We start from the raw sequence: 57,671 nt of genomic DNA on the forward strand, positions 1-57,671 counted from the left end.
CGCGAAGGCGGTGTGTCAGGCACTTTTACATTCACTGATCCACCGCCTTCGCGAGCAAGCCCGCTCCCACAGGGTTCGGTGTGAAGCCAATTACAGCGTGTGTCTTATCAGCGGCACCCTGTGCAGGGAAGGCCTCGGGTATACTGCCGCGTTTTGCGATCCCTGCCCGCATTGCGGCCGTCATGCAATGCGTTCTTACGATTCTGCGGTGCAGCTTTGCCCGTCATGAACCAGCCTTGCAGGGATGTTTTTGTGATTTTTGGAGTTTCTATGCTCGAACAGGCTCAACGCGTCCTCAAGGACATCTTCGGCTACGACAGTTTTCGTGGCCGTCAGGGTGCAATCATTGAGCGCGTGGCCAGCGGCGGTGACGCACTGGTTCTGATGCCTACCGGTGGCGGCAAATCCCTGTGCTTCCAGGTGCCGGCGCTGCTGCGCGAAGGCCTGGCAGTGGTGGTCTCGCCGCTGATCGCGTTGATGGACGACCAGGTCGCCACTCTTGAAGAGCTGGGGGTCGCGGCGGCAGCGTTGAACTCGACACTGAGCGCCGAGCAACAACGCGATCTCGCCGCGCGGATCAAACGCGGTGAAGTGAAAATGTTGTATCTGGCGCCCGAGCGTCTGGTGCAGCCGCGCATGCTGTCGTTCCTGCAGAGCCTGGACATCGCCCTGTTCGCCATCGACGAAGCGCACTGCGTATCGCAATGGGGTCACGATTTCCGCCCGGAATACCTGCAACTCGGTCAACTGGCGGAACTGTTTCCCGATGTGCCGCGCATCGCCCTGACCGCCACCGCCGACAAACGTACCCGCGAAGAAATCGTCACGCGTCTGCACCTGCAGAACGCCGAGCGTTTCCTGTCGAGCTTTGACCGCCCGAACATCTTTTACCGCATCGTGCCGAAAGAGCAGCCGCGCAAGCAGTTGCTGGCGTTTCTGGCCGAGCGACGCAGCGACGCCGGCATCGTCTATTGCCTGTCGCGCAAGAAAGTTGAAGAGGTCGCGACGTTCTTGAGCGAGCAGGGTTTCCCGGCGCTGCCGTATCACGCCGGTCTGCCCAATGATTTGCGTGCCTTCAACCAGAAGCGCTTCCTTAATGAGGAAGGCCTGATCATGGTCGCCACCGTGGCGTTCGGCATGGGCATCGACAAGCCCAACGTGCGCTTTGTCGCGCACCTCGATTTGCCGAAATCCCTTGAGGCGTATTACCAGGAAACCGGTCGCGGCGGCCGTGACGGTCTGCCGGCGGACGCGTGGATGGCCTACGGTCTGCAAGACGTGGTGATGCTCAAGCAGATGCTGCAAAACTCCGAAGGCGACGAGCGCCACAAGCGTCTGGAGCAGCACAAACTCGACGCGATGCTCTCGCTCTGCGAAGAAACCCGCTGCCGTCGTCAGACCTTGCTGGCGTATTTCGACGAAGACATGCCCGAGCCGTGCGGCCATTGCGACAACTGCGTCGATGGCGTGCAGACCTGGGACGCCACCGAGCCTGCGCGTCAGGCGTTATCGGCGATTTTCCGCACTGGCCAGCGTTATGGTGTCGGTCATTTGGTCGATGTGCTGCTGGGCAAGGACAACGAAAAAATCCGCAGCTTCGGTCATCAGCATTTGTCGGTGTGGGGCGTTGGCAAGGCGTTGAGCGAGAGCGAATGGCGCTCGCTGTTCCGCCAGTTAGTGGCGCGGGGCCTGGCGGATGTCGATCACGAAGGTTATGGCGGTCTGCGATTGAACGATAGCTGCCGACCGCTGCTCAAGGGCGAAGTGAGCTTGGAGCTGCGCCGCGATCTCAAGCCGCAAGTCACCGCGAAAAGCGGCAGCAAGAGCCCGGCCAGTCAACTGGTGCGCGGCGAAGAGCGCGAACAGTGGGAAGCGTTGCGTGCGTTGCGGCGCAAACTCGCCGAAGAACATGGCGTGCCGCCGTACGTTATTTTTCCGGATTCGACGTTGCTGGAAATGCTCCGCAGCCAACCGACCTCGCTGGCGGAAATGGCCCGGGTCAGTGGTGTCGGTGCGCGTAAACTGGAACGCTATGGCGATGCCTTCCTCGAAGTGCTGGGTGGCGAGGTCGAGGCGCCGAAAGTCGTGGCCGATGTGCGCCATGAGCTGATCACGTTGGCTCGGGCGGGCATGACGCCGTTGCAGATTGCCGGTCAGTTGCAATGTTCGGAGAAGAACGTTTACACGATGTTGGCTGAGGCAATTGGCAAGCAGCAGTTGTCACTGGAACAGGCGCTGGATCTGCCTGAGGAACTGATGGGCGAAGTGCAGGATGCGTTCCTTGATGGTGAGGGGGAGTTGCCGTCGGTCGCTGAGATTGCCGAGTTGTTCGCCGGGCGCGTGCCGGAAGGCGTGTTGTATTGCGTTCGGGCAGCGTTGCAATCGGAATTTGAGATGTAATTTGGCCGTTGCCCTTCCCCAGCCCTCTCCCCTAGGGAGAGGGGGCCGACCGAGGTGTCTTGCGTCCTACATCGACCTGAATGACCGAGTCGATTATGGATTCAACGTCGCACTATCACGTCGGCGTAATTCCCCAATATCCCCCAATCAGTCCCCTCTCCCTCTGGGAGAGGGCTAGGGTGAGGGCTTTCCAAATTTCGATTCAGCAAAGCACTCCCAAGTCGCCGAAAATCCCGAGCATCCCCCGATCAGTCCCTTCTCCCTGCGGGAGAGGGCTAGGGTGAGGGCATTCCAATTTCGAATTCATCAAAGCACTCCCAAGTCGCCGAAAATCCCGAGCATCCCCCGATCAGTCCCCTCTCCCTCTGGGAGAGGGCTAGGGTGAGGGGCTTCAAGATGTAACGATTCAGTACAGAGCGACTCTTGCCTATAACTGCGGCTCATGCTTAGCTGGCTAATAATTAGAAATTCCTTATTTTTCAGACTAACCGTGAGTGTTTTATGCCGTTAACCGATCAACACCGCTTTGGCATGCAACTGGCCCAGATGTCCCGTGGCTGGCGCGCCGAACTGGATCGCCGTCTCGCCGGGCTGGGCCTTTCCCAGGCGCGCTGGCTGGTGCTGCTGCATTTGGCGCGGTTCGAAGAGGCGCCGACCCAACGTGAGCTGGCGCAGAGCGTCGGCGTTGAAGGGCCGACCCTCGCGCGCTTGCTCGATAGTCTGGAAAGCCAGGGCCTGGTGCAACGCCAGTCCGTGATGGAAGACCGTCGGGCGAAAAAAATTGTCCTCTGCGCCCCCGCGCTGCCGCTCATTGAACAAATTGAAACCATTGCCACGCAGTTGCGCCACGAATTGTTCGAAGGCGTCGACGAGGCGGATTTAAAGGTGTGCATGCGTGTTCACGCGCACATTCTGACCAACCTGGAAAAATCTTGAGGCACAACCCTGTGCCGATTTTTTGAGAGATCGCACTGAGCCGACTATAAGAACTACTGGGCAATATCGTGTTCGTACCGGATGTGCGAACGCATAGAAGTCGGTTTTGCTTATTTAAGGGATGCTCATGCTCGCAAGTTGGCACGTGGTACGGCGCAGTGGTGGCAAATGGCTGCTGCTGGCCGGGCTATTCAGTTACTCGACGTGGTCGATGGCGTTGGGGCTGGGTGACATTACGATCCATTCAAGCCTCAATCAGCCGCTCAAGGCCGACATCGCGTTGGTGGATGTCGGCGGGCTGACGCAAAACGATCTGTCGGTGCGCCTGGCCACGGCGGATGAGTTCGCTGAGGCCGGGGTCGAGCGGGTGTTTTTCCTCAACGACCTCAAGTTCATCCCGATCCTGCATGGCAATCGCCAGATGATCCGGGTGACGTCCAGCAAACCGGTTAACGAACCCTTCCTGAATTTCCTCGTGCAACTCAATCAGCCCAACGGCCGATTGCTGCGCGAATACACCGTGCTGATTGATCCGCCGGGTACGCCGGGTATCGAGCCGGCCACTGATGAGCCGGATCCCCGCGCGCAATCTTCTGCGTTTCCGATTGTCGAGCCTGTGACCGCGCCGGTTCAGGCCGCGCAGGGCAAGCGAGAAACTGCTCCGCCGCCACCAACTCCCGCCGCACCGGCCAACGATGCAGTCGCTGAACAGTTAGCCGCCAGTGTGTTGCTCAATCAACAACTGCAAAAAACCATCGAAGAGCAGAACGCCAAGTTGCAGGAGCAACAGGCGCTGATCACCGACGGCAAAAAACAAATGGGCGAATTGCAGACGCGTCTGGCCGAGCTGCAGAAACCGCCGCCAGCTGTGGTGACGCCAGCACCCGCTCCGGTGGTTGCGCCAGTCGCTACGGAAGATGATTCGCCGAACTGGCTGCTGCTCGGCGGATTAGTGCTGTTGTTGGTCGCGCTGATTGGCGGGTTGATCGTGCGTCGTCGCCAACAAACGCAAACCGTTGCCGCGCCGCCGCTGCCACTTGGCATCGAGCCCGACACCGAGGAAACGCAGAGTCCAGATTCATTCAGACACCACGCCTCAGCCGAACACCGCGAAGAACCCGCGGCAGGCGATGTGCTGGAAGCGGTGGGCATTTATCTCGCTTACGGAAGACTCGGCGAGGCCGTCGGCTTACTGCGCGATGCCTTGGCCAAGGAACCGGAACGCATCGACCTCGGGGTGCAACTGCTCGAAGTTTTAGGGCGCCAAGGCGATAACGCCGCGTACGAGCAACAGGAAAACCACTTGCGACAGCTTGGAGTGGATGAACACGAGTTACAGGCAGTTCGCGATCGGCATCCGAAGCTGACGAGTGTTGCGCCGGTTTTGGTGGCCGCACCGATCGCTGCCGCTCAGCCCGAACCCACGCCGCCGGAGGATGATTTCGAACTGAATCTGGGCGAGCTGTCGATGGATTCCAGTTGGGATCTGCAGGACAACTCTCCAGCGCCGGTTCAGCCATTGTCGGAGGAGTCGGAGCTGGAATGGATTCCCGAGCCGGATGCGCAGCCGCTGGATGATGACTTCCTCAATGAGTTTGGTGATCTGCAGGCGTTGACGCTGGAGCCGCTGGATTTGCAGCTGTCAGAGCCTGAAATGGAGGAGGGCGCCGGCAAGCTTGAGCAGGCGCAGAACTGCATTGATGACGGCGATATCGACAGTGCGATTGCGTTGCTTAATGAATTGCTCAAAGAGGGCGATGAACCGTTGAAGCAGACGGCGCGGACGTTGTTGGCGGGGATTCGCTGAGCTGATTGATGGGGTGAATGTACTGACGCCTTCGCGAGCAAGCCCGCTCCCACAAGGGGAACGCATTCCAAACTGTGGGAGCGGGCTTGCTCGCGAAGGCGCCAGATCAGACAACGCTAATCAAAAAGTCTGCCCAAGGTTCAGATAAACCGCCTGCTCATCCGCATCATTCAACCCATACGTGAAATTCAACGGCCCCAGCGGCGTGTCAAACCCGATAAACACACTCGCCGCATTGATGTAACCACTATCGAACTCATTGTCATTGTTCCATGCCCGCCCACGCTCCAGCGAAGCACCGGCGTACAGCGGGAAGTCCAGCGGCAGATACGAGCGTGGTGTCAGACGGCGGAAATACACGGCACGCATCAGGCTGACGTTCTGCCCGGAAATCGCATCTTCCCGGAACCCCGACAACTGCCGCGCGCCGCCGAGCAGGAAGCTCGATGTCACCACATTGGCGTCGTCCAGCGTGCGCCCGTAACGACCGCCGAGGATCAGCGTGTCGGGGCCATGACTCATGGCTTTGTCGATTTTGAAATCCCACTGCCGATAACGTGTATCCGAGCCAAGGCCGGGTTCGAATTGCGTCAGCGTCAGGCTGATGTCCTTGCCTTCGTGAGGGTAGTAAACATTGTCCAGCGAGTCGTATGAGTACTTCAGCGAGTAGAAGCCTTCGTTGAAGCTTTCGCTCGGCAGATCCTGATCGCCAATGCGCACATCGGCCTTGCCCCACGCTTCGCCAACGCCGAAACGCACTTCGCCGTTGTTGCCGATCTGCCGACCGAGGTTGAGGCCGAAACCGTAGCGCTCGACGCGGTATTGCGCGATCGGATCATTATCGAGAATCGACTCGACGTTCTGCGCTTCGAACGATGCATACGGCGCGACGAAGTAGCGCGAACCGACGTCCAGCGGCTGATAGAACTCGGTGTAAAGCTCTTGTTTGTCGCCGATCTGCGCACGCGTCAGCCATTCCGCGCCGAGGCGGTTGATGCCGTTGACGCGGTAGCTGGCGCCGAGGTTGAAAGCGCTGTCGCCGCGCATGTCGTCCGACAGATTGAGGCCGACGCGCAGGTAATCGGTGCCGCTGCGTTTGCCACGCGCGCTGATCACCAGGGTGTGATCCGGGCCTTTGTGCACCACGCGGTATTGCACCTGCTCGAAGTAGTCGAGACCGTACAAAGTGCCCATGTCCGAATGCAGTCGGCCCAGATCCAGCGGTTCACCGATGGGTTGACGGATGTAATAGCGGATCACGTCGTCATCGACTTTCGAATCGTTCTCCACACGAATGGCGGTGATGACCGGCGTGCGCTGGCCCGGCGAACGGGCGGCGTTGAGTTCGGCGTCTTGGGATTCACTCGGCTTGAGTTGTGCGAGGCGGGCGTCGAGGGCTTTGGTCGCGCGGTAACCGGCGTCGATCATTTCCTGCGCCTTGCCGAAATCGGTGACGCCGAAGGCGGCCAGTGCCGGTTGAATCAAAACGTCATCGGCGTGCAGCGCGGCGAGTTGTTCTTCCGAGTTGCGCCGGGTCATCAGGGTGATCGACTGGTTGAGCACGTCGACCACGGTGGTCAGTTGTTTGCGGTTGCGCAGCGGCGTACCGATGTCGACGACGATGGCGATGTCGACGCCCATTTCCCGCGCCACATCCAGCGGAATGTTGTCGGTCATGCCGCCGTCCACCAGCAACCGGCCATCGAGTTCGACCGGCGCGAACACCGCCGGGATCGACATGCTCGCGCGAATCACCTGCGGCAGATGGCCTTTGCGGAATACCACTTTCTCACCGTTGGCGATGTCGGTGGCCACGGCGCGGAAGGGGATCGGCAGTTTGTCGAAATCGCGGGTATCACTGGTGTGTGCCAGCAGGCTTTCCAGCAGCAACGAGAGGTTTTGTCCTTGAATCACACCCAATGGCAGGCCGAGGCTGCCGTCGTCGCGAAAGCTGAGTTTCTGTTTCACCAGAAAATCGCGGTCGTCCTGCTTGCGTCGAAACGGCACGTCTTCACGCGGTGGCGCGTCGGACAGCGCGGCTTGCCAGTCGATGTTCCGCGCGAGTTTTTCCAGCTCGTCGATCTTGTAACCCGAGGCGTACAAGCCGCCGACCACCGCACCCATGCTGGTGCCGGCGATCGCATCGATCTTGATGCCTTGCTCTTCCAAAGCCTTGAGCACGCCGATGTGCGCCAGCCCGCGCGCGGCGCCGCCGGACAGCACCAGGCCGATTTTCGGGCGCGGCGCTTCAGTGGCATGGACGAAGAAGGGCAGGAAACCAAGCAGCAGGCAGAACAGCAGACGGCGCATTGTGAGTCTCGGGGCAAGCGGTAAAGCCGGCTATTATAGCGGCGCCCTCTGTCTCAGGAGTTGTCGCGAACATGACTGTCGCAAAAGCAGAAGTTGTCATCACTTATTGCACGCAATGCCAATGGCTGTTGCGCGCCGCGTGGCTCGCTCAGGAGCTGCTCAGCACCTTCGGCGACGACCTCGGCAAAGTCTCGTTGGTGCCGGGCACTGGCGGGGTGTTTCAGATCACCTGCGCTGGCGTGCAGATCTGGGAACGCAAGGCCGACGGCGGTTTTCCGGAAGCCAAGGTGCTGAAGCAGCGGGTGCGCGATCAGATCGATCCTGACCGCGACCTCGGCCACAACGATCGTACTCAGTGAGACGCGGCCTCGGCGGCGACGGTTTTCTTGTCGGCATTGCCTGACATCCGCGCCGAGACGACGATGGCGACAATGATCAGCGCGCCGCCGATCAACATCTTCGGCGTCGGGTTTTCATTGAACAGCAGCCAGGCGACGGTGATGCCGTAGACCGGCTCCATCGCGAACACCACCGCGGCGGTACGCGCCTTGATCACCGCCAGACTGGCCACGAACAGGCTGTGAGCGACGCCGGTGCAGAACACGCCGAGCAGGGCGATCCACAACCAGTCCAGCGCGCGCACTTCGCTCAGTTGTGGCGCCGCGACCGGCAGCAGACACAGCGCCACCACCACGTTTTGACACAGCGCCGCCTGCACCGCCGGGATGCGTCCGGAGCTGGCGCGGTTGGTCAGCGACAGCAATGAGAACAGCAGCCCCGACAGCACCGACCAGAGCAAGCCAACGGTGGCGCCGCTGCCCAGATCAAAGGCCGGGGTCACCAGAATCAGGCCGACGCTGACCAGCACCACCAGCACAATCTCGTTGGCGCGAATGCGTTCGCGGAAGATCAGCCCTTCGAGAATCACCGTAAACGCCGGGAAACTGGCAAAACCCAAGGTCGCGATGGCCACGCCGGCGACTTTCACCGAAATGAAGAAACTCACCCAATGCCCGGCCAGCAATACGCCGCTGAGGATCAGTCGACGCCAGTCCACAGCCTCGAGTTTTCGCCAGCCCTGCGCACTGGCGAAACGGGCAAAAAACGCCAGAGCGAGCACGGCAAAAGCGGCGCGGCCGAAAACGATCACGGCGGGGGAGGCGGCAGCGAGTTTGCCGAACACACCGGTCAGGCCAAACATCAAAGCACCAATGTGCAGAGCGCCGAGGGCGGTACGCGGGGTCATTGCAATCCTTCTATCTCAAACACAATCGATCGTTCCCACGCTCTGCGTGGGAACGACTCTGGGGATGCTCTGCGTCCATTGACGCGGAGCGTCACGGGCTGCATTCCCACGCAGAGCGTGGGAACGATCAAAGATCGCAGCCTTCGGCAGCTCCTACATTTAAGCGTGTGGAGATCAGTAAGTCTGTCGGCGGACTATCGTCTTTTGTCGCCGGAATCGCGGCGAAGCTGGCCGGGTGATGAGCCGAACTCGCGCAGCACGGCGGCCGAGAAGGCACTCTGCGAGCTGTAACCGACGCGACTGGCAATCTCGCCCATCGGCAAAAGCGTGTCGCGGAGCATTTGCACCGCCAGATGCAGGCGTCGACTGCGGATGTAATCCATCGGCGTCTGCCCGCATTCCGCCATAAACCGCGCATGCAGTCGCGCACTCGACAGCCCGGCAACCCGCGCCAGATCGGCGACTTGCAGCGGATAAGCCGCGTTCTGCTCGATGTGCGCATCCAGCGCCGCATAAGGCAAACGGCGGGCAGTCAGTTCGGCTGGTTTCGCATGATTGAGACTGGCCAGCAGCAACACCGAGCCTTGCTGCGCGATCAACGGATCACTGACCGGGCTGTTCGCCAGCCAACTGACCAACTGACTCTGCCCGGAATCCAGCGACAGGCGCGCAGGCTGATCGAGCAAACGGCGACTGGCCTCGGCATGTTCACCCAACGAATCCACCAGCCATTGCCCGTCAGGAATGTCCATCACCAGGCAACGACTGCCATCGGGACTGCCGCACGCGTGGTGCGCACCCGAAGGGATCACCACAAAACTTTGCTGACGCACCTGACTGCCACGGCCCTCGACCTCGAAATCCAGCGCACCGGACAGCCCGAACACCAATTGGGCGTGCTCGTGGCTGTGGACGATCAGATCGCGGGTGTACTGACGCAGGGTGAGAATCGGGCGCATGAACAAGTCTCCGGGCAGGCCTGCAGTCTACACCGGCCGGCACTGTGTGCGCTGTCACACGACTGACTCGCGCTTGTCATGGTCGATTCACCGGATGCGCGCAGAGTGGCGAAAACATCGCAGAGGGTTGCCCATGACCAGCGCCGAGCTCGCCAGACCCAGCCGCAAACAAAGGGTGCGAACCCTGTGGATCTCCGACGTGCACCTGGGCACGCGCGATTGCCAGGCCGAGCACTTGTCGACGTTCCTCAAGGGCTATCACGCCGACAAGGTGTATCTGGTCGGCGACATCATCGACGGCTGGAAACTGCGCGGCGGCATGTACTGGCCGCAAGCGCACACCAACGTGATCCGGCGCTTGCTGACCATGAGCAAGCGCGGCACCGAAGTGATCTACGTCACCGGCAATCACGACGAGTTCTTGCGCCGTTACTCGAAGCTGATTCTGGGCAATATTCAATTGGTCGACGAAGCGGTGCACGTCACCGCGGACGGTCGGCATCTGCTGGTGATTCACGGCGATCAGTTTGATGTGATCACCCGATATCACCGCTGGCTGGCCTTCCTCGGCGATTCGGCCTACGAATTTACCCTGACGCTGAATCGCTGGCTCAACCACTGGCGGGCGCGCTATGGCTACGGCTATTGGTCGCTGTCGGCGTATCTCAAGCACAAGGTGAAGACGGCGGTGAGTTTTATCAGCGACTTCGAAGAAGCCATCGCCCATGAGTGCGTGAAGCGCGGGTTGCACGGGGTGGTCTGCGGGCACATTCACCATGCCGAAATTCGCAAGGTCGGTGAGGTGGATTACCTCAACTGCGGCGATTGGGTGGAGTCGTGTACGGCGCTGATCGAGCATTGGGATGGCACGATCGAGTTGTATCGGCTGGCGGATGCGCAGGCGCGAGAGGCGGAGCTAAGAGCGGCCAAAGTCGCCGAACTCGCTTGAACAACCCAAATCATCTGTGGGAGGGGGCTTGCTCCCGAAAGCGGCGTGTCATATAAAAATTGACTGACTGACACACCGCATTCGGGAGCAAGCCCCCTCCCACATTTGATCGGCGGTGACAGTCAGGCGGGGCTATGTTCTTCCATCGCTGCCTTGTAAATCGAGTTCTTCGGCTGCGCAAACAACCGCTCCATCATCGGTTCAAAGAAGCTCAACGGCAGCGTGTCATACGCCGGATCAAACGCCGCCGCATCATACTTGGCGCAAAACTCGGCCGTCGCCTGATACTGCGGATGCCCGGCGAACTGCTCGCGCAAATGCCGATCCATGCCTAGATGATGAAAGAAGTAGTAGCCCTGAAATACCCCGTGTTTCTCCACCATCCACAAATTATCGGCACTGACAAACGGCTTGAGAATCGCCGCCGCAATGTCCGGATGGTTGTAAGAACCCAGAGTGTCGCCAATGTCATGCAGCAACGCGCAGACCACGTATTCCTCGTCGCGACCATCACGAAAGGCGCGGGTTGCGGTTTGCAGCGAGTGGGTCAGGCGATCCACCGGGAAGCCGCCGAAGTCGCCTTCAAGCAATTTCAGGTGCGCCATGATCCGCGAGGGCAATTGTTTGGCGTAGGCGCTGAAGTCCGAGGCGATGATCGCCCAGTCTTCCTGCGTGCCATCCTTCATATGGGTGAAACAGGCATTGGCATTCATCGGCAAACCTCGTGTTTCTTATTGTTTAGAACGCCACGCGACCCAAGATCATGTCGCGGTACATGACGAAATCGCCGAGCAGGCTGTACAGCGGATGCTGGAAAGTCGCTGGCCGGTTCTTCTCGAAAAAGAAATGCCCGACCCAGGCAAAGCTGTACCCCGCCAATGGCACGGCCAATAACAGCAGCCAGGCGCCTTTGGCGATGGTCATCGCCAGAATGAAAATAACCAGCGTCGTGCCGATGAAATGCAGGCGTCGGCAGGTGCTGTTGTTGTGCTCACTGAGGTAATACGGATAGAACTCAGCGAAGCTGTTGAATTGCTTGATGTTTTCCACGACCGCGTTCTCTGTGGTTATTGTTCTGGCGACGAGTTGTTCTGCGGGTAGCTTATTTGAGTCTAGAGTGATCATTGGCGTGGGCCAGTGACAATCGGCGCCACTTTAGTATCCTTCGCAAATCAGGCCGTAACATGCGGCCCATCATGTAAAAGAAAAACGCCATGAGCGAACGAACGACTTCTGCAAGCTGGGCGATGGGGATTGTCAAAGCATTGGAGATGGACGGCCTGGATTGCCGGGTTCTGTTCAAGCAACTGGGGCTCGATTACACGGCTCTGGATGATCCGGATGCGCGCTTCCCGCAAGATTCCATGACCCGGCTCTGGCAACGGGCGGTCGAGCTGTCCGGTAATCCGGCGATCGGCCTGAACATGGGCAAAGTGGTGCGACCGGCATCGTTTCATGTCGCCGGTTACGCGCTGATGTCGAGCAATACGCTCGCTGAAGGCTTTCAACGGCTGGTGCGCTATCAGCGGATCATCGCCGAAAGTGCCGACCTGAGTTTTCGTCTGCTCGAAGAAGGCTACGCGCTGATTCTGACCGTGCATGGCGATCATCTGCCGCCGACCCGACAAAGCGCCGAAGCCTCTCTGGCCTGCGCGTTGGGCCTGTGCGGCTGGTTGAGCGGGCGTACGCTGCACCCTGTCAAAGTGTTGGTGCAGGGCGCCCAACCCGCCGATCTCGAACCGTATAAACAAGCCTTTCACGCGCCGTTGGTGTTCAACGCACCGTACGATGCGCTGATTTTCGAGCGCGCTGACATGGAAGCGCCGCTGCCCACCGCCAACGAGGCGATGGCGCTGCTGCACGATCGTTTTGCCGGGGAATATCTGGCGCGGTTTTCCGAGAGCCGGGTCACGCACAAGGCACGGCAGGTGCTGTGCCGTTTACTCCCGCAAGGCGAGCCGAAGCGCGACACCGTGGCGCAGACCCTGCATCTATCTCAGCGCACGTTGCAGCGGCGCTTGCAGGAGGAGGGCACGAGTTTTCAGCAACTGCTCGATGACACCCGTCGTGAACTGGCCGAGCAGTATTTGGCGCAACCGAGCATGACCTTGCTGGAAATCGCATATCTGTTGGGTTTTGCCGATCCGAGCAACTTCTTCCGCGCCTTCCGCCGCTGGTTCGACACCACGCCCGGCGATTACCGGGCGCGACTGTTGCAGGCCCCGAACGCGGTCAATGACGCCAAAATGCCGGAATACACAGCACAAACACAGTAATGATCTCGAGTCGGCCAAGCAGCATGCCGAACGACAGAATCCACTTCGCCGCATCCGGCAGGGTGGCAAAGTTGCCCGCCGGGCCAATGGTTTCGCCCAGGCCCGGGCCGACGCCGGACACGGTGCTGGCAGCGCCGGTCAGCGCAGTCATCCAGTCGACGCCAAGCAGCGACAGCAGCAGGGCGATCACGCAAATGGTGATGGCGAAGAAGAACGAAAAGGTCAGAATCGAACGCACGATCTCTTCGTCGAGACGGTGACCGTTGTACTTCTGCTTGATCACCGCGCGTGGATGAATCAACTGATTAAGGTTGGCCTTGAGCAGGATGTAGGCGACCTGGAAACGGAAAATCTTGATCCCACCCGCCGTCGAGCCGGAGCAGCCGCCGACAAAACCCAGATAGAAAAACAGCATCAGCGAGAAGTTGCCCCACAGGCTGTAATCGCCGAGGGCGAAACCAGTGGTGGTGACCACCGAGGTCACGTTCAGCGCTACGTGGCGCAGCGCGTCCAGCCAATGCAGGTTGGTCGTCCACCAATACCAGGTGCCGAGTACCAGCCAGGTCACCAGCAACATCCCCAGCAAACCCTGCACCTGCTGATCGCGGATCAACGCCTTGCGGTTGCCGCGCATGGTCGCCACGTACAGGGTGAACGGCAGGCTGCCGAGAATCATGATCACCACCGCAACCCAGTGCACCGCCGGTTGCGTCCACTTGGCCAGCGACTGGTCGGAGGTCGAGAAACCGCCGGTGGAAATCGCCGACATCGCGTGATTGATCGCATCGAACGGGCTCATCCCGGCCCACCAGAACGCGAGGCTGCCGACAATGGTGATGCCGACGTACGCCGCGACGATCAGGCGCGCCACCATGTGCGAGCGCGGCATGACCTTTTCCGAGCGGTCGGACGATTCGGTCTGGAACAGGCGCATGCCACCGATGCGCAACAGCGGCAGAATTGCCACCGCCATACCGATAAAGCCGATGCCGCCGATCCAGTGCAGCAACGAGCGCCACATCAGGATGCCGGGGGACATGTCATCGAGATGATTGAGCACGGTCGAACCGGTGGCGGTGATCCCGGACATGCTCTCGAAAAACGAGTCGGTGTAGCTGATGTGTTGGGTCAGCAGAAACGGCAGCGCGGCGAAAATGCACACCACCAGCCAACTGCTGACGGTGAGCAAATACATGTCACGCGGGCGCAAATGAATGTGTTCGGGCCGACCCGGAATCACCAGCGCGAGGCCGGCGACGAAGGTGATCATGCTCGCCCAGAGGAACGACGGCAGATCGCTGGTGCGATCGAAAATCACCAGGGTGGCCATGGGCACGACCATGGCGACAGCCAGCGTGATCAGGAAGATGCCGATGATGAAACCAATGATCCGTAAGGTCGGCAACGCCATGAAGTCCGCTCGGGCTGTGGTGGGGAGGGCGCCATTCTACCTGCGGGGCAGGGCATGTAAACCGGCATCCTGTTGGCAGTTACAGCTAGAATAGCCGCACATATTTTTCAGGAGGTGGCCGATGCAGGCTCTCGACGCGTTGCTCAACCGTGTTTCCGTTCCACGACTGGTCGAACCGGCCCCTACTGCCGAACAGCGCGAAGCCTTGTTTGGCGCAGCCTTGCGTGCGCCGGATCACGGGCATTTGCAGCCGTATCGCTTCCTGACCGTCGAAGGCGCGGCGCGCGAGCAAATGGGCGAGTTGCTGGCCGAAGCGGCGCAGCAGCAGGCAGGCGAAGTCACCGAAGCGATGATCGACAAGGCCCGCAACGGCCCGCTGCGAGCGCCGTTGGTGGTTGTGGTGATCGCTAAATTGCAGGAACACGTGAAGTATCCGAAAGCTGAGCAATTGCTCGCAGCCGGGTGTGCGGCGCACGGGATTTTGCTGGCGGCGTATGCGCAGGGGATTGGCGCGGTGTGGCGTACCGGGGATTTGGCGTATTCCCGGCACGTGGCGCAGGGTTTGGGCCTGACCGAAGGTGAAGAGGTTATCGCATTCCTCTACCTCGGCACACCGCAGAAAGAACCGCGTGTGGCGGAGAAGGTTGACCTGGCCGAGTTCGTCAGCGCCTGGCCGGGTAAAGCTTAGAGTCAAAAGATCGCAGCCTGCGGCAGCTCCTACATTGGAATGCGTTTTCCTGTAGGAGCTGCCGCAGGCTGCGATCTTTTTGCATCATCGAAAATCTACGGCTGAACCACCGCGCCTGGCACCAGCGGCAATTCCAGACTGGCAATAAACCCGCCCTGCGGATGATTGGCCAACGTCAGACTCCCGCCATGCCGTTCCGCCGCCCTGCGCGCAATCGCCAGGCCCAAACCATGTCCCGCCGTCGTCTGCCCCGGCGCCCGATAGAACGGTTCACCCAACTGACTCAAATGTTCGGCCTGCACCCCCGGCCCATGGTCGCGCACGCTGACGACAATTTTTTCGCCCTGACGCGAGGCCTGCATTTCAATCGCCTGACCCTCGGGGTTGAAGCGCTGAGCATTACGCAGAAGATTATCGACGGCCCGCTCAATCATCGTCGGCCAACCTTTGAGTTGCAGATTCGGTTCAACGTCCAGACGCACTGTCTGCTCGGGCGAACCGAGTTTCGCGTCTTTCTGCAAAGTGCCGAGCAGCGCATTCAGATCCACGTCTTCCGCACTGGCGTTGTCTGCATCGACCCGCGCCAGCACCAGAATCTCGCTGATCAAGGCTTCGAGGCGATCGCACTCGCGGGTCAGGCGCGGCCAAAGCTTTTCGCGCTCTTCAGGGTTGGCCCGTTCGGCCAGCGCCAAAGCAATGCGCAGCCTTGCCAGTGGTGAACGTAATTCATGGGAAACGTCGCGCAGCAACTGGCGTTGACTGCCGATCAGGCTTTGCAGGCGCGCACCCATGCGGTTGAAGTCAGTGGCGAGCACGCCGAATTCATCGCGGCGGTTAGCCAGTTTGGCCAGGCTGTTTTGCTGATAGGTGGTCTGCCCCAGATCATGCACCGCGCCGCGTAATCGACTGAGCGGGCGGGTGATGGAGAAAGTTACCAGCAAGCTGAACAGGGTCAGCACCACCAGCGCGATGCCCAACGCACTCAGCGGCCAGAGCAGGCTTTCGCGGTGCCAGGCGTCGAGTTCCGGGTGCGGGATGCGGTAGATGAACAGGTAGGTGTCGCCGGTTTTTTCGCTGGTGAATTCGTCAGTGAGGCGGCGCCATGGCAGGCGGCGGTCATCGTTGTTCTGTCGCGCTTCGAACGCGGCGGCGCGGCGCGGGAAGGTGCCACGTACGACCGGATCGCCGGATTCGTTCAGCACCTGGACGTCGATGTGATATTGACGTTTGCGTTGTTCGAGGATGTCCTGAGCGGCTTCCTCGCCTTGCGCTTCGTATGACTGCGTCCATTCAGCGGCCAGGGTGTTGAGGCCCGGATGGCGACTGAGGATCCACGCGTCCTGATTGAGCATGTGCCCGAGCAGAATCGACAACCCGGCCACCAGAGCGATGGCCAGCCAGAAGCTCGCGAGAATACGCCAGAACAATGAACGCACAGAAAATCCTCAATCAAACATAAACCACTGTAGGAGCTGCGGCACGCTGCGATCTGATCGTTCCCACGCTCTGCGTGGGAATGCAGCCGGGGACGCTCTGCGTCCCACAGTCAAAAGATCGCAGCGTGCCGCAGCTCCTACAGGGGCAAGTGCAAAAAGGCCCAACGGGGGTAGCCGTTGGGCCATGGTCAGAACATTATTGCGCTTTTTGCGGCTGTTGCGCTTTCCACGCCTTGAACTCGGCCCATTCGGCGCGGCGTTCAGCCTGCTTTTTCTGGATCTCGTCGAATTTCTTCTGTTGATCCGGCTTCAGCACCGCACGAACATCGGCCTCGCCTTTCTTGTGGTTGGCGGCCATCTCGTCTTTCAGGGCTTTCTGATCCGCTGGCGAGAGTTTTTCCAGGTACTTGTCGACCACTTGCTTACGCTCGTGCATCTGCTCGCCCATGATCTTGCGGATCTGCTCGCGTTGTTCGCGGGACAGGTCGAGTTGGCTGTACGGGCCCTTGCCGTGCATGCCGTGCATCTGACCGCCGTGGCGTGGGCCGTCGAGCGGGCCACCCATCGGGCCGCCATCTTGCGGCATGGCCATGGCGACGGTTGGCAGAGCGGCAGCGAACATCAGAGCGATAAGAGTCTTGCGCATGGTGAATCTCCTTGTCTCGTTCCCGGTACGTTCCGGATGAGTTCAGATTACGGAGATCAAGGTCAGCGGCGGTCAGCGCTACGTAAAGCTTGGGTAAAGACGTTTCGTCATCAGCCTTACACATACCCCTGTAGGAGCTGCGGCACGCTGCGATCTTTTGACTGTGGGACGCAGAGCGTCCCCGGCTGCGTTCCCACGCAGAGCGTGGGAACGATCAGATCGCAGCCTTCGGCAGCTCCTACAGGGGGAGGCGTCGCTCACCGTTGGGCGGGGAAATGTGCGGTTCAGAGGCTGTAGTAGTAACCCCGGCTGCGCAGGGCGACGATGCGCGGGCGGCCGTCGGGGTGGGGGCCGATCTTTTTGCGCAGGTTGCTGACATGCATGTCGAGGCTGCGGTCGTACAGCGTCAGTTTGCGGCCAAGGGCGATCTGCGCCAGTTCCTGCTTGTCCAGTGGTTCGCCGGGCTGCTTGAGCAGCGCTTCGAGCAAACGACTTTCGGAAACAGTGAGGGTCAGTTCTTTCTCCTCGATGCTGACCACACCGCGCACCGGGCTGAAACTCAGGTCGCCCAGCTCTAGTTGCGTCGACACGGCGGCCGGGTGACTGCGGCGCAATACGGCGCGCAGGCGCGCGGTCAATTCACGCGGGTCACACGGTTTGGCCAGATAATCGTCGGCGCCGAGTTCCAGGCCGAGGATACGATCCAGCGGTTCGCCACGGGCCGACAACATCAACACCGGCAGATCAGCGTGATCGTTGCGCAACTGCTTGAGCAGTTCCAGACCGCTGCCGTCGGGCAGCATCACGTCCAGCACCACCGCCGCCGGAGCGGTTTCGGCCAACGCTTTACGGGCGCTCTGGCCATCGTGGCAGGCGCGCACCTGGAAGCCTTCCTGGCTTAACCAGCAACTCAGGAGTTCGCACAACTCCTGGTCATCATCAATCAGTAACAGCTCGCTCATGACTCACTCAATTTAGCCATTGCCGACGTTTTCGGCTTGCTCCACTGGCAAAGATACCGCAGAGCAGCGCCAATAGCGCTACCCCGGCTCCCGTGACGAACCACTGCTGTTGATCGGTCAACAAACGCGGGAGCGGGCTGGCCTGTGCTTCCTTGAGTTGCAGCTTGAGGCGCTGGTTCTCCTGGCGCAACCGGGCGAGCTGAGCGCTTTCGCGTTCGTTGTCGACATTTTGCAGTTGTTTGTTCAGTTCTTCTCGCTGCTGCTCGCTGGCCTTGAGGCGCTGCTGCAACTCGGTGATCTGGCTGCCGGCGCTTAATGACAATGGCGTGGAATTGCCGCCTTCGGCGATTTCCTCACCATGGGCGGGCGCCATGATCGACAGCGTGATCAACATCAGACACAACGAACCCTTGCGCATCGCAACACCTGCTTCCCAATGGATAGTGGGCAGGTTGTCGGCAGACGAACGAGAATAATGAGCGATTGAGATGGGTGAGAAGCGAGAAGGTTCAGTGCGCGGGAAGGGATGTTGGTGGCTGATGGGGTTTTTGTGACAGATGAGGGTTTTGTGGCAGGTGGGTATTTTTTGGATAGATGAGTATTTGAGTCAGATGAGTATTTGTGGCGAGGGGATTTATCCCCGTTGGACTGCGTAGCAGTCCTGAAATGGGTGCATGCGGTGTGTCAGGCACACCGCATTGGATGGCTTTGGGGCGGCTTCGCCACCCAACGGGGATAAATCCCCTCGCCACAGAACCCCTCGGCACACTGCAGATCTGTTTAAGGGAGTACTTGTTTGAATGGCTTCACGACCACATTGGCATACACACCCGCCGCAATATACGGATCCGCATCAGCCCATGCCTGAGCAGCGCTCAGGGAGTCGAACTCGGCGACGATCAGGCTGCCGGTGAAACCCGCGGCGCCCGGATCATTGCTGTCGACCGCCGGGTGTGGGCCGGCCAATACGATGCGGCCTTCGCCCTTGAGCGCTTGCAGGCGTTCCAGATGCGCAGGGCGCGCGGCCAGGCGGGCTTCCAGCGAGTTGGCGACGTCGGTGGCAATGATTGCGTAGAGCATGTCAGTCCTCGGTTTTTGGTGTTGTTGGGGTATCGGCATCGTGCAGATGGCGCGACAGGTAAATGCCCTGTGCGACCAGGAACACCAGGGTCATGCCCAGGCTGCCGAACACCTTGAAGTCCACCCAGTAGCTCTGGAAGGTGAAGGCGACGAACAGGTTGGCGGCCCCGCAGAACAGGAAAAAGGCGATCCAGGCGATGTTCAGGCGCGTCCAGACCGGATCCGGCAGGGTCAGCGCGTGGCCCATGATCCGTTTGATCAGCAGGCGGTCGCCGATGAAGTGGCTGCCAATGAACGCGACGGCAAACAGCCAGTTGACCACCGGGGCTTTCCACTTGAGGAAGGTTTCGCTGTGGAAGGCCAGCGTCAGGCTACCGAACACCAGACACGCGATCAGGGTCAGCCACTGGCTCTTTTCCAGCTTGCGCTGTTTGATGAAAAGCGCGCCGTACACCACCAGGGAACTGATGATCAGCATCGCGGTGGCGCTGTAAATACCGCCTACAGTGACTTCATGGCCCGCGACATCGACCACCCGTGGATCAAGTTTGTAAACGATGAAAAACAGCAGAAGCGGGATGAAATCGATGAATTGTTTCACAGTAAGAGCCAGAAGCTGGATGTGGCGGCATAATAACAAACATATGGGCGCGCGATAGCGCCAGCTGATTTGAGGTTACAACTCTCCGTGAATGTTGATTTGCACTGCCATAGCACGGCCTCCGATGGCGCACTGGCGCCTGCGGTTCTGGTTGCGCGTGCGTTCGAAAACGGCGTGCGAGTCCTGGCGTTGACCGACCACGACACCCTCGAAGGCCTCGCTGAAGCGCGCGCGACCGCCAAAGAATTGGGCATGCAACTGGTCAACGGCGTCGAATTGTCCTGCACTTGGGGCGGCGCAACCATTCATGTGCTGGGCTACGGTTTCGACGTCAACGCCGCGCCGTTGGTCGAGGCCATCGCCAAATTGCACGATGGGCGCTGGCTGCGGTCGGAAGAAATAAGCCGCAAGCTCGCCCTCAAAGGCATGCCCGGCGCCCTCGACGGCGCGCGGAAAATCCAGCAGGAACTGGGCGACAGCGGCAACGCGCCGGCCCGTCCGCATTTCGCTGACTGGATGGTACGTGAAGGTTTCGTCAAGGATCGCGCCGAGGCGTTCCGCAAGTGGCTCGGCGCCGGCAAGCTGGGCGACGTCAAGCTGCACTGGCCGACGCTGGAAGACACCGTCGGCACGTTGCGGGCCGCCAATGCCTGGGTCAGTCTGGCGCATCCGTGGCACTACGATTTCACCCGCAGCAAGCGCCGAAAGCTGATTGCCGACTATATTCAAGCAGGCGGGCATGCAATCGAGGTGGTCAATGGCCACCAGCCTGCGGAACAGGTGGGCAGCCTGGCAATCCTTGCCCGTGAGTTCGGTCTGCTGGTCAGTGCCGGCAGTGACTTCCATGGCCCTGGCGGCTGGTCCGAGATCGGCCAGTACCGGCCGGTTCCCGAGGACCTTCCACCCCTATGGTGTCGGTTCAAACATGACACAGATATTGCCGCCGTCTGAACAGGTAGAGAATGTGAGTCAATTTTTCCAGATTCATCCGGAAAACCCGCAAGCGCGCCTGATCAAACAGGCGGTCGAGATCATCCGCAAGGGCGGGGTAGTGGTGTATCCCACGGACTCTTCCTACGCGATCGGTTGCCAAATCGGCGACAAGACTGCCATCGAGCGCGTGCGACGCCTGCGTCAGCTCGATGAAAAGCACAACTTCGCGCTGATCTGCAGCGACCTGTCGCAACTGGGCAATTACGCCAAGATCGACACCGGCACCTTCCGCATTCTCAAGGCGCACCTGCCGGGGCCTTACACTTTTATTCTCAACGCCACCCGCGAAGTGCCGCGCCTGTTGCTGCACCCGAAGAAGCGCACCATCGGCCTGCGCGTGCCGAGCCATCCGATTGCGCTGGCGCTGCTGGCCGAACTGGGCGAGCCGCTGATGAGCGTGACCCTGATCATGCCCGGCGATGAAGACCCGCTCAGCGATCCGTACGAAATGCGTCAGTTGCTCGAACACCAGGTGGACTTGATCGTGGACGGCGGTTTCGGCGGCATCAAGGCCTCCACCGTGATCGACCTGACCGGCGACGACCCGGAAGTGGTGCGCGTCGGTTGCGGCGATCCGACGCCATTCATGGTCGAGGCCTGAATGTCCGCAGTGGAAACCGTTGTCGATCCCCAGGCCGATGCTCAGCAGGAACTGCCGTTTGCCATGGTCTATGGCCAGGCGGTCATGGAAATGCCGCTCGACCTGTACATCCCGCCGGATGCGCTCGAGGTCTTTCTCGAGGCATTCGAAGGCCCGCTCGACCTGCTGCTGTACCTGATCCGCAAACAAAACATCAACATCCTCGACATCCCGGTGGCGGAAATCACCCGGCAGTACATGGGTTACGTCGAGTTGATGCAGTCAGTGCGCCTGGAACTCGCCGCCGAGTATCTGGTGATGGCCGCGATGCTCGCCGAGATCAAGTCGCGCATGCTGCTGCCGCGCGCTGAAACTGTCGAAGATGAAGAAGACGACCCGCGCGCCGAACTGATCCGCCGTTTGCAGGAATACGAGCGTTTCAAGGCTGCCGCTGAAGGTATCGACAACCTCAGCCGCGTCGGCCGCGACGTGGTCGTGCCCAAGCTCGATGCCCCGGAAGCCCGCGCGCGCAAGCTGTTGCCGGATGTCGCGCTGGAAGAAATTTTGATGTGCATGGCCGAAGTGCTGCGCCGTGGCGACATGTTTGAAAGCCACCAGGTCAGTCGTGAAGCACTGTCCACCCGCGAACGCATGAGCGATGTGCTGGAACGGCTCAAGGGCGGCGGTTTTGTGCCGTTTGTCGAGCTGTTCACTGCCGAAGAGGGCAGGCTGGGTGTGGTGGTGACCTTTATGGCAATCCTTGAACTGGTCAAGGAATCCTTGGTCGAGCTGGTGCAGAATGAGCCGTTCGCCGCGATCCACGTGCGAGCCCGAGCCGAATAACGAGTCGAAACATGAACCTGACTGAACCCCGCGAGCTGGCACCCCTGCTTGAAGCCTTTCTGTTGGCCTCGGGAAAGCCGCAATCCCTTGAGCGTCTTTTTGAACTGTTCGAAGAGGGCGAACGGCCTGAGCCTGCAGTCTTCAAGAAAGCCCTGACCCTGCTCGGCAAGTCCTGCGAGGGCCGTGCGTTCGAGCTCAAGGAAGTCTCGTCGGGCTATCGCTTGCAGATTCGCGAGAAGTTTTCGCCGTGGGTTGGCCGACTCTGGGAGGAGCGCCCGCAGCGTTATTCCCGTGCGTTGCTGGAGACTATTGCGCTGATCGCCTATCGCCAGCCGATTACCCGTGGCGAGATCGAAGACGTGCGCGGTGTGGCGGTGAACAGCAACATCGTCAAAACCTTGCTGGAGCGCGAGTGGATTCGCGTTGTCGGTTATCGCGACGTGCCGGGCAAACCGGCGATGTTTGCGACTACCAAGATGTTTCTCGATCACTTCAACCTGAAGAACCTCGAAGACCTGCCGCCACTGGCCGAGCTGCGCGAAATGGAAACCGATCCGGTGCTCGATTTCGACGACGCGCCGGTGCCGCAGAGTCTGCAGGAACTGGCCGACGCCAGTGCCGAGCCGGAGGAAGAGAAGGAAGAAACCAGTTTCCATACCTTGCTGCTGGAACTGGACAGCATGGAGGAGGGGATCAAGACCGACTTCGACGATTTGCTGCGGGATGCGGCGGACGGTGAGGCGCCGATGCCCGAAACAGAAATTGAGTCTGAGCCCGAGCCCGTCATTGAAGTTGAACTTGAAGCCGAGCCAGAAGCCGAACCGGAAGAGGACATTCTCGGCGTCGCCGAAGCCCGCGAAAAGCTCTTGGCCGCCGTCGCCGCCCTCGAACAACCCGCGCCCGAACCCGAGCTGAGCGAAGAAGAAGCCGAAGCCCGCGCACTGGCCGAAGCCATCGAAGCCGAACGCCGCGAATTCGAAGACTGACCGCTGCTCGTTCTTTTGTAGGAGCTGAGCTTGCTCGCGAAAGCGGAGTGTCAGACACCATTAATGTGACTGACACAGCGCTTTCGCGAGCAAGCTCAGCTCCTACAGGAATTGTGTTGAAGGATAGTTATGAGTTCGACAAAAGACCCGTGCATCAGCCTCTGCAAATTCACCGACGACATCTGCCTCGGCTGCGGCCGCAGCAAGCGTGAAATCAAAGCCTGGAAGAAACTCGACAAGGACGACAAGCGCACGGTACTTGCCGAAGCCGCGCTGCGCCTGATCAAACTCGGTGGCGCCGGTCGGCGGAAAAAGAAATAACTGCCGATCGATCAGCTAGTCTCTGATGCGCGATGGCGCACATCCGCGTATGATTCGCGACCCTTCGCCGATCCCTTCGGCCAAGAACCCAGATTTCAATGCTTCAGGCCCCCAATTCAGAGCGCCTGAACGGACCACACCGGGAGGTGCCCAGATGAGTATCAAAGATCAGCAAGACGACCAGCCAATCGGCCCAGCAGGCGAAAAACTGCAGAAAGTCCTCGCCCGTATCGGCGTCGGCTCGCGCCGTGACGTGGAATCCTGGATCAGCCAGGGCCGGATCAAGGTCAATGGCAAAGACGCCACCCTCGGTCTGCGTGTCGATCTGCACGACGCCATCACTATTGATGGCAAGGTGATCAAGCGCGAAGAAGCGGCCGAATCGGTACGCCGCGTGATCATGTACAACAAACCCGATGGCGAGATCTGCACCCGTGACGACCCGGAAGGCCGTCCGACCGTGTTCGACAAGCTGCCGCGTCCGAAAGAAGGTCGCTGGATCAACATCGGTCGTCTCGACATCAACACCACCGGTTTGCTGATGTTCACCACCGACGGTGAGCTGGCCAACCGCCTGATGCACCCGTCCTACGAGATGGACCGCGAGTACGCCGTGCGTGTACGCGGTGAAGTCGACGACGAGATGATCGAGCGTCTGAAGGCTGGCGTGGTGCTCGAAGACGGCCCGGCCAAGTTCACCGACATCAAGCAGGCGCCGGGTGGCGAAGGCTTCAACCACTGGTACCACTGCGTGGTGATGGAAGGCCGTAACCGTGAGGTTCGTCGTCTGTGGGAATCCCAGGGTCTGGTGGTCAGCCGTCTGAAGCGCGTGCGTTTCGGTCCGGTGTTCCTCAACTCCGACCTGCCGATGGGCCGCTGGCGCGAAATGAGCCAGTACGAAGTCGACATCCTCAGTGCTGAAGTCGGCCTGACGCCAGTGGCGATGCCGCAACTGAACGCCAAGAGCAAAGACAAGCTTGAGCGTATGCAGCGTAAATCGTCGCGTCCGATGGGCAAGACCGAGCGCGTACGTACTCTGCGTCCAGCCGCTGGCGCACCGACCGGCCCACGCCCAAGCCGTGAGCCGCAGATCGAAGGCGAGCGTCCAGCCCGCAAGCCGGTTGCCCGTGACGGCGAGCGCGCTCCGCGTCCGGCCAACGGTCGCACTGAACGTGGCGAGCGTGGCGCGCCTGCCGGTCGCGGTACGCCAGTGGCGGATCGTCCAGCAGACACCACCAACAAGCGTCCGGCTAAACCGACGTCGAAGCGTCCGGGGATCAAGCTGGTTGATGGCGACAAGCCGTCGGGCAAGCGCCGCGGTGCGCCGGCCGGTTCCGGTCAGCGTCCGGGGTTTGGTCGTCGCAAGCCTGAATAAGGCGGCTGTGAGCTTCTAGCGGCAAGCTTCAAGCTCGAGCAAAAACGCCAACCGCAGGGTTGGCGTTTTTTTTCGTCTGAAGAAAGATGTTTGGTGTCTGATCGGCCTCTTCGCGAGCAAGCCCGCTCCCACATTTGGAATGCGATCTCCCTGTGGGAGCGGGCTTGCTCGCGAATGGGCCGGTGGTCTCAACAAATTAATTCGTGGCTAAAACCCCGATGACCGTCAAACAACAGACGTCCTACAGAAAATTCTGAAATGGAAACTCTGCGTTACGACTCGTAAAGAAATGTTTACGAAAAAGCCGCTAAATCCCCGTGAATGGCAGGTTCCCGCGTGGGTGTAAGGAAAAGCTTCCGAAGCCCAGTGGGCCGGGCCCGACGCAAGGCTCTGGGCCGCTTGTTTCAGCGACGTTTGCAGGGTGAGATGCGCCCCATGCCTGCCGTGCAGGTGCATAACAACAAGGAGGCGCAATGAACGCCGTGACTGATTTCCACTTCTCTCCGTGGGACGGTTTTTTCCTCGTCCACGTCGATGGCCTGCAAAGGCCTGACTCAAATTTTGCAGCCGTTCGAGCCTCTCGAAACGGACACACGCAATCCCGGCAACCGCCACGCTGATCCAGCGGGGTCTGGCAGCAGGGGGTTAGCGGTGTACAATGCGCCGCGTTTTAACTGTGACCCTCTGCGTAATCGCGCAAAACTCAAGGCTACCCGCCTTGTTCACTCCGTCGCGCCACAAGCGTTTCGGGTTCGATTTCGTCACAGATAAAAACAAACAGGTGACGCATGACCGTTGTAATTGAGCTGAACTCCTGGTGCCTGCGCTGGGGTTTGATCGGGGCTGCTTGAAATCGCAACCTTGCAGCAACGTCTACTGAACATCATCAAACCTTGCGTGAGACCTTTTTCATGAGTGGACAACCCTCGCAATCAGGCGAGCTGAAACGCGGCCTGAAAAATCGCCACATTCAACTGATCGCCCTCGGTGGCGCGATCGGTACCGGATTGTTCCTCGGCTCGGCCGGGGTACTGAAATCCGCCGGCCCGTCGATGATCCTCGGCTACGCCATCTGCGGCTTCATCGCCTTCATGATCATGCGCCAGCTGGGTGAAATGATCGTCGAGGAGCCGGTGGCCGGTTCCTTCAGCCACTTTGCGCACAAGTACTGGGGAGGCTTTGCCGGTTTCCTGTCGGGCTGGAACTGCTGGATTCTGTACATTCTGGTGGGCATGTCGGAGCTGACCGCGGTCGGCAAGTACATCCACTACTGGGCGCCGGACATTCCGACCTGGGCCTCTGCGGCAGCCTTCTTCGTGCTGATCAACGCGATCAACCTGGCCAACGTCAAAGTTTTCGGTGAAGCCGAATTCTGGTTCGCGATCATCAAGGTTGTGGCGATCGTCGGCATGATTGCGCTCGGCAGCTACCTGCTGGTCAGCGGCAACGGCGGCCCGCAAGCGTCGGTAACCAACCTGTGGTCGCACGGCGGGTTCTTCCCGAACGGCGTCAGCGGATTGGTGATGGCCATGGCGATCATCATGTTCTCCTTCGGCGGTCTGGAAATGCTCGGTTTCACCGCAGCAGAAGCCGACAAGCCGAAAACCGTGATCCCGAAAGCGATCAATCAGGTCATCTACCGCATCCTGATTTTCTACATCGGTGCACTGGTCATCCTGCTGTCGCTGACCCCGTGGGACAGCCTGCTGGAAACCCTCAACGCGTCCGGCGATTCCTACAGCGGCAGCCCGTTCGTGCAAGTGTTCTCGATGCTCGGCAGCAGCACCGCCGCGCACATCCTCAACTTCGTGGTACTGACCGCGGCGTTGTCGGTGTACAACAGCGGCACTTACTGCAACAGCCGCATGTTGCTGGGCATGGCCGAGCAGGGCGATGCGCCGAAAGGCTTGGCGAAGATCGACAAGCGTGGTGTGCCGGTGCGTTCGATTCTGGCCTCGGCGGCGGTGACCGTGATTGCCGTGTTGCTGAACTACCTGATCCCGCACAGCGCGCTGGAACTGCTGATGTCGCTGGTGGTTGCGACGTTGGTGATCAACTGGGCGATGATCAGCTTCTCGCACTTCAAGTTCCGTCAGCACATGAACAAGACGAAGCAGACGCCGCTGTTCAAGGCGCTGTGGTACCCGTACGGCAACTATGTCTGCCTGGCGTTCGTGGTGTTCATCCTTGGCGTGATGCTGCTGATCCCGGGGATTCAGATCTCGGTGTACGCGATTCCGGTGTGGGTGGTGTTCATGTGGGTCTGCTACGTGATCAAAAACAAGCGCAGTGCTCAAGCTGCGGTGCCTGCGACCGCGAAGTAAGCGCGCGAGCAGAAACAACAAACCCGGCCATAGTGCCGGGTTTGTCATTTCTGCACATTTTCCCCCTGTAGGAGCTGCCGCAGGCTGCGATCTTTTGATCTTGCTTGTTAAAAGATCAAAAGATCGCAGCCTGCGGCAGCTCCTACAGGGTTCATGGCGTATCCTGCACGCTCTGAATACGGACGCTTTTCCATGCTGGTGATTTCCAACAATGTGCATCTGCCGGATGCCGAGATCGAATTGACCGCCATCCGCGCGCAAGGCGCCGGGGGGCAGAACGTCAACAAGGTCTCCAGCGCCATGCACCTGCGCTTCGACATCCCGGCCTCATCCTTGCCCGAGTTCTACAAGGAACGGCTGCTGGCGCTGCGCGACAGTCGCATCACCAGCGATGGCGTGTTGATCATCAAAGCGCAGCAATACCGCACGCAGGAAGCCAACCGCGCCGATGCACTGGAACGGCTGGTCGAACTGATCCTCAGCGCCACCAAAGTCGAAAAGAAACGCCGCCCGACCAAGCCGACCCTCGGTTCGAAGAAGCGTCGGCTCGAATCGAAAACCAAACGCGGCAGCATCAAGGCCGGGCGCGGCAAGGTGGATTTCTAGTCTTCGCGGTACTTGGCGGTGTGCTTGTACAGATAGACGCTTAGCGCCAAACCGCTCACCGCGGCGAGAGCGGCGAAGAGGAAGATCGAGGCAAATCCGAATCCCGCCGCAATCGCCCCGGCCAATGGCCCGGTGATCCCCAGCGACAAATCGATGAACAGCGAATAAGCCCCGACCGCCGCGCCACGGCTCGACGCCGGCACCAGATTCACTGCCTCTACGCCCAACGCCGGGAATACCAGCGAGAAGCCGAAACCGCTCAACGCCGCACCGGCCAGTGCCCAGTGTGCGTCCGGCGCCAGCCACAACAACAGCAAGCCCAGCGTTTCCACCGACAGGCAGGCAATTGCCACGCGGAAGCCGCCGAGGCGGTTGATCAGGTTGCCGAACAGCAATCGCGCACCGATGAAACTCGCGCCGAACAGGCTCAAGCACAGCACCGCGTTTTCCCAGTGCTGAGTCGCGTAATAGAGTGTGATGAAGGTGGCGATGGTGCCGAATCCGATCGAGCCCAGCGCCAGGCCGCAGCCGTGGGGAAATACTTTACCGAGCACATGCATGAACGGCAGGCGTTCGCCGGCGACAATCGGTGCGGCGGTTTTCGGCCACGCCAGCGCCAGACCGAGAATGGCCAGCAAGATGATGCTGACGCCCATGCTCCACAATCCCAGCTCGCCAACCAGCCACACGCCGAACGGTGCGCCGATCGCCAGTGCGCCATAACTGGCGATGCCGTTCCAGGAAATAACCTTGGCGGTGTTGGCCGCACCCACGCGGCCGATGCCCCAGCCAATTGAACCCGAGCCAACCAGGCTTTCAGCGCTGCCCAGCACCAGTCGACCGATCAACAAGCTGATCAAACTGAGCATCGGCATGTTCGGTGTCCACGCCGAAATCAGCATGAACACGCCGCTCAAGCCACAACCGGCCAGGCCAATCATCACCGCGCGTTTGCTGCCCTTGTTGTCGATGATCTTGCCCGCGTACGGACGGCTGAGCAGGGTGGCGAGGTATTGCACGCTGATCACCAGCCCGGCGATTACTGCGCCGAAACCGAGATCGCTGTGGACGTAACCCGGCAGCACGGCCAGCGGGATGCCGATGTTGAGGTAACCGATAAAGGTGAACAGGACGATGGAAACGACTTGCAGCGTAACCGCCAGGGGGCGCTGGGGCTCGGACATAGAGGACGACATGGGTAAAGATCCACGGGAGCGGCAGATTAGATAGGCTGCTTATGATACCGGCGTGGAGGAATCTGGGGCGGGGAAAAGTAAAACTATTTGCCGGATGGCAGATTCACGGCTTGGCCGGCGCAACCAGTTGCGTGGTGACGAGTGCGGCGAGGGCGTTTTCTTCAGTGCCGAAACGGGCGAGCAGGGCGGCCTGTTTCTCGGGCGAGAGTCGGTTCCAGATATCGATCATCTTCTCGGTGGCGCCGATCAGTACGGCAGCTTGGCTTTCAGAGAATTCGTCAGTCATGGCGGGCTCGGGGTTCAGGCAGTGTGGAAAGCGCATGTTAGCGCTTTCCACACGGTCTGTACGACGGGTCTTACTCTTCGTTGTCGGCCGGACGGCTCTCAACGGCTTCTTTCGGCTCGGGCTGTTGGGCGCCGGCTTGTTGCGTGGTCGTCTGCTCAGGTACGTGCAGGCTTGGGAAGGGGAGATTAGGAATCTCGTGCATGGTTGCGCTCCTCGCTAAGTCTGTTGATAGATCTGGTAGATCCGCGCTTTTACAAAGCCTGCGCAGGATACAGCAGGAAAAATGACAATCAGACTTTTAATTCAAAATAATGCGACAGATGGCCGCAGGGGGGCGCAAAAACTGTGGTGATTGATCGTCCCCACGCTCTGCGTGGGAACGCCTCAATGGACGCTCTGCGTCCGCTGTTGGGACGCAGAGCGTCCCGGGCTGCATTCCCACGCGGAGCGTGGGAACGATCAAAAGATCGCAGCCTGCGGCAGCTCCTACAGGGGATTGCGGTGTTATTTGCTGACGTTGGCGATCGCTTCGGCCAGCAGCGCGAGGCGCGTGGCGTCGATGCCGGCGACGTTCGCGCGGCCTGAGCTGACCATGTACACGCTGTGATGCTCGCGCAGTTGTTTCACTTGCTCCGGCGACAGCCCGGTGTAAGAAAACATGCCGCGCTGCACGCCAATGTGCGCAAAACGCTCGCGCAAACCGTGAGGCTCCAGTGCTTCAACCAGACCGCTGCGCAATTGCGCAATACGCAATCGCATGGCTTCCACTTCATCAGCCCAGCGCGCTTTCAGCTCTGGATCAGCGAGGATCGTCGCAACAACAGCGGCACCGTGATCCGGCGGTGTCGACCACAAGTTACGGGCGATGTTGGCCAATTGACTACGGATGTCGATGAGCTTGTCAGCGCTTTTCGCGCAGACAATCAGCGCGCCGGTGCGGTCGCGATACAAGCCGAAATTCTTCGAGCAAGAACTGGTAATCAACAACTCGGGGATCTCAGCCGCGAACAACCGTGTCGACCACGCATCCTGTTCCAGACCGTCGCCAAAACCCTGGTAGGCAAAGTCGATCAGCGGCAGCAGATTGCGGCTGCGCACCACATCAAGCACGCGCTGCCAGTCGTCGTGGTTCAAGTCGAAACCGGTCGGGTTGTGGCAGCACGCGTGCAGCAGCACCACATCACCTTTCGGCACTTGATTGAGCACGGCGAGCATGCCTTCGACGTCGAGGCGGTTGTCGCTGCCCACGTATGGGTAGTGACTGACCTTGACCCCGGCCGCCGCGAAAATGGTTTCGTGAATCGGCCAGGTCGGGTTGCTCAACCACACGCCTTTGCCTGGCAGGCATTGAGCGATGAAGTCAGCCGCCAGACGCAGCGCACCAGTGCCGCCCGGCGTCTGGGTGGCGCCGGCACGTTGTTCGGCGATCAGCTTGGAGTCGGCGCCAAGCACCAACTCGTTGATGACTTTGCCGAACAGCGGGTTGCCGTGGCCACCGATGTAGGTCTTGGTGTCCTGGCTGTCGACCAGTCGCGCTTCGGCGATTTTCACCGCTTCAGGGATCGGCGTCAGGCCCTGGGCATCCTTATAGACGCCAACGCCCAAGTCGAATTTGCGCGGGTTGGTGTCCTGCGCATACGCCTCCATCAAGCCGAGGATCGGGTCGCCGGGTACCCGGCCGATGGCGTCGAAATGCATTACTTGCGTCCTTCTGCAGTCTTGGCCACTTCGTCAGTGCGCGCGGCCATGATGAAGTCGTTGCGGTGCAGGCCTTTGATCGAGTGGCTCCACCAAGTCACGGTGACTTTGCCCCACTCGGTCAGCAGGCCCGGGTGGTGACCTTCGGCCTCGGAGATCTCGCCAACGGCGTTGGTGAATGCCAGCGCGTGCTTGAAGTTCTTGAACAGGAAAATTTTTTCCAGCTGCATGATGCCGTCGCGAACTTCGATGTTCCAGTCAGGGATCTGCTTGATCAGGATCGGCAGTTCTTCGTCGCTGACTTGTGGTGCATCGGCGCGGCAGGCTTCGCAGTGGGCTTGGTTCAATGTGGACATGGTCGGTTCCTGAATTCGATTCTTGTTGGAAATTACTATCTTTGCACGCAAGTCGCGAGCGGGTTCTGCTCAGGCCGCTTTCGGCTTTGGCGGAAATTTTGGCGCGTGCAGACCCAGCTGCATGCCTTGTTTGACCATGGCCATGATGTCTTCATGGGCCACGTCGAACAGGCGCTTGAGGTTCGGCAGGACGAAGTACAGCGGTTGCAGGATGTCGATGCGGTATGGCGTGCGCATTGCTTCGAGCGGATCGAAGACTTGATGCTCAGGCTCGTCCGACAGCGAATAAACGGTTTCTTTTGGCGAGGACAGAATGCCGCCGCCGTAGATGCGTTTGCCTTGCGGGGTGTCGACCAGGCCGAACTCGATGGTCATCCAGTACAGACGCGCCAGATACACGCGCTCTTCCTTGGTCGCTTGCAGGCCGAGTTTGCCGTAGGTGTGGGTGAATTCGGCGAAATACGGGTTGGTCAGCAGCGGGCAGTGGCCAAAAATCTCGTGGAAAATGTCCGGCTCTTGCAGGTAGTCCAGCTCTTCGCGAGTACGGATAAAGGTCGCGACGGGAAACTGCTTGCTGGCGAGCAATTCAAAGAAGGTCTGGAAAGGAATCAGCGCCGGAACGCGCGCGACCTGCCAGCCGGTGGTCTCGCCGAGCACCTTGTTGATCTCGCCGAGTTGCGGAATGCGGTCGTGGGGCAGACCGAGTTTCTCGATACCGTCCAGGTACTCCTGGCAGGCACGCCCTTCGATCACTTTCAACTGGCGAGTGATCAGCGTGTTCCACACCGCGTGTTCTTCGGCGGGGTAGTCGATAAAACCTTGCGCATCGGGCTCGCGGGCCACGTATTGCGTCTGCTTCATACTGCTCTCCTGCTAGGGGAATTCGTTCTTGTTATGTCCAGCGATGGACTCAGAATTACCTGAGAGAGAGGTTGTGTGCAGTAGGTTGGATCGCGACCGCGTAGGAAATTTCCGTGGATTTCGTAAAGTTATCGTTACGGTTTAGGCGCTATCGCGCATTTACGGCGATTCGTCGGTTTGAAAAGGTCGGCGACTGTCACATAATCTTGACAGCTGTTTGCGCACCTCGGCAGAAAATTCTGCCGTGCGCCGCAACTGGGCCCGGCACTTTCCCCTGTGGGAGCGGGCTTGCTCGCGAAGGCGGTGGATCAGGCAGGCTATTTGTCGACTGACACTCCGCTTTCGCGAGCAAGCCCGCTCCCACAGGGGTCGTGCCCGGCACTTACTCTTTTATCGTCGGGTCTTTTATATGCGTATCAAAGTCCACTGCCAGAACCGCATCGGCATTCTGCGCGACATCCTCAACCTGCTCGTGGCCTACGGGATCAACGTCGCGCGGGGCGAGGTCGGTGGTGAGCATGGCAACGCGATCTACCTGCACTGCCCGAACCTGATCAACATCCAGTTCCAGGCGCTGCGCCCGAAATTCGAGGCGATTGCCGGGGTGTTCGGCGTCAAGCGCGTCGGGCTGATGCCAAGCGAACGGCGGCACATGGAATTGAACGCGTTGCTCGGCGCGCTGGAGTTTCCAGTGCTGTCGATCGACATGGGCGGCTCGATCGTCGCGGCCAACCGCGCGGCGGCGCAGTTGCTCGGTGTGCGCGTCGATGAAGTACCGGGGATTCCGCTGTCGCGCTACGCCGAAGATTTCGATTTGCCGGAACTGGTGCGCGCCAACAAATCGCGGATCAACGGCATGCGCGTGAAGGTCAAGGGCGACGTGTTTCTCGCCGACATCGCGCCGCTGCAATCCGAACACGACGACAGCGAAGCCATGGCTGGCGCGGTACTCACGTTGCACCGCGCCGACCGTGTCGGCGAACGCATTTACAACGTGCGCAAACAAGAACTGCGTGGCTTCGACAGTATCTTCCAGAGCTCGAAAGTCATGGCCGCCGTGGTGCGTGAAGCGCGGCGAATGGCACCGCTCGACGCACCGCTATTGATTGAAGGCGAAACCGGCACCGGCAAGGAATTGCTGGCCCGCGCCTGCCACCTCGCCAGTCCGCGCGGGCAATCGCCGCTGATGGCGCTCAACTGCGCCGGACTGCCGGAGTCGATGGCCGAGACCGAGTTGTTCGGCTACGGCCCCGGTGCGTTCGAAGGTGCGCGTGCGGAAGGCAAACTTGGCCTGCTGGAATTGACCGCCGGCGGCACGCTGTTTCTCGACGGCGTTGGCGAAATGAGCCCGCGCCTTCAAGTGAAGCTGCTGCGCTTTCTCCAGGATGGTTGCTTCCGCCGGGTCGGCAGTGATGAAGAGGTTTATCTGGATGTGCGGGTGATCTGCGCGACGCAGGTCGACCTGTCTGAATTGTGCGCGCGCGGCGAATTTCGTCAGGATTTGTATCACCGCTTGAACGTGCTCTCGCTGCACATTCCGCCGTTGCGCGAATGCCTTGATGGGTTGACGCCGCTGGTTGAACACTTCCTCGATCAGGCCAGTCGGCAGATCGGTTGCCCGTTGCCGAAACTCGCACCGGCGGCGATGGATCGGCTCAGTCATTACCATTGGCCGGGCAATGTGCGGCAACTGGAGAACGTGTTGTTTCAGGCGGTTTCGTTGTGTGATGGCGGGACGGTGAAGGCTGAGCATATTCGCCTGCCGGATTACGGCGTGCGTCAGCCGCTTGGCGATTTTTCGCTGGAGGGCGGGCTGGACGAGATTGTTGGGCGCTTTGAAAAAGCGGTGCTGGAGCGGCTGTATTCAGAGCACCCGAGCAGTCGGCAGTTGGGTAAGCGGCTTGGGGTTTCGCACACGACGATTGCCAACAAATTGCGCGAATACGAGGTCGGCAAAGACCCCGAAAGCTAAAAGCAACACGGTGGTGAGAAGAACTTTTGTGGCGAGGGGATTTATCCCCGATCGGCTGCGCAGCAGTCGCAAAACCTGCAAATGAGGTCGTCCTGAAGGAAAAGCGGGGCGGCTTCGCCACCCATCGGGGATAAATCCCCTCGCCACAGGGTTATTCATTCAGCCCGAGATCGGGATTGCCGCCAAGCGGCATAACACCGCCGGTTTTTCGACTTCGATACATTTCCCCAATCCTCTAAATCTCCCCCAAGTCCTTTGTTTACCGGGCCGCGTGCCGCCAGAAAAAAGTTGGTCTGCAAATTGCTTATGGCTCAGCAGTACAGCAGTGGGCGGCAAACGTCCGGCATGCAGAGGAAAGAGTGTGGACAAGTACCTTTATGTGGCAATGACCGGTGCCAGCCAGAACGCGCTGGCGCAAAAGGCGCATGCCAACAACCTGGCGAACATCTCCACCAACGGTTTTCAGAAGGACCTGGAACAGGCCCGTTCGATGCCGGTGTTTGGTGACAGCTTTCCGGCGCGTGCGTTTGCCATGAGCGAACGTCCGGCCACTGACTTCTCGCCGGGCTCGCTGGTCGAGACCGGTCGCGACCTCGACGTCGCCGTGACCGGCAACGGTTTCATCGCCGTGCAGAACCCGAACGGTGGCGAAAGCTACGTGCGCACCGGCAGCCTCAACATCGATGCCCTCGGCGTATTGCGTGCCGGCAACGGCATGGCGGTGATGGGCAATGGCGGGCCGATTGCCGTGCCGCCCGAGCAGCAAGTCGAGGTCGGTGAAGACGGCACCATCAGTATTCGTGCGATGGGCGAAGGCCCGCGCGTCATGGCGGAAGTCGACCGGATCAAACTGGTCAATCCGGACATCAAGAACATGAACAAGGGCCTCGACGGTTCGATTTACACCAAGGACGGTCAGCCTGCGCCGGCCGATGCCAACGTCAAACTGGTCTCGGGTTTCCTGGAGTCGAGCAACGTCAACGCCGTCGAAGAGATGACCTCGGTGCTGGCCCTGGCCAAGCAGTTCGAGTTGCACGTCAAGATGATGAACACCGCCAAAGACGACGACCAGGCCATGGCTCGGGTCTTGCAGATCAGCTAATTATCAGAACGTCGCGCCGTAAAACAGGCGCACGAGGAGAATTGAATGCTTCCGGCTCTATGGGTTGCCAAAACCGGTCTGTCCGCCCAGGACACCAACCTGACCACCATCTCCAACAACCTGGCGAACGTGTCGACCACGGGTTTCAAACGTGACCGCGCCGAGTTCCAGGACTTGCTCTATCAGATCAAGCGTCAGCCAGGCGCCCAGTCGACTCAGGACAGCGAACTGCCGTCGGGTCTGCAATTGGGTACCGGTGTGCGCATCGTCGGCACGCAGAAAAACTTCACTGCCGGCAGCCTGCAAACCACCGAGCAGCCGCTGGACATGGCCATCGACGGCCGCGGTTTCTTCCAGATTCTGCAGCCGGACGGCACCACGTCTTACACCCGTGACGGTACCTTCCACCTCGACTCCAATGGCCAGATCGTCAACGCCAGCGGTTTCGCTCTGGAGCCAGCCATCGTTATCCCGAACAACGCGCAGAGCTTCACCGTCGGCGTTGACGGCACCGTGTCGATCACCGTTCCGGGTAACCCGGCCGCTCAGGTGATCGGCAACCTGCAAACCGCCGACTTCATCAACCCGGCCGGTCTGCAAGCGGTGGGCAACAACCTGTTCCTGGAAACCGCTGCTTCCGGCGCGCCGCAAATCGGCACCCCGGGCCTCAACGGTTTCGGCACCACGCTGCAGAACACCCTGGAAGGTTCCAACGTCAGCACCGTTGAAGAGATGGTCAACATGATCACCACTCAGCGCGCTTACGAGATGAACTCCAAGGTGATCTCCACCGCCGACCAGATGCTCTCGTTCGTAACGCAGAATCTGTAATCAGTCTATGAGGCGGCCATGAGGCTGCCTGCAACACCGTGAGGTAGGGTCATGAAACGCTTCGTATCTGTTTTGGCATTGGGTGGGGTCGTCTCGCTCGCGGGCTGTGTCGCACCGACGCCCAAGCCCAATGACCCTTATTACGCTCCGGTGTTGCCGCGTACGCCGTTGCCGGCGGCGGCCAACAATGGCTCGATCTATCAGGCCGGTTTCGAACAGAACCTGTACAGCGACCGCAAGGCGTTTCGGGTCGGTGACATCATCACCATCACCCTCAACGAGAAAACCCAGGCGAGCAAAAACGCCAACTCGCAAGTGGCCAAGAACAGCAAGACCGGCATCGGCCTGACCTCGCTGTTCGGCGGTAGCGGCGTGACCAACAACCCGTTGGGCGGTAACGATTTGAGTCTGGACGTTGGCTACAGCGGCGACCGCGCGACCAAGGGCGACAGCAAGGCTGCGCAGGGCAACACCCTGACCGGCTCCGTCACCGTGACCGTGGCGGACGTGCTGCCCAACGGCATCATCGCCGTGCGCGGCGAGAAGTGGATGACGCTGAACACCGGCGATGAGCTGGTGCGCATTGCAGGTCTGGTGCGTGCTGATGACATCGCCACCGACAACACCGTGTCGTCGACCCGCGTCGCCGATGCACGCATCACCTACTCGGGCACAGGCTCATTTGCCGATGCGAGTCAGCCAGGCTGGTTCGACCGTTTCTTCCTCAGCCCGCTGTTCCCTTTCTAGGTGGCTACGTTGAATCTGAAAAGCCTTATGGTGGCCGCGCTGTTGATGTCTGCGGCTTTCACTGCACACGCCGAACGGTTGAAAGACATCGCCAGCATTTCTGGCGTGCGTTCCAACCAGTTGATCGGCTACGGCCTGGTGGTCGGGCTTAACGGCACCGGTGACCAGACGACGCAGACCCCGTTCACCCTGCAGACCTTCAACAACATGCTCTCGCAGTTCGGCATCAAAGTGCCGCCGGGCTCGGGCAACGTGCAATTGAAGAACGTCGCGGCGGTGTCGGTGAGTGCCGATCTGCCGGCGTTCGCCAAACCGGGTCAGCAGGTCGACATCACCGTGTCCTCGATCGGTAACTCCAAGAGCCTGCGCGGCGGCACACTGTTGCTGACCCCGCTCAAGGGTATTGACGGCAACGTTTACGCCATCGCTCAGGGCAACCTGGTGGTCGGCGGTTTTGATGCTGAAGGCCGTGACGGTTCGAAGATCACCGTCAACGTTCCGTCGGCCGGTCGCATCCCCGGCGGTGCGTCGGTTGAGCGTTCGGTACCGAGTGGTTTCAACCAAGGCAACAGCCTGACCTTGAACCTCAACCGTTCCGACTTCACCACCGCCAAACGCATCGTCGACAAGATCAACGACATGCTCGGCCCTGGCGTGGCACAAGCCATCGACGGCGGCTCGGTACGCGTCACGGCACCGCTCGATCCGAGCCAGCGCGTCGACTACCTGTCGATCCTCGAAAACCTTGAAGTCGATCCGGGTCAGGCGGTGGCGAAAGTCATCATCAATTCGCGCACCGGCACCATTGTCATCGGCCAGAACGTCAAAGTCTCGCCAGCCGCCGTGACCCACGGCAGCCTGACCGTGACCATCACCGAAGACCCGATCGTCAGCCAGCCAGGCCCGTTGTCCAACGGCCAGACCGCTGTGGTGCCACGCTCGCGGGTGAACGCTGAGCAAGAGGCCAAACCGATGTTCAAATTCGGCCCGGGCACCACCCTCGACGAGATCGTCCGTGCGGTGAACCAGGTCGGCGCGGCGCCGGGTGACTTGATGGCGATCCTCGAAGCACTGAAGCAGGCCGGCGCGTTGCAAGCCGACCTGATCGTGATCTGAGGCCGACCATCATGGATATGCGCAAAGGCAGTCTGGTCAGCAACGCCGATTCGGGTTCGTACTCCGACCTCAATCGTCTGAATCAGCTCAAGGTTGGCGACAAGGACAGCGACGGCAACATGCGCAAAGTCGCGCAGGAATTCGAGTCGCTGTTCATCGGCGAAATGCTCAAGTCGATGCGTTCGGCCACCGACACCCTCGGTCAGGACAATCCGCTGAACACCCCGGCGGCCAAGCAATATCAGGAAATGTCCGACCAGCAACTGGCGGTGTCCATGTCCCGCGAGGGCGGTGGTATCGGCCTGGCAGACGTGCTGCTGCGTCAGATGCAGAAGAACAAACCGATGGCGCCGGGTGAGGCTGCAGCCGCGTCCGCCGCCAAGCAGGAAGAAGCGCGGGCGAAAGCCGCTGGCGTGGTCACGCCGATTGCGGCGGGCACCACCGGAATCAACGGCCCGTTGTCGCGGGTCAATGGCGAGCGTCCGTTGTGGGCGTCGCGTTCCGGGCGTGTGTCGAGCACTGATACGTCGCACAGCAATGACATGGCGATGATCAACAAGCGTCGTCTGTCGTTGCCGCCGAAACTCACCGATCGTTTGCTCGCCGGTTTGGTGCTGTCGGCCACGACCGCGACCAGCGCATCCAATGCGTTGCCGCAAGCGACCGCGCCTGCCGCCATTACCGGTTCCGGCCCGCTGTACAACGGCGACTGGCTGGCCCGCGCCGAGAACGAAAAAGCCTCCGGCGGGCAGATGCAGGTCTACGGCCGCGCCATGGCGCAGATTCCGTTGGCACCGGCGAAAAAAGCCTTCAGCTCCGCTGATGAATTCGTCAACACCATGCTGCCGATGGCCAAGGAAGCTGCCGACCGTATCGGCGTCGATCCGCGTTATCTGGTGGCGCAAGCGGCACTGGAAACCGGTTGGGGCAAATCGGTCATGCGTGCGCAGGACGGCAGCAGCAGCCACAACCTGTTTGGCATCAAGGCGAGCAGCAACTGGCAGGGCGATTCGGCCCGCGCCATCACCAGCGAGTTCCGCAATGGCGCGATGGTCAAGGAGACGGCCGAGTTCCGTTCCTACGCCTCGTACAAGGACAGCTTCCACGATCTGGTGACTTTGCTGCAGAGCAATAATCGCTATCAAGATGTGCTGAAGTCGGCCGATAACCCAGAACAGTTTGTACGCGAGTTGCAGAAGGCCGGTTACGCCACCGACCCGAACTACGCGACAAAGATTTCGCAAATTGCCAAGCAGATGAACAATCTTCAAAACTACGCTGCGGCGGGTGTATCCACCACGCCTTTATAAGGCACAAGGTATAAGGTCTGAACCATGAGTTTGCTCAATATCGGGATGTCGGGTCTGGCGTCGAGCCAGTCCTCTTTGGCTACGACAGGCAACAACATTGCCAACGTCGACACCGCCGGTTACTCACGTCAGCAAACCGTGCAAGGCACCAAAGCCTCGCAGCAGTACGGCACTGTTTTTATCGGCACGGGCACGACCCTCGCCGACGTGCGTCGGGTCTACAACTCGTACCTCGAATCGCAGTTGCACACCGCAACTTCGCTGAACAGCGAAGCGGCGTCGTACCTCGCGCAGGCCACGCCGCTGGACTCGATTCTGTCTGACACCAACACCGGTCTGACCGGTGTGCTGCAGAAGTTTTTCACCTCGATGCAAGGCGTGTCGACCTCGGCCACCGACGACACCTCGCGTCAGTCGGTACTGACTGGTGCGCAAGCGCTGAGCAGCCGTTTCAACGCCCTCGCCAAGCAACTGAATGACCAGAACACCACCATCAACGGCAGCCTCAGCGACATGACTGCTCAGGTGAATAAACTGGCCACGTCGATTGCCAACCTGAACCAGAAGATCGGTGAGATTTCCACCAGCGGCGGCGCGCCGAACGACTTGCTCGACAGCCGTAACGAAGCCGTGCGTCAGCTCTCCGAATTGACCGGCGCGCAGGTCGTTGAACGCGGCACCAGTTTCGACGTGTATGTCGGCAGCGGCCAGCCGCTGGTGATCGGCAACACCACCAACTCGCTGAGCATGGTTGCCAGCAAAGACGATCCATCGCGCATGTCGATTCAGATGGATCGCGGTTCGAGCACCATCGACATCACCTCGGTGATCAGCGGTGGCGAAATCGGTGGTCTGCTGACGTATCGCAAAGACGTTCTCGACCCGTCGCTCAATGAGCTGGGCCGTGTGGCCCTGGTGGTTGCCGATCAGATCAACAGCCAGCAAGCGCAAGGCATCGACAAGAACGGTGACTTCGGCGCGGCGATTTTCAACAACATCAACAGTGCCGCGCTGATCAGTCAGCGCAGCATCGCGCAGGCCGGTAACAGCAGCGGTTCGGGCAACCTTGATGTGACCATCAAGGACACCGGCAAGCTGACCACCAGCGATTATCAGGTGACCTTCACCAGCGCGACCGACTACAGCGTCAAGCGCTCCGATGGCACCGACCTCGGTACGTTCAGCACCACGACCAATCCGCCGCCAGTGATTGACGGTTTCACTTTGGCCCTCAACGGTGGTGCGTTGAGCGCCGGTGACAGCTTCAAGATCACCCCGACGCGTAATGCCGCCGCGAGCATCCAGACGGTGCTCAGCGATCCGAAGAAGATCGCTGCCGCAGGCCCGCTGACCGGTTCCGCCAGCGCCAACGGTCTGGGCACTTACACCCAGCCGACGCTGAGCGACACGATCAACATCTACAACCCGACTGCCCAGGCTGACCTGCAGGCGGCGCTGAAGAATTCGACGCCAGTGAAACTGGTGTTCGGTGACGCCAGCGGCGGCAGCCAGTCGTATACGCTGGTCGACGCCAAGGGGCAGAACATCGGCACCGGCACCATCGTGCCTGGCCAGTCGAACACACTGAATCTGAAAGTCGGCGTCCTCGATGCCAACGGCAATCCAGTGATGGACACCTCCGTTACGCCGAACGTGCAGAAGACCTTCACCGTGCAAACCACGGTCGGCGGCACGCCGAAGTCCGGTGAAACCTTCACCATGAACCTCACCGGTGCGGCGTCTTCGGACAACCGTAACGCGCAAGCGCTCGTCGGTCTGCAAACCAAACAAACGGTCGACACCGGTTCGGCGAGCAAGGGCATCAGCCTGACCGACGCCTACAACAAACTGGTGACCAACGTCGGCACCAAGACTGCCCAAGGCAAGTCTGACAGCGCCGCGACCACGGCGATTCTGGATAACGCGCAAGGTGCGCGTGATTCGCTGTCCGGGGTCAACCTCGATGAAGAAACCGGCAACCTGGTCAAATATCAGCAGTACTACACAGCGTCTTCGCAGATCATCAAAGCTGCGCAGGAAACTTTCGCCACGCTGATCAACAGCCTTTAAGGAGTCGTAATTCATGCGCATTTCCACCGCCCAGTATTACGGCACGCAAGCGTCGGACTATCAGCGTAACTTCAACAAGGCTGTGGCCACCGCGAGCGAGGCGAGCAGCCTGCAGCGGATCAACACCGCATCGGATGATCCGGTCGGTGCCGGTCGTTTGCTGCAACTGGGCCAGCAGGCTGCGTTGCTTGATCAGTACAACGGCAACATCAACAGCACTAAAAGTGCGTTGAACGTGCAGGAAACCACCCTGGATTCCATCACTACTGCATTGCAACGCGCCAAGGACCTTGCGCTGGCCGCCAACAACGGCACGGCCACCGACAAGGATCGCCAGGCCTACGCGGCAGAAATGGGCCAGATCCAGCAACAAGTGCTGGGCCTGATGAACTCCAAGGATGCCAACGGCAACTACCTGTTCTCCGGTTCGAAAACCGACACCGCGCCGTACTCGCAAAATGCCGATGGCACCTTCACCTACAACGGTGACCAGACCACCATCAATCTGGGCATTGGCGACGGCATGACCGTGAGCACTAACACCACCGGTTGGGAAGCGTTCCAGCAGACCATCAACACCGGTCGCACCAGCACCAACATGACGGCTCCGGCAGTGGATGACGGCCGTGTTGTGTTGTCCAACGGTACGGTCGGCACTGCCGCCACTTACAACAGCAAGTTCACCGGTGGTCAGCCCTACACCGTGAGCTTCCTGAGTAGCACGCAGCTGAAAATTACCGATGCCCTGGGCAACGACGTGACCGCTGAAGCCAGCCAGAACGGCGTGGTCAGCAACACCTCCGGGGCCAACCAGACGGTCAGCTTCCGGGGCGTCGATCTGAAGCTGAACATCAACCTGAAAACCGGTGACACCGACCCGGACGCCGTGATCGCCGGACACACGTTCCAGCTGTCCTCGACGCCGGACACGTTCACCACCACGCGCAGCCCAGGCAATCCTTCGACAGCGGTCATCACCGGTTCGACCATCACCGATCAGGCTGCGTACACCGCTGCCTTCCCGCAGGGTGGTGCCGTCCTCAAGTTCACCAGCGCCACGGCGTTCGACTTGTACGCAGCGCCGGTCACGGCTGACAGCAAACCGGTGTCCTCGGGTACCGTGTCGGGCAGCAATGCGACGGCGGCGGGCGTGACGTTTGCACTGGGCAACACGCCCACGGCGGGCGATCAGTTCTCGATCCAGCCGAACAACCACCAGACCCAGAACATCCTCGACACGTTGGGTCAGATGGTCACCGCACTGAACACGCCGATCGATGGTGATCCAGTGGCCAAGCAAAAATTCCAGGGCGCGATGGAGTCCGGCCTCGGCAACATCGACGCCGCCACCAACCAGATTGGCGCTTCCGTGACGTCGATCGGTGCCCGAGGTCAGGCGCTGGATATGCAGACCATCACCAACCAGAGCCTGAGCACCGCCAACTCGACGACTCAAGGCTCGATCCGCGATTCCGATCCGGCCGAAGTCATGACCCGCCTGACCTTGCAGCAAACCATGCTGCAGGCCGCGCAACTGGCGTTCAGCAAAATCTCTCAGTTGGGCCTGTTCAACAAGATCTGAGGGTGGCGGGCGCGTAAGCGCCCGTTTACCTGTTTCAAAGCCTTTTTTCGCGGTATCAGAGGGCTCGCTGTTCCGGGCGGGTTCCCGCCGCTTGCGAGTCCGCCGTGAATTCACTTCCCCTTGTCAGCCTGGTCATTCCTGCCTTCAATCCGCGTTTTTTTGAACGGGCATTGAACAGTGCCGTGAGTCAGAGTTACGGCAACCTCGAAATCATTGTCTGCGACGACAGCCGTGGCACCGAGATCGAAGGCGTTGTCGCCTCGGTGGTCGAGCAATCAGGTGTCACCGTTCGCTACGTACGCAACCCGCGCACATTGGGCCTGGTCGGCAATCTAAAGACGTGTCTCGAGCAGGCGCAAGGCGAGTACCTCAAGTTTCTTTGCGACGACGATCACCTGTATTCGGCGTGTATCGAACAACAGGCTGCGGAATTTTCCCGCGATGAAGTGAGTCTGGTGCTGGCCTCGCGTCTGCTGTGGGATGCCGATGACATTATCCTGCCGTCGCGCCTGGAAAACACCTCGCTGTCGCCGGTCGATGGCCTGTTCAAAGGCGACGACCTGCTGAGCGTCTTTGACAATTTCCCGGTGAATATCCTCGGCGGTTTCAGCAACGCCTTGTTCCGCCGTGCCGACCTCGTCGAGCTGCTGCCGGCCTTGACGCAGGAAGGTCACTGCTTCGTTGCAACACTGGATTTCGCTTTATTCGTGTGCCTGCTGCGCCGGGGCAATCTGGTGGTGTTGAACACCGTACTCTGTGCCGAGCGCCTCTATCCGGAACGCTTAAGCGCGCAGCAATCGATGAGGGACACCGTCGAAGTAGAGCGTGAGTGGGTGTCGCAAATGCTCAAGGCGCGCAACACCGAGGCGGCGCCCGCGCCAGGCTGGGTGCGCTATGTGCCGTTGGTTGACGCCGATACCGCGCCACGCGTCTGGGAAGAGCTGCCACTGAGCCGCACACTGGGCACCAAGCAAAGCGGTCAGCAATGGCTTGTCGGTGCTGACAGCCAGAGCTTTGCCGATCTCTATTCACAGTGGCTGGCGTGTCGTGTACTCACCAGCGAGCAGCGCAAGTTGCTTGCAGTGACACTCGCCGACTGGTCGCGCAACCCCGGCATCGTGCCGATCGTCATCGACGAGAAGGGCAGCAATGCAGCGCTGGAACGAACCCTGCAATCGCTCGCTGAACAGGACTACCCGGCGAACCTGATTCTGGTGCTGTCCGCCGCGTGCACTGAACCCGAGCTCAATGGTCGGGTGTTCCACTTGCCGTTGCTTGAGGACGGATTGGCGCAGATCAATGAGTTGTTGCCGCAACTCGATGGCGCCGACTGGTTCTACCTGCTGCACGCCGGCGATCGTCTTATTGCCCCGGCGCTGTTGATCATGGCCGAGCGCATCGCCCATTCTCTCGCGTTCAAATGCCTGTACAGCGACGAGGGCAGTCTGCGCGGTGGCGAATCGGCCGAGCCTGCCTTCAAACCGGATTTCAACCTCGACCTGATGCGCAGCTTCCCCTATGTCGGGCGCGCGTTGGCGTTCGAGCGCGAACGCTTCGTCGCCCTCGGTGGTTTCGATACTGCGCTGGCTGATCTGGCAGCGCACGATGTGCTGCTGCGCATGGTCGAGAGCGACGGCACGCAAGTGGTTGGTCACGTCGCAGAGGTGTTGCTGGAGTCCGCGCGAGACCTGGCCACGTGGCTCGCCGAGCGTGGCGTCATCGACAACAATCCGCGTTTGCTCGAAGCGCATTTGCAGCGCTTGGGCGTTGCTCACACGATCCGTCGCGGCAGCACCGAATTGCTCAATCGCGTCGATTATCAGCATGCCGCGCGGCCGTTGGTGTCGATCATCATCGTCACCAAGGATCACACCGCCGCGCTGCAACGCTGCGTCGAAAGCCTGTTGGAAAAAACCGTCTACAGCGAGTACGAATTGCTGCTGGTCGACAATGGCAGCGAAAGCGCTGAAGCGCGTTTGTGGCTGGACGGCATGGCGCAGTTGGGCAGCGAACGCATTCGCGTACTCGGTTGTGCGCAAGGCAATCTGGCTGCCGTGCACAACCTGGCTGTGGCTCAGGCGCGCGGTGAATACGTGTTGATGCTCAACCCTTACGCGGTGATCACTCAGGGTGACTGGCTCGACGAGTTGCTCAATCATGCGCAGCGTCCCGAGGTCGGTGTGGTTGGCGCCAAGCTGTTCAACCCCGATGGTTGGGTGCTGCACGCCGGGTTGATCCTGGGTCTGCATGCGCCGGTCGGCCTGCCGTTTTATGGCCAGTCGATGCATGCGGCGGGCTACCTGTTTCGATTGCAGGTGGCGCACAACCTGAGCGCCGTTGGCGGTGACTGCCTGATGGTACGCAAGGCAGTCTTCGACGAAGTGGGCGGCCTCGATGAGCAGAACCTGACGCTGACGCTCAACGATGCTGATCTGTGCCTGCGCGTTGCGCAGCACGGTTATCTGGTGGTCTGGACGCCGTACGCCGCGCTGGCATTAGGCGCACGAGCGAACGTTGTCGCGTCGGCGCAGGAACGGCAAACCTGCGACCAGGAACAGGAAGTGTTCTACAAGCGCTGGCTGCCGTTGATTGCGCGCGATCCGGCGTACAACAAAAACCTGTCGTTACAAGGTGCCGGCGGCAGCAGTTTTAACCTCGAGCCTGGACAGCGCAGTGGCTGGAGCGCATTTTCCAAGGCGCTGTTGCCCAACGTGCTGGCGGTGCCGATCAATGACTCGGCCATCGGGCACTATCGCATGACTCAGCCGATGATCGAACTGGTCGCCGCTGGCCGCGTCGAGGGCCGCTTCTGCTATGGCTTGCCGTCGATCATCGACATTGAACGCCAGTCGCCTGACGTCATCGTGCTGCAGGGACGATATTCGGAGAAAGCGATCAACGAAATTCCGCCGTTGCAGTCGTTTTTCAACGCCCGACGGATTTTCGAGCTGGATGACTACGTCATCGACATTCCACATCGCAACGCGCACATCCGCAACATGCCGGACAAGTATGAAATGGAGCGACTGGTGCGCCGTGCGATCGGCTTGTGCGATCGCGTGGTGGTGTCAACGCAGCCACTGGCCAATGCCTTGTCGGGCATGCATCACGATATTCGCGTGGTGCCCAACATGCTGGCCAAAGAGCTGTGGGCCAATTTGCGCAGCCAGCGCAGCACCTCGAAAAAACCGCGTGTTGGCTGGGGCGGCGGCACCAGCCACCATGGTGACCTGGCAGTGATCGCCGAGGTCGTGCGCGAGTTGGCCAATGAAGTCGACTGGGTATTCTTTGGCATGTGCCCGGATGATTTGCGTCCATACATGCATGAGTTCCACGGCGTGATCCCGTTGGAGGATTACCCGGCCAAACTGGCCAGCCTCAACCTCGATCTGGCGCTGGCACCGCTGGAATTCCACATCTTCAACGACTGCAAGAGCAACCTGCGCTTGCTGGAATACGGCGCCTGCGGTTACCCGGTGATCTGCACTGACACCGAGGCCTATCGCGGCTATCTGCCGTGCACGCGGGTCAAGACCAACACCACGGATGAATGGCTGCAAGCGATCCGCATGCACCTGGCCGACCCGGACGCCAGCTACCGTATGGGCGATGAATTGCGTGAGGTGGTGCGGCGAGATTACATACTGCGCGGCGATAACCTGCGTTATTGGGAATATGGCTGGCTGGCGGATTGATCGCGCTGTAAGTGATCAATTGTAAAACTGAAAAAGGGGAGCCCGATCGCTGATGATCAGGCTCCCCTTTTTGCTTGCGAGGCCACGTGCTCTGCAGATCTTGTTCGAGTTAGTAGTCGCCACTGGAGCTGGCGCGTTTCCTGCAAGTCCCCCTCAAATCGCCATAAAACGAGCGCTCGCGGTCACATCCGCTGCGCCCATAACGGCAGAAAGGTTTAGCCAGAAGGCCCGCCGCTCAACCAAGCGACGCGCAGCCCTGTGACGAACAAGAGGGGAGACGATGAAGGCAGTAATTTTGGCGGGTGGCCTGGGCACGCGCATCAGTGAAGAGTCGCACCTCAAGCCAAAACCGATGATCGAGATCGGTGGCAAGCCAATTCTCTGGCACATCATGAAGCAGTATTCCGCCCACGGGATTCATGACTTTGTGATCTGCCTTGGCTACAAGGGCTACGCGATCAAAGACTTCTTCGCCAACTACTTCCTGCACACCTCCGACGTGACGTTCGACATGCGCGAAAACCGCATGGACGTGCACCAGAATTACAGCGAGCCATGGCGCGTGACGCTGATCGACACGGGTGAAGAAACCATGACCGGTGGCCGTCTGCGCCGCGCTGCACGCTACGTGGAAAACGAAGAAGCTTTTTGCTTTACCTACGGCGACGGCGTTTCTGACTTGAACATCAGCGCTCTGGTCGACTTCCACCTGACCCACGGCAAACAAGCCACGGTGACCGCCGTGCAACCGCCGGGACGCTATGGTGCGCTGGATCGTGACGGCGATCGCGTGCTCGGTTTCACCGAAAAGCCACGCGGCGACGGTGGCTGGATCAACGGCGGCTTTTTCGTTCTGTCGCCCGAGGTTCTGCCGCTGATCAGCGGTGACGACACGTCGTGGGAATCCGGCCCGCTGGACGGTCTCGCCGAGCGCGGTGAACTGATGGCGTACCAGCACGACGGTTTCTGGCAGCCGATGGACACCCTGCGCGACAAGAACCATCTCGAAGCCTTGTGGCAAAGCGGGGAGGCCCCATGGAAGCAATGGGACTGAGTGCCGAATTCTGGCGTGGCAAACGCGTTCTGGTCACCGGGCATACCGGTTTCAAGGGCAGTTGGCTGACCCTGTGGCTGCAAAGCCTTGGCGCCGAGGTCAGCGGTTTTGCCCTCGATCCGTCGACCGAACCGAGCCTGTTCGAACTGGCGCGCGTACACGAAGGCATCAACGATCAGCGCGGTGATTTGCGTGACCTCGGCGCACTGCTGGAGATCATCGCCGACACCGAGCCGGAGATCGTTTTGCACCTGGCCGCGCAGCCGTTGGTGCGTGAAGGCTATCGCGATCCACTCGGCACTTATTCCAGCAACGTGATGGGCACGCTCAACCTGCTCGAAGCGATTCGGCAGGTCGGTTGCGTGCGCGCCTGTGTGCTGGTGACCACCGACAAGGTCTATGCCAACAAGGAATGGCTGTGGCCGTACCGCGAAGACGAAGCCCTTGGTGGCCACGATCCTTACAGCAGCAGCAAAGCCTGTTGCGAGTTGTTGGCGCAGTCTTATGCCGCGTCGTTTTTTCCGGCGGACAAGTACGCCGAGCACGGTCTGGCCCTCGCCACGGCGCGCGCCGGCAACGTGTTGGGCGGCGGTGATTTCGCCCCTGAGCGATTGATTCCCGATGTACTGAAAGCCTGGTCGGCGGATGAGCCAGTGACCCTGCGTTTCCCGCAAGCCGTGCGCCCGTGGCAACACGCGCTGGAGCCGCTGGCCGGTTATCTGCAATTGGCCGCGGGGCTCTACGAGCAAGGCCCGGAATACGCCGGCGCATGGAATTTCGGCCCCGGCGAGGCGGACATGTGCAGCGTCGGCGAAGTGGTTGAACTGCTCGCCAGTCGCTGGCCGCAAGCGCGGGGTTTGCGCATCGAACCGAGTGAATTGCACGAGGCCGGCCTGTTGCGCCTCGACAGTAGCCGCGCGCGACAACTGCTCGGCTGGCAGCCGCGCTGGACGTTGCAACAGTGTCTGACGCAAACCCTCGACTGGCATCTGGCGTGGCAGAACGGCGATGACATGCGCGCCGTGACCTTGAAGCAATTGAACCTCTACGGGAGCGCCGATGACTGATTTCACACTACAGGCAACCGAACTGGAAGGTTTGTACCTTATCCAGCAAAAGGTCTTTTGCGATGATCGGGGACGCTTTGCCCGATTGTTTTGTCAGGGCCGTCTGACTGTACAACATCGGCCGTTTGCGGTTCGCCAGGTCAACCATTCGCGAACCGTCGAAAAAGGTAGTGTGCGAGGACTGCATTATCAGAAAGCCGGGTATGCGGAGTCGAAGCTGATCACCTGTATACGAGGCGCAATTTGGGACGTGGTGGTCGATCTGCGACCGCAGTCGGCAACCTATTTGCAGTGGCACGCCGAAGAGTTGCGGGCTGACGACGGACGCAGCCTGTTGATCCCGGCGGGTTTTGCCCACGGTTTCCAATCGTTGACTGATGAGTCGGAAGTGCTTTACCTCACAGACGCCGATTATTCACCGGAGCACGAGGCAGGTCTGTCGGTGAACGATCCAGCGCTTTCGATTCGTTGGCCGTTGCCTGTCAAAAACTTGTCGACCAAGGATTCCTGTCATCCGTTACTCGACCAAGGCTTTCCCGGAGTCGTGTTGTGACGAACCCGGTCAAGAATGTGCTTGTAACCGGCGCCACCGGTTTTGTGGGCCGACACCTTATCAGCGCTTTGCTCGCCAAAGGAATCAACGTTCGTGCAGTCTCTCGTAACGTTGAAGCGGCGAGAGTTTTGCCGTGGTTTACTGACGTTGAATTCGTCGCAGCGGATATTCACTCAGCGGATCTCGACGTCGAAGCTTTGGCTCTCGGGATGGACGCCGTCGCACATCTGGCATGGAGCGGGCTGCCTGATTATCAGGCGCTGTTCCATTTCGAGCAGAATCTGCCGCGCGATTATGCCTTTCTCAAGCGCTTGATCGTCGCGGGTATTGGCCAGGTGATGGTAACGGGAACCTGCTTCGAATATGGCCTGCAAAGTGGTTCATTGAGCGAGGCTGTCGACGCCAGGCCCTGCACGCCCTATGGCCTGGCCAAAAATACTCTGCGTCAGTTTCTGATGGCATTGCAGCGCAAGCATGCGTTCTCTTTGCAGTGGGCGCGATTGTTTTATCTGCATGGCGAAGGGCAAAACCCCAATAGTCTTTTGGCCAGCCTTGACCGAGCCATCGATGCCGGCGACACGCACTTCAATATGTCGGCCGGTGACCAATTGCGTGATTACCTGGAAATCACCCAAGCCGCTTCCCTGTTGGTTCAGTTGATCATGCGTCGCGATGTTTTCGGGATCTTCAACTGCTGCAGTGGCAAGCCAGTTTCCGTTCGGACTTTGGTTGAGCAACGGGTTCGTCAACGGCAATCCTCTATCGCCCTCAATCTGGGGCATTACGGCTACTCAGTGCATGAACCCATGGCTTTTTGGGGCGATGCTCAGCGGATCTCGCAACTGAAGGATGAAGAACATGCAGCATGAACTCTACCGGGCGAACGGGCTGCCGGTGTTGCAGAACCTTACCTTTGCCACCACCGAGCAGGCGCAGGCTTCGGGTGTCGCAGACATTGTTCTGGTACAGGACAGTCAGAGCGGGCTGATCTTCAACCAGACCTTCGACGCCAGCAAGCTCAGCTATGATGTTGACTATCAAAACGAGCAAGCGCATTCGGTGCATTTTCAGGAGCATCTTAAGGCTGTCGAATTGATTTTGGCCCGCCATTTCTCCCATCGGGCTCTGTTAGAAATCGGTTGCGGAAAAGGCTACTTTCTCGAAATGCTACGCGACCTGGGTTATGCCATTACCGGCATTGATCCTTCCTACGAAGGTGACAATGCCGATGTGATCAGGGCGCCGTTCACCCGCGAGCTGGGCCTTTCGGCTGATGCGATCGTGTTACGACACGTACTCGAGCACATTCAGGATCCGGTAGCGTTTCTAGCTGAAATGGCTGCGGCAAATCAGGGCGGGCACATCTACATCGAAGTGCCGTGCTTCGACTGGATCCTCGAACACAAGGCCTGGTTCGACCTGTTCTACGAACACGTTAATTATTTTCGCCTCGATGACTTGCGCCGGATGTTCGGCACGGTGCTCGAGGCCGGCCATCTGTTCGGTGGCCAGTACCTGTACATCGTTGCTGACCTCTCCACGTTGCGTCTTACTCCGGAACAACCGGTGCCGCGCCTTACGCTGCCCGAAGGTTTTACCGCCAGCCTCGACCGTGCATTGCAGATCATTCGGTCGGCACCTGAGCAGGGTTCGGCGATCTGGGGCGCCTCATCCAAAGGCGTGATATATGCGCTGTTCCTGCAACGCGCGGGTGTGGCGGTGGATCGCGTGGTGGACATCAACCCGGCGAAACAGGGACGTTATCTGCCTTTGAGCGGCGCGCGCGTGTCGTCGCCGCAAGAAGCCATGGATGCGCTGCCCGAAGGCGCCAATCTGTTTGTGATGAACTCCAATTACCTCGAAGAGATCAAGCGGATGACCGGTGGACGCTACGTCTATCACGCCGTCGACAGCGCTTCGTTCCAGTAACCCTTGAGATTTTTACAATGACCGACAACAGCATCAACAAAGCCTTCGAAGCCGAGTGCCGGGAACAGATTGCCCAGCAGGGTGACGACCAGAAACTCACCGGCCTGGCCCGTGATTTCTTCAACGAATCGGCCAAGCACAAGTACAGCTACCACTTCTCGTGGATGGGCCGCCCGATCATCCAGTTGCCACAAGACATGATGGCGATGCAGGAGATCATCTGGCAGGTCAAGCCGGACCTGGTCATCGAGTGCGGTATCGCCCACGGCGGTTCGATCATTTACTACGCCTCGTTGCTGGAGCTGCAAGGCCACGGCGAAGTGCTCGGCATCGACCTCGACATTCGCCCGCACAACCGCGAAGCGATCGAAAGCCACCCGATGGCCAAGCGCATCAAGATGATTGAAGGCTCGAGCATCGACGCCGGCATTGCCGCGCAAGTGCAAGCCGCCGCCAAAGGCAAAAAAGTCATTCTGGTGCTCGACTCCAACCACACCCACGACCACGTGCTGGAAGAGCTGCGTCTGTACGCACCACTGGTGTCGGTCGACAGCTACTGCGTGGTCATGGACACCGTGGTTGAAGACATGCCGGCCGATTTCTTCCCGGATCGTCCATGGGGTCCGGGCGACAACCCGAAAACCGCGGTGTGGAAATACCTCGAAGAAAACCAGGATTTCGAAATCGACCAGTCCATTCACAACAAGCTGCTGATCACTGTCGCGCCGGATGGCTATCTGCGCCGCGTCCGTTAATTAATAAACAACGATGAGTTTTCGGCGACTCGCCGCGTGTGGGGAATATATGCAAGGCAAGAACAGTTCTGAACAGGGTTTGGCACTCAACGAACAGTTGACCGTTGTGCTGATATCTCACGAACGCCCGGCGTTTTTACGCAGGGCTCTGAAGTTCTACAGCAGTCTGCCGTGCCGGATTCTGGTGCTGGATTCTTCGGCTAATGCGCTGGCAGAGACTGCTCGTGAATACGCCAACGTGGATTATCGGCACTTGCCGCAGTTCGGTTACTGGGGCATACGCTCCAAGCTGGCGTACGGTGTCGAGCAGTTGCAGACCCCCTACATGGTGTTCGCCGCCGACGATGACTTCATCGTGCATGACGCCTTGCTTGAAGCCGTGGCCTTCATGCAAGACAACCCCGATTACAGCCTGTGCCACGGCTACAGCATGATGTATCTGGCCTTGGCCAACAGCGTCCATTACTACCGCCGCGACAAAAAAGTCTGCGAGGACTACTCGGCCGATCACGCCCCGGATCGTGTGCTGGACTACATGTCGCAGTACCTTCCACCGTTCTATGCGGTGCAACGCACGGCGATTTTGCGTGACTGGTACAACGCGATGCCGGAAGACACGATCTTCCAGTGGCAGGAGATCGGTCACACCTATTACATGCTGGCCCGGGGCAAGGCGCGGGTTCTGCCGATCCCTTATGTCGTGCGTGAAATCAACTACAACGACTCCGATCACAACACCGAGATCTATCACTCGCTGGCGTTTGTCGACGCCAAAAGCGTGGCCGAGCGTGAAGCGTTTGCCGAGTTCCTGGCAGGGGTGCCGACGCAAGTCGTGCATCAGAATCCAGAACAGGGCAAACAGTTCGCACTGAAAACCTTTGCCGCGCTCTTAGACAGCCTGAAAACCAGCCGCGCACTGGATGCCGAGCTGATTATCGAGTCGAAATGGAGCAATATCGAAGGCGGGCCGCGACGCCGTTTTGGCCCGAATCAGTACGTAGAAATGCCGTTCTACAATCAGGTGTTTTTCGATCTGTTGACGCAGTACGAGTTTCTCTTGCACACCATGCCGGCGGGGCGCGTACAACTGGAAATGCTCGAAGGTGTGTGGGCCCGTCAGCAAAACCTGATGCTTGCCCGCAACAACGACAGTCCGGAAAGCGTGGTCGATCGTTTGTGGCAGGCTCACGACAGTAACGTGTTCAATCGCGAAGTGATCAATCGCCTGATTGTGCAGTTGCAAACAATGGGTGAGGACGACGAGGCGCAAAAGCTGCGTGACTGGGTTGCCCGACTGGAAGCGATGCTGCTCGAAGGGCATCAGCCGACCTTCAAAAAAATGCTCACCGGTCGACTGCTCGACTGGCTCGCCGTGCGCCAGCCGGACAGCGAGCAGGCCGAGGCGGCTACCCGTTACCTGGCAGCCAATGATGGCGGCCCGCAGTTCGGCATTTTTCTGCTGGATCTGAACAACGACATCGATCAGTTGCAAGTCACCCTCGACAGTTTGCTTGAAGGTCACAGCAAGGCCTTCAAAGTCGTGGTTTTCACCACGGGAGAGCCGCCAGCGGCGACCGCCGCGCAGAACACTCTGCACTTTGTCCGGGTCACGCAAACCAACTTTGTCGACAAGCTCAATCAGAGCGTTAACCAGTCTTCCTGCGAGTGGCTGCTGCTGGCTGAAGCGGGTGACGAGTTCACGGCGGCCGGCCTGCTGCGTGCCAGCCTCGAACTGATCGCTGCGCCAGGTGTGCGTGCGGTGTCCACAGATGAAATCCAGCGCAAGGAAGACGGTGCGCTGGTGGATCTGTTCCGGCCAGGCTTCAACCTCGATTTGCTGCAAAGCGTGCCTTCGCTGATGGCGCGGCACTGGTTGATTCGTCGCGAAGTGCTGATCGATATCGGGGGTTATCAGGCCGACTTCAGCAAGGCATTGGAGTTTGATGTGCTGCTGCGAATCATCGAACAGGGCGGCCTCGACGGTTTGGCTCACCTGGATGAACCGTTGCTGATTTCTCAGGCCGTGGAGCTGGAGGAAAACGCCCACGAGCGTCAGGCGTTGCTGCGTCATCTTAGCAATCGCGGCTACAAGGCCCGGGTCAACTCCGCGCAGCCGGGAACCTATCAGGTTGATTATCGCCATGCCGGGCAACCGTTGGTGTCGATCATTCTGCCGGCCGGGGACGATCTTCGGGCACTGAAGGCATGCCTCGACGGCGTGTTGCTCAGAACCCGTTACACCCGCTACGAAGTGCTGATTGCAGCCAACCCGAATCAATCCGCCGCCGTCAACGATTGGCTGGGTGCACTGAATCACGCCAAAGTGCGGGTGTTGCGTGCTGATCAGCCACTAACTGACGCGGCGTTGATCAACGCATGCAGCCTAGAAGCGCAGGGTGAATACCTGGTGCTGATGGCGGCGGACGGGGAGGTGGTCAACCCGAACTGGATTGAATCGCTGCTCAACCACGCCCAGCGTCCTGAGGTCGGTATCGTTGGGGCCAAACTGGTCGACCGCAGCGGAAAAATTTCCCAAGCTGGTTTGATTTTGGGGCTGAACGGGGGCGTCGGCTCACCCTTCATTGGCGAAAAAAATGCCGCGGAGGGTTACATGCAGCGTCTGGTGGTCGATCAGAACTACTCGGCCGTGTCGAAGGTTTGCCTGATGGTGCGCAAAGAATTGTTCGATGCGCTGGATGGCTTGGATGCAGTGTCTTTCGCGGACGGTTTCAGCGATGTCGATCTGTGCCTCAAGGCCGGTCAGGCCGGTTACCTCATCGTGTGGACGCCGCTGGTGCAAGTGCTGCATAACGGCGACCTGCCGCAAGCGCCAGAAGCACTGCAAGCCCTGCGTGAGAAATGGAGCAACGCCTTCGCGCAGGATCCGGCTTACAACGCCAACCTGGCCCTGAGCGGCAAAGGTTTTACCTTGGGCGACAAGGCCTCGATCAACTGGGCGCAATTGCTTACCTAAGCTCGCCGGACAGGAATCAGCACATGTTCAACGGTAAATCGATTTTCATCTCTGGCGGCACCGGTTCGTTCGGGCGCAAATTCATCGCCCGCCTGCTTGAGCAATATCGGCCCAAGCGCGTGGTGGTGTTCTCCCGCGATGAACTCAAGCAGTACGAGATGCAGCAGACGTTCAACGCGCCGTGCATGCGTTACTTCATCGGTGACGTGCGCGATGCCGATCGTCTGCGCCAGGCCATGCGTGGCATCGATTACGTGGTGCATGCTGCAGCGCTCAAACAGGTGCCGGCGGCGGAATACAACCCGACCGAGTGCATTCGCACCAACGTCAATGGCGCGGAAAATATCATCGCCGCCGCCATCGATAACGGCGTGAAGAAAGTCGTCGCGCTGTCCACCGACAAAGCGGCGAGCCCGATCAATCTGTACGGCGCGACCAAGTTGCTCTCGGACAAATTGTTCGTCGCCGCCAACAACATTGCCGGCGAGCAGGAAACCCGATTCGCCGTGGTGCGCTACGGCAACGTCGCCGGTTCGCGCGGCTCCGTCGTGCCGTTTTTCAGCAAGTTGATTGCTGACGGCGCGACAGAGTTGCCGATCACCGACGAGCGCATGACGCGCTTCTGGATCACCCTCGATCACGGCGTGCAGTTCGTCCTCGACAGCTTTGCGCGGATGCATGGCGGCGAAATTTTTGTGCCGAAGATTCCGTCGATTCGCATCGTCGATCTGGCGTTGGGCATGGCCGAGCATCTGCCGCATAAAAACGTCGGCATTCGTCCGGGCGAAAAACTCCATGAGCTGATGGTGCCGCTGGACGATGCGCGGATGACGTTGGAGTTTGAAGACCACTACACGATTCAGCCGTCGATTCGCTTCACCAGTGTCGACGTCGATTTCGCTGTCGACAAACTCGGTGAGCAGGGCCGGGCGGTCGGTGAGGACTTCGAATACCGTTCCGACACCAATCCGCACTTCCTGTCGGTCGGGCAGCTCGCCGACCTGCACGCAAAGCTGTCGGCATGATTCCGTATGGTCGGCAGAGTCTCGACCAAGCGGACATTGATGCGGTGGTCGAGGTGTTGCAGTCCGACTGGCTGACCCAGGGCCCGACCATCGCGCGTTTCGAGCAAGCGCTGGCCGAGCGCTGTCAGGCCGATTTCGCCGTGGCGGTGTGCAATGCCACGGCGGCGCTGCACATTGCCTGTCTGGCCGCAGGACTGGGGCCGGGCGATCGTTTGTGGACGACGCCGAACACCTTTCTCGCTTCAGCCAACTGCGGACGTTATTGCGGCGCCGACGTCGATTTTGTCGACATCGATCCGCTGACCTGGAACCTCGATGCCTTCGCGCTCGAAGCGAAACTCGATCAGGCCGAGCGCGACGGTACGTTGCCGAAGGTTTTAGTCGCAGTGGCGTTCTCCGGGCAGAGCTGCGACATGCGCCGCATCGCCGAACTGGCCGAGTGCTACAACGTCACCGTGATCGAGGATGCTTCGCACGCGGTGGGCGCGTCGTACGCCGGGCGCCCGGTCGGGTGCGGTGAGTTCGCCGCGATGACCGTGTTCAGTTTTCACCCGGTGAAGATCATCACCAGCGCCGAGGGCGGCATGGTGCTGACCAACCGTCCGGCGCTGGCCGAGCGTTTGCAGCGCCTGCGCAGCCACGGCATGACCCGCGATCCGCAGCAGATGAGGGAGGCCAGTCACGGCCCGTGGTACTACGAACAGATCGAGCTCGGTTTCAATTACCGCATCACCGATCTGCAAGCCGCGCTGGGTCTGTCGCAATTGGCGAAGCTGGACGACTTCATTAGCCGTCGCCGTGAATTGGCCGCACGTTATGACCGCTTGCTGGCGTACCTGCCACTGACCTTGCCAAGCCCTCAGCCAGAGGCTGAATCGGCGTGGCACCTGTACGTGGTGCGCGTGCAGACTGAGCGCGTCAATCTCAGCCACCGGCAAATCTTTGAAGGGTTGCGCGCGGCCGGGGTCGGGGTGAATCTGCACTATATTCCGCTGCACTTGCAGCCTTACTATCGCGACTTGGGTTTTGCCGAGGGTGACTTCCCCGAGGCCGAACGTTATTACGCGCAAGCAATCAGTCTGCCGCTGTATCCGCTGCTGACTGACGCACAACAGGACTATGTGGTCGAGCAACTGCGACGGCTGCTTCTTGAGGAGTAAACCCACGTGAGCTGCGTTGCGATCATCCCCGCCCGTGGTGGCAGCAAGCGCATCCCGCGCAAGAACCTGAAACCGTTCGACGGCGTGCCGATGATCGTTCGCTCGATCCGCACGGCGCTGGATTCGGGGTTGTTCGAACAGGTTGTGGTCAGCACCGATGATGGCGAGATTGCCGAAGTCGCGCGGGCGCACGGTGCTGAGGTGCCGTTCCTGCGCCCGGCGGAGCTGGCTGATGATTACGCCGGCACTGCGCCAGTGATCGTGCATGCGTTGCAGCAACTGTCGGATTTCGAATACGCCTGCTGCGTTTATGCCACGGCGCCGTTGCTGCAGACGCGCTATTTGCGTCAGGGGCTTGAGTTGCTTGAGCAGAATCCGGACAAATCCTTTGCCTTCTCCGTGTGCAGTTTTGGCTTTCCGGTGCAGCGTGCATTGACGCTGGACGGGCAGGGCGCTTTACAAGCTTTGTACCCGGAGTTTCGCAACACTCGCTCGCAGGATCTGCCTGAGGCCTATCAGGATGCCGGGCAGTTTTATTGGGGCCGCAGCGATGCCTGGTTGCGCGGCGAAGTGATCTATTCGCCCACCAGTCTGCCG

Annotated in this window: 52 protein-coding genes (1 of these 52 running past the window's edge); 34 read left to right on the plus strand and 18 right to left on the minus strand. The window is 59.9% G+C overall.

Annotation, left to right across the window (positions count from 1 at the left end; genetic code table 11):
- The first annotated feature begins 270 nt into the window (after positions 1–270).
- The 3 genes from recQ (at position 271) to GVL50_RS09270 (ending at position 5,143) form a co-directional block, all read left to right on the plus strand.
- Positions 271–2,400 (plus strand): DNA helicase RecQ, encoded by a 2,130-nt coding sequence (gene recQ, locus GVL50_RS09260; protein WP_053118234.1) that lies wholly within the window; start codon positions 271–273, stop codon positions 2,398–2,400.
- Positions 2,401–2,901: 501 nt separating this feature from the next.
- Positions 2,902–3,336 carry a MarR family transcriptional regulator gene (locus tag GVL50_RS09265; protein WP_053118236.1) on the plus strand — a complete coding sequence of 145 codons (435 nt, stop codon included), beginning with the start codon at positions 2,902–2,904 and terminating at the stop codon, positions 3,334–3,336.
- A gap of 127 nt (positions 3,337–3,463) precedes the next feature.
- Positions 3,464–5,143, plus strand: a complete 1,680-nt coding sequence (locus tag GVL50_RS09270) for a FimV/HubP family polar landmark protein (RefSeq protein ID WP_159812579.1) — start codon at positions 3,464–3,466, stop codon at positions 5,141–5,143.
- 120 nt (positions 5,144–5,263) lie between these two features.
- Here GVL50_RS09270 and GVL50_RS09275 read toward each other — a convergent pair whose 3' ends face one another.
- Positions 5,264–7,453: a patatin-like phospholipase family protein gene (locus tag GVL50_RS09275; RefSeq protein WP_159812580.1), complete on the minus strand. Its 2,190-nt coding sequence runs from the start codon at positions 7,451–7,453 to the stop codon at positions 5,264–5,266.
- Positions 7,454–7,524: 71 nt separating this feature from the next.
- Between GVL50_RS09275 and GVL50_RS09280 the strand changes: the two genes are divergently transcribed.
- On the plus strand, positions 7,525–7,812 hold the full coding sequence (locus GVL50_RS09280; protein ID WP_122608951.1) for a SelT/SelW/SelH family protein: 288 nt from the start codon (positions 7,525–7,527) through the stop codon (positions 7,810–7,812).
- Here GVL50_RS09280 and GVL50_RS09285 read toward each other — a convergent pair.
- Positions 7,806–8,699 carry a DMT family transporter gene (locus GVL50_RS09285; protein ID WP_159812581.1) on the minus strand — a complete coding sequence of 298 codons (894 nt, stop codon included), beginning with the start codon at positions 8,697–8,699 and terminating at the stop codon, positions 7,806–7,808. The genes GVL50_RS09280 and GVL50_RS09285 overlap by 7 nt on opposite strands.
- 194 nt (positions 8,700–8,893) lie before the next feature.
- A complete protein-coding gene (locus GVL50_RS09290) occupies positions 8,894–9,658 on the minus strand; it encodes an AraC family transcriptional regulator (RefSeq protein WP_159812582.1) in 765 nt (254 codons plus the stop codon).
- A 133-nt stretch (positions 9,659–9,791) separates the two neighbouring features.
- On the opposite strand from GVL50_RS09290, the gene GVL50_RS09295 reads away from it, so the two are divergent.
- Entirely contained in the window at positions 9,792–10,607 is an 816-nt protein-coding gene (locus tag GVL50_RS09295) for a UDP-2,3-diacylglucosamine diphosphatase (RefSeq protein ID WP_159812583.1), read from the plus strand.
- A 122-nt stretch (positions 10,608–10,729) separates the two neighbouring features.
- Here GVL50_RS09295 and GVL50_RS09300 read toward each other — a convergent pair whose 3' ends face one another.
- Together GVL50_RS09300 and GVL50_RS09305 are read right to left on the minus strand one after the other, a co-directional pair.
- Positions 10,730–11,320 carry an HD domain-containing protein gene (locus GVL50_RS09300; RefSeq protein WP_159812584.1) on the minus strand — a complete coding sequence of 197 codons (591 nt, stop codon included), beginning with the start codon at positions 11,318–11,320 and terminating at the stop codon, positions 10,730–10,732.
- Between the two features lie 25 nt (positions 11,321–11,345).
- On the minus strand, positions 11,346–11,657 hold the full coding sequence (locus tag GVL50_RS09305) for a DUF962 domain-containing protein (protein WP_064390809.1): 312 nt from the start codon (positions 11,655–11,657) through the stop codon (positions 11,346–11,348).
- Positions 11,658–11,821: 164 nt separating this feature from the next.
- Here GVL50_RS09305 and GVL50_RS09310 point away from each other — a divergent pair, with 164 nt between their 5' ends.
- Positions 11,822–12,883: an AraC family transcriptional regulator gene (locus tag GVL50_RS09310; RefSeq protein ID WP_218187425.1), complete on the plus strand. Its 1,062-nt coding sequence runs from the start codon at positions 11,822–11,824 to the stop codon at positions 12,881–12,883.
- On the opposite strand, the gene GVL50_RS09315 is transcribed toward GVL50_RS09310, so the two are convergent.
- Positions 12,840–14,294: a TrkH family potassium uptake protein gene (locus tag GVL50_RS09315; RefSeq protein ID WP_008087314.1), complete on the minus strand. Its 1,455-nt coding sequence runs from the start codon at positions 14,292–14,294 to the stop codon at positions 12,840–12,842. The two genes, GVL50_RS09310 and GVL50_RS09315, sit on opposite strands and share 44 nt — an antisense overlap.
- Before the next feature lie 121 nt (positions 14,295–14,415).
- On the opposite strand from GVL50_RS09315, the gene GVL50_RS09320 reads away from it, so the two are divergent.
- Entirely contained in the window at positions 14,416–14,982 is a 567-nt protein-coding gene (locus GVL50_RS09320) for a nitroreductase family protein (RefSeq protein ID WP_159812585.1), read from the plus strand.
- Positions 14,983–15,077: 95 nt separating this feature from the next.
- Here GVL50_RS09320 and GVL50_RS09325 read toward each other — a convergent pair whose 3' ends face one another.
- The 6 genes from GVL50_RS09325 to GVL50_RS09350 all read right to left on the minus strand — a co-directional run bounded on the left by GVL50_RS09325 (position 15,078) and on the right by GVL50_RS09350 (position 19,707).
- Positions 15,078–16,418: a cell wall metabolism sensor histidine kinase WalK gene (locus tag GVL50_RS09325; protein ID WP_159812586.1), complete on the minus strand. Its 1,341-nt coding sequence runs from the start codon at positions 16,416–16,418 to the stop codon at positions 15,078–15,080.
- Between the two features lie 196 nt (positions 16,419–16,614).
- Positions 16,615–17,064 carry a Spy/CpxP family protein refolding chaperone gene (locus tag GVL50_RS09330; RefSeq protein WP_053118259.1) on the minus strand — a complete coding sequence of 150 codons (450 nt, stop codon included), beginning with the start codon at positions 17,062–17,064 and terminating at the stop codon, positions 16,615–16,617.
- A 284-nt stretch (positions 17,065–17,348) separates the two neighbouring features.
- Positions 17,349–18,026: a response regulator transcription factor gene (locus GVL50_RS09335; protein WP_159812587.1), complete on the minus strand. Its 678-nt coding sequence runs from the start codon at positions 18,024–18,026 to the stop codon at positions 17,349–17,351.
- A 7-nt stretch (positions 18,027–18,033) separates the two neighbouring features.
- Positions 18,034–18,444: a translation initiation factor 2 gene (locus tag GVL50_RS09340; protein ID WP_159812588.1), complete on the minus strand. Its 411-nt coding sequence runs from the start codon at positions 18,442–18,444 to the stop codon at positions 18,034–18,036.
- Positions 18,445–18,806: 362 nt separating this feature from the next.
- Positions 18,807–19,106 carry a YciI family protein gene (locus GVL50_RS09345; protein ID WP_007919677.1) on the minus strand — a complete coding sequence of 100 codons (300 nt, stop codon included), beginning with the start codon at positions 19,104–19,106 and terminating at the stop codon, positions 18,807–18,809.
- A gap of 1 nt (position 19,107) precedes the next feature.
- Positions 19,108–19,707, minus strand: coding sequence for a septation protein A (locus GVL50_RS09350; protein WP_053118264.1), 600 nt, complete (start codon positions 19,705–19,707; stop codon positions 19,108–19,110).
- Between the two features lie 87 nt (positions 19,708–19,794).
- Between GVL50_RS09350 and GVL50_RS09355 the strand changes: the two genes are divergently transcribed.
- From GVL50_RS09355 to arfB, 8 genes are all read left to right on the plus strand, one after another.
- Complete coding sequence (locus GVL50_RS09355) at positions 19,795–20,658, plus strand: PHP domain-containing protein (protein WP_159812589.1); 864 nt, start codon at positions 19,795–19,797, stop codon at positions 20,656–20,658.
- A 13-nt stretch (positions 20,659–20,671) separates the two neighbouring features.
- Positions 20,672–21,301 carry an L-threonylcarbamoyladenylate synthase gene (locus GVL50_RS09360; protein WP_038363745.1) on the plus strand — a complete coding sequence of 210 codons (630 nt, stop codon included), beginning with the start codon at positions 20,672–20,674 and terminating at the stop codon, positions 21,299–21,301.
- Positions 21,302–22,123, plus strand: coding sequence for a ScpA family protein (locus tag GVL50_RS09365; protein WP_008088827.1), 822 nt, complete (start codon positions 21,302–21,304; stop codon positions 22,121–22,123).
- Between the two features lie 11 nt (positions 22,124–22,134).
- Positions 22,135–23,109, plus strand: a complete 975-nt coding sequence (scpB, locus tag GVL50_RS09370) for an SMC-Scp complex subunit ScpB (RefSeq protein ID WP_159812590.1) — start codon at positions 22,135–22,137, stop codon at positions 23,107–23,109.
- 129 nt (positions 23,110–23,238) lie between these two features.
- Positions 23,239–23,430, plus strand: coding sequence for a DUF1289 domain-containing protein (locus tag GVL50_RS09375; RefSeq protein WP_007919669.1), 192 nt, complete (start codon positions 23,239–23,241; stop codon positions 23,428–23,430).
- Positions 23,431–23,584: 154 nt separating this feature from the next.
- Positions 23,585–24,805: a 23S rRNA pseudouridine(2605) synthase RluB gene (rluB, locus tag GVL50_RS09380; RefSeq protein WP_053118273.1), complete on the plus strand. Its 1,221-nt coding sequence runs from the start codon at positions 23,585–23,587 to the stop codon at positions 24,803–24,805.
- A 911-nt stretch (positions 24,806–25,716) separates the two neighbouring features.
- Positions 25,717–27,129 carry an amino acid permease gene (locus tag GVL50_RS09385; RefSeq protein ID WP_159812591.1) on the plus strand — a complete coding sequence of 471 codons (1,413 nt, stop codon included), beginning with the start codon at positions 25,717–25,719 and terminating at the stop codon, positions 27,127–27,129.
- Positions 27,130–27,321: 192 nt separating this feature from the next.
- On the plus strand, positions 27,322–27,735 hold the full coding sequence (gene arfB, locus GVL50_RS09390; protein ID WP_007920134.1) for an alternative ribosome rescue aminoacyl-tRNA hydrolase ArfB: 414 nt from the start codon (positions 27,322–27,324) through the stop codon (positions 27,733–27,735).
- On the opposite strand, the gene GVL50_RS09395 is transcribed toward arfB, so the two are convergent.
- The 6 genes from GVL50_RS09395 to phhA form a co-directional block, all read right to left on the minus strand.
- Positions 27,732–28,919, minus strand: a complete 1,188-nt coding sequence (locus GVL50_RS09395; RefSeq protein WP_178124172.1) for an MFS transporter — start codon at positions 28,917–28,919, stop codon at positions 27,732–27,734. The two genes, arfB and GVL50_RS09395, sit on opposite strands and share 4 nt — an antisense overlap.
- Positions 28,920–29,034: 115 nt before the next feature.
- On the minus strand, positions 29,035–29,217 hold the full coding sequence (locus GVL50_RS09400; protein WP_053118279.1) for a hypothetical protein: 183 nt from the start codon (positions 29,215–29,217) through the stop codon (positions 29,035–29,037).
- Between the two features lie 70 nt (positions 29,218–29,287).
- Positions 29,288–29,419 carry a hypothetical protein gene (locus GVL50_RS28985; RefSeq protein WP_008088845.1) on the minus strand — a complete coding sequence of 44 codons (132 nt, stop codon included), beginning with the start codon at positions 29,417–29,419 and terminating at the stop codon, positions 29,288–29,290.
- 302 nt (positions 29,420–29,721) lie between these two features.
- Positions 29,722–30,915: an amino acid aminotransferase gene (locus GVL50_RS09405; RefSeq protein ID WP_159812593.1), complete on the minus strand. Its 1,194-nt coding sequence runs from the start codon at positions 30,913–30,915 to the stop codon at positions 29,722–29,724.
- A complete protein-coding gene (locus GVL50_RS09410) occupies positions 30,915–31,271 on the minus strand; it encodes a 4a-hydroxytetrahydrobiopterin dehydratase (RefSeq protein ID WP_159812594.1) in 357 nt (118 codons plus the stop codon). Before GVL50_RS09410 ends, GVL50_RS09405 begins: the two co-directional genes overlap by 1 nt.
- Positions 31,272–31,340: 69 nt before the next feature.
- The gene (gene phhA / locus GVL50_RS09415; protein ID WP_053118286.1) at positions 31,341–32,132 is read right to left on the minus strand and encodes a phenylalanine 4-monooxygenase; all 792 of its coding nucleotides are present in this window, start codon (positions 32,130–32,132) and stop codon (positions 31,341–31,343) included.
- Between the two features lie 409 nt (positions 32,133–32,541).
- Between phhA and GVL50_RS09420 the strand changes: the two genes are divergently transcribed.
- From GVL50_RS09420 to pseF, 19 genes are all read left to right on the plus strand, one after another.
- Positions 32,542–34,104, plus strand: a complete 1,563-nt coding sequence (locus GVL50_RS09420) for a sigma-54-dependent transcriptional regulator (protein WP_159812595.1) — start codon at positions 32,542–32,544, stop codon at positions 34,102–34,104.
- 361 nt (positions 34,105–34,465) lie between these two features.
- Entirely contained in the window at positions 34,466–35,206 is a 741-nt protein-coding gene (locus tag GVL50_RS09425; RefSeq protein WP_053118297.1) for a flagellar basal body rod protein FlgF, read from the plus strand.
- A gap of 45 nt (positions 35,207–35,251) precedes the next feature.
- Complete coding sequence (gene flgG / locus GVL50_RS09430; RefSeq protein ID WP_053118298.1) at positions 35,252–36,037, plus strand: flagellar basal-body rod protein FlgG; 786 nt, start codon at positions 35,252–35,254, stop codon at positions 36,035–36,037.
- Between the two features lie 51 nt (positions 36,038–36,088).
- Positions 36,089–36,784, plus strand: coding sequence for a flagellar basal body L-ring protein FlgH (gene flgH, locus GVL50_RS09435; RefSeq protein ID WP_053118299.1), 696 nt, complete (start codon positions 36,089–36,091; stop codon positions 36,782–36,784).
- A 27-nt stretch (positions 36,785–36,811) separates the two neighbouring features.
- Positions 36,812–37,900 (plus strand): flagellar basal body P-ring protein FlgI, encoded by a 1,089-nt coding sequence (locus GVL50_RS09440; protein ID WP_053118300.1) that lies wholly within the window; start codon positions 36,812–36,814, stop codon positions 37,898–37,900.
- Between the two features lie 11 nt (positions 37,901–37,911).
- The gene (gene flgJ, locus GVL50_RS09445; RefSeq protein ID WP_159812596.1) at positions 37,912–39,210 is read left to right on the plus strand and encodes a flagellar assembly peptidoglycan hydrolase FlgJ; all 1,299 of its coding nucleotides are present in this window, start codon (positions 37,912–37,914) and stop codon (positions 39,208–39,210) included.
- 24 nt (positions 39,211–39,234) lie between these two features.
- Entirely contained in the window at positions 39,235–41,280 is a 2,046-nt protein-coding gene (flgK, locus tag GVL50_RS09450; protein ID WP_159812598.1) for a flagellar hook-associated protein FlgK, read from the plus strand.
- 13 nt (positions 41,281–41,293) lie between these two features.
- Positions 41,294–42,862, plus strand: coding sequence for a flagellar hook-associated protein 3 (locus tag GVL50_RS09455; RefSeq protein WP_159812600.1), 1,569 nt, complete (start codon positions 41,294–41,296; stop codon positions 42,860–42,862).
- A gap of 104 nt (positions 42,863–42,966) precedes the next feature.
- Positions 42,967–46,557 (plus strand): glycosyltransferase, encoded by a 3,591-nt coding sequence (locus tag GVL50_RS09460; protein WP_159812602.1) that lies wholly within the window; start codon positions 42,967–42,969, stop codon positions 46,555–46,557.
- Positions 46,558–46,837: 280 nt separating this feature from the next.
- A complete protein-coding gene (gene rfbF / locus GVL50_RS09465; protein ID WP_159812604.1) occupies positions 46,838–47,611 on the plus strand; it encodes a glucose-1-phosphate cytidylyltransferase in 774 nt (257 codons plus the stop codon).
- Positions 47,593–48,678, plus strand: a complete 1,086-nt coding sequence (rfbG, locus tag GVL50_RS09470) for a CDP-glucose 4,6-dehydratase (protein WP_159812606.1) — start codon at positions 47,593–47,595, stop codon at positions 48,676–48,678. Before rfbF ends, rfbG begins: the two co-directional genes overlap by 19 nt.
- Entirely contained in the window at positions 48,671–49,231 is a 561-nt protein-coding gene (gene rfbC, locus GVL50_RS09475; protein ID WP_159812608.1) for a dTDP-4-dehydrorhamnose 3,5-epimerase, read from the plus strand. Before rfbG ends, rfbC begins: the two co-directional genes overlap by 8 nt.
- The gene (locus GVL50_RS09480; protein ID WP_159812610.1) at positions 49,228–50,100 is read left to right on the plus strand and encodes an NAD(P)-dependent oxidoreductase; all 873 of its coding nucleotides are present in this window, start codon (positions 49,228–49,230) and stop codon (positions 50,098–50,100) included. The genes rfbC and GVL50_RS09480 overlap by 4 nt, the downstream gene beginning before the upstream one ends.
- Positions 50,090–51,160, plus strand: a complete 1,071-nt coding sequence (locus tag GVL50_RS09485; RefSeq protein WP_159812612.1) for a class I SAM-dependent methyltransferase — start codon at positions 50,090–50,092, stop codon at positions 51,158–51,160. Before GVL50_RS09480 ends, GVL50_RS09485 begins: the two co-directional genes overlap by 11 nt.
- Positions 51,161–51,177: 17 nt before the next feature.
- Positions 51,178–51,915 (plus strand): cephalosporin hydroxylase family protein, encoded by a 738-nt coding sequence (locus tag GVL50_RS09490; RefSeq protein ID WP_159812614.1) that lies wholly within the window; start codon positions 51,178–51,180, stop codon positions 51,913–51,915.
- 49 nt (positions 51,916–51,964) lie between these two features.
- Entirely contained in the window at positions 51,965–54,889 is a 2,925-nt protein-coding gene (locus GVL50_RS09495; RefSeq protein ID WP_159812616.1) for a TIGR00180 family glycosyltransferase, read from the plus strand.
- A gap of 23 nt (positions 54,890–54,912) precedes the next feature.
- Complete coding sequence (gene pseB, locus GVL50_RS09500; RefSeq protein ID WP_159812618.1) at positions 54,913–55,914, plus strand: UDP-N-acetylglucosamine 4,6-dehydratase (inverting); 1,002 nt, start codon at positions 54,913–54,915, stop codon at positions 55,912–55,914.
- Positions 55,911–57,074 (plus strand): UDP-4-amino-4,6-dideoxy-N-acetyl-beta-L-altrosamine transaminase, encoded by a 1,164-nt coding sequence (gene pseC / locus GVL50_RS09505; protein WP_159812620.1) that lies wholly within the window; start codon positions 55,911–55,913, stop codon positions 57,072–57,074. Before pseB ends, pseC begins: the two co-directional genes overlap by 4 nt.
- A 6-nt stretch (positions 57,075–57,080) precedes the next feature.
- Positions 57,081–57,671, plus strand: partial view of a pseudaminic acid cytidylyltransferase gene (pseF, locus tag GVL50_RS09510; RefSeq protein ID WP_159812622.1) — the 5' portion only. 105 nt of this gene lie beyond the right edge of the window; only the first 591 of its 696 coding nucleotides appear in the window; its start codon is at positions 57,081–57,083; the stop codon falls past the right edge of the window.

It is taken from the genome of Pseudomonas sp. 18058 (assembly GCF_902706155.1).
Lineage (GTDB): Bacteria > Pseudomonadota > Gammaproteobacteria > Pseudomonadales > Pseudomonadaceae > Aquipseudomonas > Aquipseudomonas rustica.

Excerpts from the sequence above, each read along its gene's own strand:
- recQ (WP_053118234.1), top strand. The coding sequence starts at position 271 with ATGCTCGAACAGGCTCAACGCGTCCTCAAGGACATCTTCGGCTACGAC.
- GVL50_RS09265 (WP_053118236.1), top strand. The coding sequence starts at position 2,902 with ATGCCGTTAACCGATCAACACCGCTTTGGCATGCAACTGGCCCAGATG.
- GVL50_RS09270 (WP_159812579.1), top strand. The coding sequence starts at position 3,464 with ATGCTCGCAAGTTGGCACGTGGTACGGCGCAGTGGTGGCAAATGGCTG.
- GVL50_RS09275 (WP_159812580.1), bottom strand. The coding sequence starts at position 7,453 with ATGCGCCGTCTGCTGTTCTGCCTGCTGCTTGGTTTCCTGCCCTTCTTC.
- GVL50_RS09280 (WP_122608951.1), top strand. The coding sequence starts at position 7,525 with ATGACTGTCGCAAAAGCAGAAGTTGTCATCACTTATTGCACGCAATGC.
- GVL50_RS09285 (WP_159812581.1), bottom strand. The coding sequence starts at position 8,699 with ATGACCCCGCGTACCGCCCTCGGCGCTCTGCACATTGGTGCTTTGATG.
- GVL50_RS09290 (WP_159812582.1), bottom strand. The coding sequence starts at position 9,658 with ATGCGCCCGATTCTCACCCTGCGTCAGTACACCCGCGATCTGATCGTC.
- GVL50_RS09295 (WP_159812583.1), top strand. The coding sequence starts at position 9,792 with ATGACCAGCGCCGAGCTCGCCAGACCCAGCCGCAAACAAAGGGTGCGA.
- GVL50_RS09300 (WP_159812584.1), bottom strand. The coding sequence starts at position 11,320 with ATGAATGCCAATGCCTGTTTCACCCATATGAAGGATGGCACGCAGGAA.
- GVL50_RS09310 (WP_218187425.1), top strand. The coding sequence starts at position 11,822 with ATGAGCGAACGAACGACTTCTGCAAGCTGGGCGATGGGGATTGTCAAA.
- GVL50_RS09315 (WP_008087314.1), bottom strand. The coding sequence starts at position 14,294 with ATGGCGTTGCCGACCTTACGGATCATTGGTTTCATCATCGGCATCTTC.
- GVL50_RS09320 (WP_159812585.1), top strand. The coding sequence starts at position 14,416 with ATGCAGGCTCTCGACGCGTTGCTCAACCGTGTTTCCGTTCCACGACTG.
- GVL50_RS09330 (WP_053118259.1), bottom strand. The coding sequence starts at position 17,064 with ATGCGCAAGACTCTTATCGCTCTGATGTTCGCTGCCGCTCTGCCAACC.
- GVL50_RS09335 (WP_159812587.1), bottom strand. The coding sequence starts at position 18,026 with ATGAGCGAGCTGTTACTGATTGATGATGACCAGGAGTTGTGCGAACTC.
- GVL50_RS09340 (WP_159812588.1), bottom strand. The coding sequence starts at position 18,444 with ATGCGCAAGGGTTCGTTGTGTCTGATGTTGATCACGCTGTCGATCATG.
- GVL50_RS09345 (WP_007919677.1), bottom strand. The coding sequence starts at position 19,106 with ATGCTCTACGCAATCATTGCCACCGACGTCGCCAACTCGCTGGAAGCC.
- GVL50_RS09365 (WP_008088827.1), top strand. The coding sequence starts at position 21,302 with ATGTCCGCAGTGGAAACCGTTGTCGATCCCCAGGCCGATGCTCAGCAG.
- scpB (WP_159812590.1), top strand. The coding sequence starts at position 22,135 with ATGAACCTGACTGAACCCCGCGAGCTGGCACCCCTGCTTGAAGCCTTT.
- GVL50_RS09375 (WP_007919669.1), top strand. The coding sequence starts at position 23,239 with ATGAGTTCGACAAAAGACCCGTGCATCAGCCTCTGCAAATTCACCGAC.
- rluB (WP_053118273.1), top strand. The coding sequence starts at position 23,585 with ATGAGTATCAAAGATCAGCAAGACGACCAGCCAATCGGCCCAGCAGGC.
- GVL50_RS09385 (WP_159812591.1), top strand. The coding sequence starts at position 25,717 with ATGAGTGGACAACCCTCGCAATCAGGCGAGCTGAAACGCGGCCTGAAA.
- arfB (WP_007920134.1), top strand. The coding sequence starts at position 27,322 with ATGCTGGTGATTTCCAACAATGTGCATCTGCCGGATGCCGAGATCGAA.
- GVL50_RS09395 (WP_178124172.1), bottom strand. The coding sequence starts at position 28,919 with ATGTCCGAGCCCCAGCGCCCCCTGGCGGTTACGCTGCAAGTCGTTTCC.
- GVL50_RS09400 (WP_053118279.1), bottom strand. The coding sequence starts at position 29,217 with ATGACTGACGAATTCTCTGAAAGCCAAGCTGCCGTACTGATCGGCGCC.
- GVL50_RS28985 (WP_008088845.1), bottom strand. The coding sequence starts at position 29,419 with ATGCACGAGATTCCTAATCTCCCCTTCCCAAGCCTGCACGTACCTGAG.
- GVL50_RS09405 (WP_159812593.1), bottom strand. The coding sequence starts at position 30,915 with ATGCATTTCGACGCCATCGGCCGGGTACCCGGCGACCCGATCCTCGGC.
- GVL50_RS09410 (WP_159812594.1), bottom strand. The coding sequence starts at position 31,271 with ATGTCCACATTGAACCAAGCCCACTGCGAAGCCTGCCGCGCCGATGCA.
- phhA (WP_053118286.1), bottom strand. The coding sequence starts at position 32,132 with ATGAAGCAGACGCAATACGTGGCCCGCGAGCCCGATGCGCAAGGTTTT.
- GVL50_RS09420 (WP_159812595.1), top strand. The coding sequence starts at position 32,542 with ATGCGTATCAAAGTCCACTGCCAGAACCGCATCGGCATTCTGCGCGAC.
- flgG (WP_053118298.1), top strand. The coding sequence starts at position 35,252 with ATGCTTCCGGCTCTATGGGTTGCCAAAACCGGTCTGTCCGCCCAGGAC.
- flgH (WP_053118299.1), top strand. The coding sequence starts at position 36,089 with ATGAAACGCTTCGTATCTGTTTTGGCATTGGGTGGGGTCGTCTCGCTC.
- GVL50_RS09440 (WP_053118300.1), top strand. The coding sequence starts at position 36,812 with ATGGTGGCCGCGCTGTTGATGTCTGCGGCTTTCACTGCACACGCCGAA.
- flgJ (WP_159812596.1), top strand. The coding sequence starts at position 37,912 with ATGGATATGCGCAAAGGCAGTCTGGTCAGCAACGCCGATTCGGGTTCG.
- flgK (WP_159812598.1), top strand. The coding sequence starts at position 39,235 with ATGAGTTTGCTCAATATCGGGATGTCGGGTCTGGCGTCGAGCCAGTCC.
- GVL50_RS09455 (WP_159812600.1), top strand. The coding sequence starts at position 41,294 with ATGCGCATTTCCACCGCCCAGTATTACGGCACGCAAGCGTCGGACTAT.
- rfbF (WP_159812604.1), top strand. The coding sequence starts at position 46,838 with ATGAAGGCAGTAATTTTGGCGGGTGGCCTGGGCACGCGCATCAGTGAA.
- rfbG (WP_159812606.1), top strand. The coding sequence starts at position 47,593 with ATGGAAGCAATGGGACTGAGTGCCGAATTCTGGCGTGGCAAACGCGTT.
- rfbC (WP_159812608.1), top strand. The coding sequence starts at position 48,671 with ATGACTGATTTCACACTACAGGCAACCGAACTGGAAGGTTTGTACCTT.
- GVL50_RS09485 (WP_159812612.1), top strand. The coding sequence starts at position 50,090 with ATGCAGCATGAACTCTACCGGGCGAACGGGCTGCCGGTGTTGCAGAAC.
- GVL50_RS09490 (WP_159812614.1), top strand. The coding sequence starts at position 51,178 with ATGACCGACAACAGCATCAACAAAGCCTTCGAAGCCGAGTGCCGGGAA.
- GVL50_RS09495 (WP_159812616.1), top strand. The coding sequence starts at position 51,965 with ATGCAAGGCAAGAACAGTTCTGAACAGGGTTTGGCACTCAACGAACAG.
- pseB (WP_159812618.1), top strand. The coding sequence starts at position 54,913 with ATGTTCAACGGTAAATCGATTTTCATCTCTGGCGGCACCGGTTCGTTC.
- pseC (WP_159812620.1), top strand. The coding sequence starts at position 55,911 with ATGATTCCGTATGGTCGGCAGAGTCTCGACCAAGCGGACATTGATGCG.